The organism is Chitinolyticbacter meiyuanensis (assembly GCF_008033135.1).
Classification (GTDB): domain Bacteria; phylum Pseudomonadota; class Gammaproteobacteria; order Burkholderiales; family Chitinibacteraceae; genus Chitinolyticbacter; species Chitinolyticbacter meiyuanensis.
In genome coordinates, this window is record NZ_CP041335.1 from 1,687,570 (window position 1) to 1,742,259 (window position 54,690).

A 54,690-nucleotide genomic window follows, 5' to 3' on the forward strand; every position below is an offset into this window, starting at 1 on the left:
GCGCCGCGGCCACCTCACGGTGTTTGATCGCTCCTGGTATGGCCGAGTACTGGTCGAGCGCATCGAGGGCTTTGCCAGCCAGGCCGAGTGGATGCGGGCCTACGGCGAGATCAACGATTTCGAGGCGCAGCTCGACGACGCTGGCGTCATCGTCGTGAAGTATTGGCTCGCCATCTCCGGCGAGGAGCAGTTGACGCGCTTTCAATCGCGCGAAGCCACCGAGTACAAGCGCTTCAAGATCACCGAAGAGGACTGGCGCAACCGCGACAAATGGGATGACTACGTCACGGCGGCGAGCGATATGGTCGAGCGCACCAGCACCGCCATGGCACCTTGGCATCTGATCGGCGCCAACAACAAGTATCATGCCCGTGTCCGCGTCCTCGAGATCCTGTGCGACGCCATTGAAACCCGATTGAAACGCAAGGAAAAATGATGGCCTTCCCGCTCGATGCCATGTCGCTGGACCAGTTGTTCCGCGAGGCGCGTACGCACAGCCACTGGTTCAATCAGCCGGTCAGCGACGATACGCTGCACGATCTGTACGATCTGCTCAAGTTCGGTCCCACCTCGGCCAACTCCAGCCCGGCGCGTTTCCTCTTTGTGAAGTCGGCCAAGGCCAAGGAGAAACTCAGGCCTTGTCTCGATGCCGGCAATGTCGAGAAGACCATGGCAGCGCCGGTGACCGCCATCGTCGCCTACGATCTCGAGTTCTACGACGAACTGCCGAAGCTTTTTCACAATCCCGATGCGCGCAACTGGTTCGTCGGCAAGGACAATACTGCGGCGCTGCTGCGCAACGGCAGCCTGGAAGGCGGCTATCTGATCCTGGCGGCACGGGCGCTGGGGCTCGATTGCGGGCCGATGTCGGGCTTCGATGCCGCCGCGGTCGATGCGGCCTTCTTCGCCGGCACCAGCTGGCGTTCCAATTTCCTGGTCAACCTGGGCTATGCCGACGCCAGCAAGCTGCATCCGCGCAATGCCCGCCTGCCGTTCGAGCGGGCCTGCCGTATCGCCTGATCACGCGCCCGCCAAGAGGCGCAAGGGGGAGTCATGAATGCCAAAGCGTTGCGGCCGGCGGACTGGTCGCTGTGGCGCGCGCTCGAGGACTGGCGCAGCAAGCGCCACGAGCTCGAGCCGCTGTTTGCCACCGCCGGCGTGCCGGGCGAGATCGAGACGGTAGTCAACCGCGTGCTGGTCGACCTCAAGCGCTCGCCGCCGACGCCACCGCTGGTGTCTGGCGATACCCAACGCGATGCCGAGGAGCTGGCACGCTATCACGACGGCTACTTCCGCCACTTCGAGGACAGCTTCTACAAGGTTGAGACCATGCTCGCCTTGCCGTGGGTGCCGGAAATGCAGCCGTTGGGTGGAGCGATCCGCGAAGAGCTTGCCGCGTTGCGCAGCCAGCTGCGTGAGCAGCCGGGCCGCAAGCCGGATTTCACCCGGCTCGAAGGCTTGCTGCAGCACTACTATCGGCTCGATCATCCGGAATTGCCGTTGCCGGAAGGCTTGCTCGAAGGCCGGCGGCGCACGCTGACCGAGATCGCCGGCTACCCGCTGTTGGTACAGCACGCGTTGAAGGACCCATACAGCGATGCGGTGCCGCCGCTCACCAGCGACGCGTTTCGCGATGACTTTGCCGCGCGGGTGCGCAGCTATCTCGATACCGCCTGGTTGCACAACCCGGTGGTGACCCAGTGGTACGTGGCGCTGGCGCTCGATGCCGCCCTCGCGCGCAAGAAGCGCGATTCCACCGATCACGCGCGGCTGGCCCGCTTGCTGAAGCGGCGCTGGCCCACGCTGTCGGTGCTGCTACCTGGTTTCGAGCAAGCCGACCAGGTGTGGTATCTGCTGTTGTCCGGACTGACGTTCTTCGCGCTGTTTGCCGAATGGTGGTTGCCGGCGGGGTTGCTGATCGTCTGGCTGTCGTTGTCGATCGGTGCGCACCGGCGGGAAAAGAAGGAAATCGATGCCCGCCGTGCCCACCTGGTGAACCAGGTGGTGACGATGAAGCGGGTGCGCGACCGTTTCGTCGCGGGCCTGGTGCCGCCTGACAAGCTCGCTTTCCAGCTCAGGCAGCTCGACGAGAGCGGCGAATACTACGACCCCACTGTCTACACGCTATTGGGCCTGCACAGCTACGACGAGTGAATGCCGGGTTCAGCCCGGCATGCGCACCGGCGAGCCGTCGATGAAGCACAGCAGTTCGCCGTTTTCCATACGGATCCAGTGCTCGTTGTCAGTCAACGGCTTGGTGGCAATCACGGCGACTCGATCGCGCGGCGTGGTCAAATCGGCGAAATCGATGGTGACATCGGCATCCGACAGGTGCGCGGTGGAGAACGGCGATTCGCGCACGATGTAGTGCAGATCGGTGCTGCAGTGGGCGAACAGTGCGCGGCCATCCGACAGCAGGAAATTGAAGGTGCCACCCTGCGACAACTGGCCGGCGTAGTCGGCCAGCACTTCGTAGAGCCGCGATAGCGGCGGCGGGGCATCGAAGTGTTCGCTCAGCCGGTTGAGCAGCCAGCAGAACGCCTGCTCGCTGTCGGTGGTGCCGACCGGGTGGAAGCGCCCGCCGTTGAGTACCGGCCGTTCGGTCAGGTTGCCATTGTGGGCGAACAGCCAGTAACGCCCCCACAGCTCGCGCTGGAATGGGTGGGTGTTGGCCAGCGAGACAGCGCCCTGCGTGGCCTTGCGGATATGGGCGATCACGTTGCGGCTCTGGATCGGGTAGCGCTTCACCAGCTCTGCCACTGGCGAAATGCTCGAGGGCAGGTAGTCGAGGAAGACGCGGCAACCGCCATCCTCGAAGAAGGCGATGCCCCAGCCGTCACCATGCTCGTCGGTCTCGCCACCACGGCGGCTGAAACCTTCGAACGAGAACACGATATCGGTCGGGGTGTTGCAATTCATGCCCAGCAACTGGCACATCGGTGGCGAACCTCCGGCTAAGTCCACTGTTTCCCAGTGTAGCGAAGCTGCGCATCGCCGATTGCAACGCAATGCAAAACGCCCGGCGGGGCCGGGCGTTCCGTGCTGCGGATGCTGCTTATTCCTCGCCGAGCGACAAGGCACCGGTACTATAGCCGGCGTCGACATGCACGATGTTGCCGGTCATGCCCGAAGCCAGCGGCGACATCAGGAAGGCGGCCACATTGCCGACCTCCTCCTGGCTGACGTTACGCTTGAGCGGCGTGGCGTCTGCTGCAGCCTTCAAGAGCTTGCCGAAACCAGCGATGCCGGCGGCGGCCAAGGTCTTGATCGGGCCAGCCGAAATGCCGTAGACGCGAATGCCCTTTTCCGGGCCGAGCGACGCGGCCATGAAGCGCACGTTGGCTTCCAGCGAGGCCTTGGCCAAGCCCATCACGTTGTAGTTCGGGATGGCGCGCTCAGCACCGAGGTACGAGAGGGTGACGAGGCCGGCATTCGCGTTCAGCATCGGGCGTGCGGCCTTGGCGAGCGCAGCGAAGCTGTACGAGCTGATGTCGTGCGAGATGCGGAAGTTCTCGCGGGTCACGGCATCGAGGTAGTCGCCCTTGAGCGCGTCACGCGGCGCGAAGGCGATCGAGTGCACCAAGCCATCAAGGCCATCCCAGTGTTGCTTGAGGGAGACGAACAACTGATCGATCTGCTCGTCGCTGGATACGTCACACGGCAGTACGATGGTCGAATCGAAGTCGGCGGCGAGCCTTGCCACGCGCTCCTTCATGTCTTCGTTCACATAGGTGAAGGCGAGTTCAGCGCCTTCGCGCTTGCAGGCCGTAGCGATGCCGTAGGCGATCGAACGGTCAGACAGCAGACCGCAGATCAGGATTTTTTTGCCGGCGAGAAAGCCCATGGAGTCGTCCTTGCTATCGAAAACGTCGCGCGATTATAGCGAAACGCCAAGGAAAAACCCGGCAACGGCCGGGTTTTTGTCGAAACACTCGTTTTATTTGCTTCAGGCGGGCTCAGCTTCCAGCGAGTAGGGCAGCGGCAGTGGCGCGAGTTTCGGGCCATCGACGGCACCCAGGTGCAAGCCGTGTTCCAGTGAGGCTGTCTGTACCACCACGAGCACTTCGCTGCCGCCTTGCGGTGCGGGTGCGGCCAACATCACCTTGCCGGATGCTTGGCCGTTCATTTCCGGGCTGTACACATCCTGTCCGGATTGCGCGGCCGCCTCGACGTGGAAGCGCAACGCGCGGCGCTTGAGCTTGCCCAGATACTGCGTGCGGGCGACGATTTCCTGCCCCGGATAGCAGCCCTTCTTGAAACTCACCCCGCCGATCAATTCCAGATTGGCCATCTGCGGCACGAATTCCTCGTAGGTCGCCTGAGTCACCCAGGGGCTACCGGCGCGGATCTCGGTCAAGGTCCACACGGCCGGGCCAACTGGGCGGCAGCCTGCGGCGAGCAAGGCCTGCCAGAGTGGGTGGGCGGCCTCATCAGGTACCAGCAGTTCGTAACGCGCGCCTTCCAGTGCGATCACCTTCACGTTCTCGCCATGCCATACCTGCATGGGGGACGTGGGCAGGCCACCGGTGGCGGCTTGAACTCGCTCGGCTGCGCCGGGGCCGGCCACGCCGAAGGCCTGCCAGCCGCTCTCGCTGGCGCGGGTGTTGCTGCGCAGGATGAACATGGAGAGGCGCTTTTGCACCGCTGGCTGCAGATCGCTGGCGATCTGCAGCAGATAGTCCTCGCCATCGCGCAAAACCAGGAAGCTCGCCTGCATCCGGCCCTTGGGCGTGGAATAACTCGAGTACTGCGCATCGGTTTCGCCGACGATGCGGACGTCGCTGGAGAGCTGACCATTGAGAAAGGACTGACTTTCCTCGCCAGTGAAGCGGATCAGCGTGTATTGCGGCAGTGGCGTGACCACCGTGGTGGTTTCCAGTGCGGCGAGTTCACCATTGGCATCACCGAAATCGGTGACGTGGCCGGCTGCGTCGAGGCGGGCTCCGGCGGCGGTGTAGAGGTCGGTCAGGGACATCGTCGACGTTCCAGGCAGGGTGGGGTGATCTGGTTCAGATGAGGCTGGACGCACCAAAAGCAATGCCCCGCCCGAAGGCGGGGCATTTGCCGGTGAGGCGGTTACTCGGCGGGGGCCGCCAGCGTTTCCTCTCCTGCACGTGGCCGGAAGGCCGCGCCGGTACGGAATTCCGGCGCGGGCAGCGTGCCGGCGACGCGGATCTGGTTGCTGACGGCTATGGCGCCGCTGGCGAGGCGGCTCGCCACCACGCCACTGATCTTCTGGCCTTCGCCGACGGTGAGATAACCGCTGGCGGTGAACTTGCCGCCGTCGACCTTCATGCCGGAGAACTGCACCGTCTTGCCACGCACCGCCAGTTTGCCCGACACCGTGTCGAAGCGGGTCTGGCCGCCGCGGGCGTAGGTGACCGGGGTCGACGACTTGAGCGGGGTGACCAGGTCGAAGTTGTGCAGCACGCCGTCGCGCACCAGCAAGGTGGCATCAACGCCAGCATTGTCGAACAACTTGTGGTAATCATCGGCCTGGTAGACGAACCGGGCCTCGGCTTCCAGCCGGCCAGTGGCGTAGGTATTGCGGCTGAACACCTTGCTCAGCGATTCGGCCTGGATGCCGCTGCCCCGCAGCGTGCCGGCCAACTGCCAGCCTTCCTGCCAACTTAGCTGGGCCGAGCCGGTGATCACGCCGCCGTAGAGGTCACCACGCACTTCCTCGATATCGATGCCGTTGGCGTGGGCGATGCCTTTGAGCCGCAGGAAGTCGAACTTGGCGGGGTAGCCGAGCGGCAGTTCCCAGCCGGTGGCGTTGAGCTGGGCAGCGAACTGGCCCTCGCCATGCGGCTGCACCAGGAGTTCCAGCTGGCCGGAGTTGTCCTTGATCTGCAGCTCGGTGAGCTCGCCGCCGGGGCCGAACTTCAGCGTGCCGTTCACCGGGCCCAGCTGGCTCTTGCCGAGCACGATGCTGGTACGTTCGAGCTCCAGCGTGGTCAGCCGGGGCGTACCCGGTTCGGGCCTCAACTTTTGCGGCAGCTGGGTGGCGTAGTCGGGGCTGAAGCGGCCGCCTTCGATGGTGATGCCCTGCAACGTCTCACCCCAGGCCAGCAGGTTCTTGGCATTCAGCGGAATCAGGATGCGCTCGATGCTGGCGCGCTCGGCCTGCTCCAGCACCACGTCCTGCAGCACCACGGCCGGCTTGGGGTAGTACTCGAACGCAACCTTGCGGACCTCGAACTTGCCGTGGGTCATTTTCTGCCCCATGGCAACCACCGGGTCACTGAACAGGTTGGCGGGAATCAGCAGGGGCAGTGCGGCAACGACCAGCACCAGCACCAGCAACGTGCCCAACAGTATTTTCAGCTTTCCCAAGGGTTCCTCCACTGAACGTCGTTTTTATTGTCGATTCGAGTTGACACGAATTCGAGGGCTACCTATTATACGCACCTCACCGATTCCCCGATAGCTCAGTCGGTAGAGCAACGGACTGTTAATCCGTGTGTCCCTGGTTCGAGCCCAGGTCGGGGAGCCAACCGAATTCCCGGATTTGCTTTACGGCAAATTCATTGCAGCAGATACCGAATATTCCCCGATAGCTCAGTCGGTAGAGCAACGGACTGTTAATCCGTGTGTCCCTGGTTCGAGCCCAGGTCGGGGAGCCAGATCAAGCCGCCATGCACTGCATGGCGGCTTTTTCGTTTGCGTTGCAAATCGGGCTAAGCCTAGCCGTGTCAGCTTACGCTTGGCAAGGGGCAGGCTCAGCCGGCAATCGGCAGATAGGCGTCGAAACGGGTGCTCTCGCCGTCGAAGGCAAAGGCTGGTTTTTCCGCCGCGAGCCACGGGGCGATGCGCGGCCGCTTCACCACGATCCGGCGCGTGGCATGGGCGCGCGCCAGCGGCAGCAGCGCATCCGCATCCTCGTCGGCACCGATCAGTGCCTGGAATGCTGCCATGTCCTTCTTCGGCTTGGCGCGCTTGCCAGGCTCCGGGAACATCGGATCGACGAATACCACGTCCCAATGCTCCGTGCTGCGCGCCAACCAATCGCGGGCATCGGTGTGGATCAGCGTCATGCGGGCGGCAATGTCGGCAGTCTCCGGATCGGTGGCTGCGCGGGCCAGACCGTCGGCGACCAGCGCGCAGGCGATGGGCGAGCGTTCCAGCAGTGTCAGCGTGCAGCCGAGGCTGGCGAGCACGAAGGCATCGCGGGCGAGGCCGGCAGTGAGGTCCAGCACGCGGGGGTGGTAATCGGGCTTGAGGCCGACCGCGCGTGCCACCGGCTGACCGCGACCACCGCCATGCTTGCGGCGGTGGCCTTGCGCACCCCCGACGAAGTCCACCCAGACCCGCGCCTTGTCACCCGCGGTGGCCAGTGCCAGATGATCGTCTTCCCAGACGAGGTAGGCATCGCGGCCAGGTACGCTGGCCAACGGCGCGAGGCCGAACCGCGTGGCGAGCGCAAGCGCGCTGTCGCTGCCGGCGGTGACGATGCCTATTGCCATGGCGTGGGCGTCGGGATGACGGGGCCGAACTCGACTGGCTCGAACGCGGGCCTGTAACGCACGCGCGGCAGGCGGGCGAGCGGGTCTTGCTGGTAGAACTGTTTCAATTGCTCGTAGATGGCGGGGTAGTGGTCGGCGACCGCATGGGGCGTTTCGAAGAAGTATTCGGAAAACACCGCAAAGCACTCTGCCGGATTTTCGGCGGCATAGAGATCGATCGGGCTGTAGCGGTTGAAGTCGGCAAGGCCGTTCAACTGCGCGAAGGCTGCGGAGAATGCCTGCTTCCAAGCCTCGGCGTCCATCCCCTTGTGCAGCAGTGGCCGGCCGTTGGCATGGCCGCCGCTGCCTCGCATGTCGAGCTTGTGCGCGAGCTCGTGAATCACCACGTTCCAGCCATCGAGCCATGCCGATTGCGAGACGTCGAGCCAGGACAGCAGCACCGGGCCTTCTGGCCGGGCTTGGCCGGCCAGGATCTGCTCGCCTTCGTGCACCACGCCGATGGCGTCGGTGTAACGATCGCGGGTGAGGAACTGGCCGGGGTAGAGCACCACTTCATGCCAATCGTCGTAAGCATCGAAGCCCAGATTGAGGATGGGCAGCACCGCTTGCGCGGCGAGGATGACGCGCGCTTGGTCGTCGAGTTCCAGGCCATGCAACGGCGTGATCGTCTTCTGGTGCAGGAACCACGCGGCCTGTTCGCGCAACCGGGCGCGCTCGTCGCCGGTCAGGCCGATGAACAGCGGCATGGACATCGCCTCGCGCCACAGCGCATCCGGTATGGGGTTGGCGGCGAGATGGCGCTTGCGGCGCTGGGCGCGGAACAGTCCGAACATGAGCACATCCAGGTGCACGACACGGCGTCGTGACGAGGATATGGGCGCCGTAAGCTTTTAATCAAGCGGATGGGCCGACAGGCTGCGACGACCGCGCAGCCCCTTGAAATCAGCCAACCTGCCCTGTCAGCCAGCCGCTTCGCTGGCCAGCCGTGACTCAGCCTGTGCGTGCGGCGTGAACGGGTGCAGGTGCGACAGGAACTGCCGGCTGGCCGCCGCCCACGAGTAGCGCTCGGCGAAGCGGCGTACCTCGCCGCGATCAATGTCCAGCGCGGCAAGGCAGGCAGCCTTGAGGTCGTGCTGCAGCGCGCCCGGGCCATCGGTACCGATCACATCGATGGGGCCGGTCACCGGGTAGGCGGCCACCGGGCAGCCGCAGGCCATGGCCTCCAGCAACACGAGGCCGAAGGTATCGGTCTTGCTGGGGAACACGAACACGTCGGCCGCGTTGTAGACCTCGGCGAGCTCCTGCTGATTCAGCACGCCCAGCCAGTTCACGTCGGCATACTTGGCGCGCAGCGTGGCGGCGGCGGGGCCATCACCACAGACCCACTTGGAGCCTGGCAATTCAAGCGCGAGGAAGGCCTCGACATTCTTCTCGACCGCGACCCGGCCGACATAGACGAAAATCGGCTTGCGCGTCTGCAGCCGCTCCCGCGAGCTCGGCTTGAACAGCTCAAGGTTCACGCCGCGGCCCCACATCACGGTCTTGGTGAAGCCGCGCGCCTTCAGGTCGTCGACCACCACGCGGGTCGGAGCCATCGTGGCTTCCGCGGCATTGTGAAAGCGGGCGAGCCAGGCGTAGGTCCAGCTCACCGGAATGCCAAAGCGCAGGTTCACGTATTCGGGGAAGCGTGAGTGGTAGGCGGTGGTGAACGGCAGCTTGCGCTTGATGCAGTATTTGCGTGCCGCCAGGCCCAACGGCCCTTCGGTGGCGATATGGATGGCATCGGGCGCGAACGTTTCAATGCGCTGGGCGATCTTGTGCCCTGGCCGCCACGACAGCCGGATCTCCGGATAGGTGGGGCAGGGGAAGGTCTTGAATTCCTGCGGCGTGATCAATTCCACCGTGTGGCCCATCAGCCCGAGCTCGTGCCGGGTCTGCTTGAGCGTGCGCACCACGCCGTTGACCTGCGGTTCCCAGGCGTCGGTGACGATGAGGATCTTCATGCGGCGGCTCCTTGCAGCGCGGGGGAGAGTAGGCTGAGTTCGGCGATCTGTGCCGACTGTTCGGCGAAATACTTCTGCCAGGTGACGATGCGCAGCTCGCCGGTGGGCAGCTCGACGAGCGCGGTGAGGCTTTCCACCCAGTCGCCATCGTTGCAATAGAGCACGCCGTTGATGTCGCGCATCTCGGCCTTGTGGATATGGCCGCAGATCACGCCATCGAGCCCGCGGGACTTGGCCTCGGCGGCGACGGCTTCCTCGAAGTCTGTGACGAAGTTCACCGCGGTCTTCACCTTGTGCTTGAGGTATTGCGACAGCGACCAGTAGCCCAGCCCGAGCCGGGCGCGCAGGCGGTTGAACCAGTGGTTGAGCTTGAGCGTGACGCCGTAGGCGCGGTCGCCGACGATGGCCAGCCACTTAGCGCACTGCACCACGCCGTCGAAGCGGTCGCCATGCAGCACCAGGAAGCGGCGACCGTCGGCGGTGGTATGGGTGACCTCGTCCTCGATGCGGATGTCGCCGAACATCAGGCCGAGAAACTGGCGCGCGCCTTCGTCGTGGTTGCCGGGGATATAGATCACGTGCGTACCCTTGCGGGCCTTGCGCAGTACCTTCTGGATCACGTCGTTGTGGCTCTGGTGCCAGAACCAGCTGCGCTTGAGCGCCCAACCGTCGATGATGTCGCCAACGAGATAGAGGTAGTCGCACTCGGTGTGCTTGAGGAAGTCGAGCAGATAGTCCGCTTGGCAGCCGGAGGTGCCCAGATGCACGTCAGAAATCCAGATGCTGCGGAACTTGAGGGTGGGGTCACTCATGGCAGCTCATCCGTCGTCTCATGCCGCGCATCATGCCGCCGCAATATGACGTTCCAGCGAAAGTTTTTTTTCCAATCAATGACATGCAACATCGCCGTCACGAGATTGACAGCCGCCGGGGCTGCGGCGATAGTCGCGGCTCGCTTCCGGAGTTGCCCGATGTCCCAGTTCCCCCGCCCTGATTCCCCCTGCGTTGCCTTGTGTTCCACCGCGCTGGGCGACGAGGTGTGCATGGGTTGCGGGCGCACGTTCTTTGAGGTCGCCAACTGGGTGTTCCTGTCCGATGCGGAAAAGGATGCCGTCTGGCTGCGGCTGGAGGCGCACTGGGCGGCGCAGGGCTTGCCGCCGCCGTGGCTGGCCCGTTGAGGATGCCGTGCGTTGATCGGGCGGAGAGCGCTTATCCGCCCGTCGCATGTCATCGGGATGCGCGGTGGTGCGCGCTATCGTGAGGTCTTCCTGAGGAGGACTGCATATGGCGCAGGCAGAACGGCCGGATAGCGTGATCGTGTTGCCGCCGGGTGGTGGTCGCCACTACGCGATGGGGCGGATGCAGGCACGGTTCCTCGCCGATGGCGAGGAAACGGTGGATCGCTATTCGATCTCTGAATGGTGGCTGGAGCCGCACACCGAAGGGCCGGGCGCGCACCGGCATGACGCCAACGACGACGTGTTCTACGTGATCGGCGGCACGATGAGCTTTCTCGCAGGCGAGGCCTGGTTCGAGGCCGGGCCGGGCAGCTTCGTGCGCATCCCTGCGGGCGTCACGCACGATTTCGCCAACCGCGGCGAGCAGCGGGCCGGCGTGCTCAACTTCTACATTCCTGGCGGCTTCGAGGCGGACATGCCGGCCATCGTCGACTGGTTTGCCGCGAATCCGCCGCGTTGAGTGGCGCTCAGAAGCTCACGGCGAAGCCGAGTGAAAAGCCGGAGACGTTGTCGCCCATCACATGGCGCAGCACCAGTCGGGTGCGGGTGATGATGATGTCGTAGGCGGACGAATCGAATTCGATGCCGGCGCCGAGCGTGGACAGCCGCTCGAAGCCCAGTACCCCGGCCTGGTCACCCAGGTATTCCGAGTGCGAGACCTCGAGCACGTAACGCAACGGCCGTTGCATCACCGTCAGGCCGGTCGGCGCGCGCCAGCGCGCCCACAGGTTGGCGGTCTGGCCCTCCGCATGGCCATTGATCACCTTGTCGTGGCCGAGGTTTTCCAGATAGATGTAGCTGTAGCGCAGCTCCAGGTCGATCTCGTAATCGGGGCGGTAGTGCTCCCAGTCCAGCATCAGCGAGCCGCCGACGCCGCCGGCGCTCATGTCGCCGCCGTCGAGAAAGCGGATGTCCCGCCCGGTTTCATGCTCCAGATACCAATGTGCGGTATTGAGGTCGCTGCTCATGTAGCCGAGCGCGAAGTTGAAGATCGGCCGGATCACCCACTCGTCGGCGATGGGAAAATCCCAGCCGATGCCGCCGGTCCCCGAAATACTGGTCCACTTGGTCCGGATATCGCGCGTTTCGGTGCCGTTGCTCACCACGAACTGCGGATCGTACCGACTGTAGGCGATGGCGCCTTCCAGATAGAGCGGCGTTTCCTTGCTGATGGTGAAGCCGCCGCCGAGCTGGCTCATCGTGATGTCCGGGTTGCCGGTCTCGGTATCGCTGATCGAGAGCGAGCTGGAGGTCAGATCCGGCGTCGTTGAATAGGTCATCAGCGCCAGCATGCTGTTGGCGCGCTCGGTCAGGTTGCCCTTCACCACCTGGAACGGGCCAGCATGGGTGACGGTGGCGCTGAGCACCAGTGGCAGGGCGATCAGATAGCGGAGCATGACTGGTGCATGGAGTCGGTGACGCAGCCAGTCTATTCGATGCCGCGCGCGCGCGCTGAGCGGTTCAGGTGCTGTGTTGCTCCAGTACAAATCGGGCGCCACCATCCTGGCCCAGCCGCCCGAGGAGGTAGGGCAGCACCTCGGCCAGCGTGGCGTGCAGGGTATAGGGCGGGTTCACGATGAACATGCCGCTGCCGTGCATGCCGAAGCCGTCGCTCGAGGGGCCTTGCACGTACAGCTCGGCTTGCAGCCAGCCCTTGGCCGGCAGTTTCTTCAGCTGCTGTGGCAGTGCACGCGCTTCCTCGCGTTGCAGGCAGGGATACCAGATGGCGTAGCTGCCGGTGGCGAAGCGGCGCAGCGCTTCTTCCATGGCCTGGACCACGCGGCGGTAATCGGCTTTATCCTCGTACGGCGGATCGATCAGCGTCAGCGCGCGGCGCGGCGGCGGCGGCAATACTGCCTTGATGCCGGCAAAGCCGTCCGCCTGTTGCCATTGCGCCTGGCGGCCGAGCGTGGCGACGTTGTCAGCAAGCAGCTTGCCGTCGGTGGGGTGCAGCTCGAACAGCCGCAGCTTGTCGCTGTCGCGCATCACGTGTTGCGCCACCAGCGGCGAGCCTGGGTAGAAGGCAAGCTGGCCAGCCGGATTGAAGGCGCGAACCGCGTCGACATAGCGCGCCAGTGGCGCCGGCAGGTCCGGCGCCTGCCACAAGCGTGCGACGCCGCTCTCGAACTCGGCATTCCTTGCCGCATAGCCCTCGGTCAGCGCATACAGTCCGGCGCCGGCGTGGGTATCGATGTACCAGTAGGGTTTGTCCTTCTGGTTGAGGTAGTGCAGCAGTTCGACGAGCAGGAAGTGCTTGAGGACGTCGGCATGATTGCCGGCGTGGAAGGCATGGCGGTAGCTGAGCATGGCGGGAACATCGCAAGGGCAGGGCGAGAGCGTAGCGCGCTGCCAGGCGCTTTGCCAGCGATCGCGGCAAAATGCCCGCCGGCACTACGGGAACCGGATGGCATTGCAGCCATCAGATGCAACAACCTCATCCAGGAGCATGACGATGCGTACAGCCTTAATCCTGACGGCCTTGCTGGCGCTGGCCGGTTGCGATCGCGCAGTCGAAACTGCCAAGCAGCAGGTCGACAACGCGGTCGAGCAGGGCACCCGTGCCGCCATCGATGAAATGAAGGCGCAGGCCAGCGCGGTGATTGCCGATTCCGGGCTGGATGCCAGCGCGGTGGCGGCGCAGGTGAAGGAACACGGCGAAAAGCTGAAGGAGGGCGCCAAGAAGCTGGTCGGTGATGACTGGAGCCGGCTCGATGCGATGGTTGGCCAGTATCCGCGCGATATCGGCCTCTACACCGAGGTCAGCCCCATCATGCCGGAGCTCAAGGCGCTGCTGGGCGATAAGCTCGATGCCTTCCGCGGCAACATGGTCACGCAGGGGCCGCTGCAGAAGGACGGCGTGCTCTATGTGACTGGCAACAAGCCGCATCAGGGCGGGGCCGATGCGGCCTACTTGCTGATCGACAGCAAGGCCAGGCGGCTGGAGGTGGGGCTCGTCGAGCGCGGCAAGCTCACCGTGTATGCCAGCCCCGGCGAGCCGCTCGCCAAGCCCAAGGATGTGCGGACCTTCGTCTCCAACGTTGGCAGCGTTTGATTGCGTGAGCACGGTGGCTGGTCCACGATGCGCGTTTTGCAATTGGATGGATGCCGTGGACCTGCAACAGCTGACCGCCCAGATTCGTGATTTTGCCCGCGCCCGCGACTGGGAGCGTTACCACACGCCCAAGAACCTGGTGATGGCCATGTCGGTGGAAATGGCCGAGCTGGTCGAGCACTTCCAGTGGCTCACGCCCGAAGAGGCGCAGGCCATCGCCGCAGATCCTGCCCGCCGCGTGCCGGTTGAGGAAGAGATGGCCGACGTGCTGATCTACATGCTGCGTCTTGCCGATGTGCTGAGTGTCGACGTCGAGGCTGCCATTGCCGACAAGATGATCAAGAACGCCCGCAAGTATCCGGCCCCCGAACGTTAACTTTTACGCAGGCGTTGTTGCGCGCGCCACTGGGGCTGGCTGCCACGTTGGCTTAGTCTCCTGTTCACAGCCGGGCACACTGGCGACAACAGGAGAATCATCATGACGCATCTTGCTTCCCGCCTGGCTTGCCTGGCCGCCGTTACCCTGCTGGCCAGTGGCTGCGCCAGCATGAGCGAAACCCAGCGCAACACCGCCATCGGCGCCACTGCCGGTGGCGTGCTGGGCTCCATCCTCACCGATGGCAGCGTGCTCGGCACTGTGGGCGGCGCGGCCGTCGGTGGCGTGATCGGCCACGAAACCACCCAGCCTTCGAAGAAAAAGCGCTGAGCGGCACGCTGGGCTACGCTGTAACGACTCCGTCATCGGAAATCGGCCATGCAGCGTGTATTCCAGGCAGAAAATGCCATCGAAGCGCATCTGGTGCGGCATTGGCTGCAGGCCAGCCGCATCCCCTGCGAGCTGCGCGGCGAATACCTGACTGGCGCTCTGGGCGAGCTGCCGGTGACGGGGTTGGTTGCGATCTGGGTCGAGGACGAGGATGTGAACGTGGCACGGCGGGTGATCGCCGAATGGCAAGCGGCCGAGCCGCTGCCGGACGAAGGCTACGCCTGATCGATTTAGCCGGCGGCCACCCGCATCCGGCTCGCCCACCAGCCCTCCAGCGTATAGAGCGCCAGCGCAGCCCAGATCAGCGCAAAACCGAGCGCCTTGGCGCCGCCAAAAGGCTCGTGCCACAGGAAGATCCCCAGCAACAGCTGCACTGTCGGCCCGCTGTATTGGAGGATGCCCAACAGCGACAGCGGCAGCCGCCGCGCGCCAGCGGCAAACAGCAGCAGCGGCACAGCGGTGAATGGCCCTGCCATCAAGCATAGAAACTGCACCCAGCCACTGGCGCTGTCGAATCCGGCCTGACCACTACCGAGCAACCAGGCCAGTGCGCCGCCGGCGATGGGAAAGAAGATCAGCGTTTCCAGCGACAACCCTTCGAGCGCGCCCAGCTGGGCCGTCTTGCGCAACAGGCCATAGAAGCCGAACGACAGCGCCAGCGTCAGCGCAATCCATGGCAATTGCCCGGCCAGCCAGGTGAGCCAGGCCACGCCCGCGGCGGCTACGGCCACGGCCAGCCACTGGCCCACGCGCAGCCGCTCGCGCAGCAGCACCACGCCTAGCAACACGCTGATCAGCGGATTGATGAAGTAGCCCAGGCTGGCATCGATCACCCGGTTGGCGTTTACTGCCCAGATATAGGTAAACCAGTTGATCGCCAACAGCAGCGCGCTGGCGGCAAAGCGCGCCAGCAGTGCCCTGTTGCGCAAGGCGCCGCGCAGCCAGCTCCAGTGACGCCGCACAGCGAGGATGGCACCGAGAAACACCAGCGACCACACCATCCGATGCAGCAACACTTCGGTCGGTGGAATGCCGTGCAGCTGCTTGAGGAACAGCGGCAACAGGCCCCACAGCAAGTAGGCAGCGAGCGCATAAAGGATGCCGGTTTGCATGAAAGCCTGCAGCGAAGAAGCGGAAGGGCGCCCACTCTACGCAAAGCGGCCTGGCGTGGGTATCGGGAAAACCCCGGCGCAAGCCGGGAAAAAGCGTGGCCGAGGCCCTGGCCGGGCGTTTACACTGGGGTTTTCGACCCTCTTCTGCGTACCAGCATGAAAGCCATCATTTCCGACATGGACGGCGTGATCTACCGCGGCAAGCAGCTGATCCCCGGCGCCAACGAATTCGTGCAGCGCCTGCTTGCCGAGAAGGCCCCGTTCCTGTTCCTGACCAACAACGCCGAGCAGACCCCGCTCGATCTCAAGCTCAAGCTGGAGTACCTCGGCATCCAGGGGCTGACCGAGGACAACTTCATCACCAGCGCGATGGCGACGGCGATGTTCCTCAAGCAGCAGAAGGAGCGCGCCACGGCCTATGTGGTCGGTGGCGGCGGGCTGATCAACGAGCTCTACAATGTCGGCTTCTCGATCTCCGAGTCGCGGCCGGACTACGTGGTGGTGGCCAAATCGAGCGGCTTCTCGTTCGAGCAGCTGAAAAAAGCGGTGCGCTTCATCGACGCTGGCGCCAAGTTCATCGGCACCAATCCGGACATGATCGACCCGGTGGAAGGCGGCAACGAGCCCGCCGCGGGCACCATCCTCGCCGCCATCTCTGCGGCCACTGGCAAAAAGCCCTACATCGTCGGCAAGCCCAATGCACTGATGATGACGCTGGCGACCCGCAAGCTCGGCGTGCATCCGGAGGATGCGGTGATGGTGGGGGACCGGATGGATACCGACATCGTCGGCGGCATGGAGGCCGGCATGACCACGGCGCTGGTGCTGTCCGGTGTCACCACCAAGGCGATGATCGACGACTTCCCCTACAAGCCCGACCACGTGTTCGATCACGTGGGCCAGATCGATCCGGCGCAGCTGTAGCAGCGTCGATACGTGCAAACAAAAAGCCCGCAGTTGCGGGCTTTTTGCTGGGACGAGAAGCACTACTTCTTCAGCGAATCGCGAATCTCGCGCAGCAATACGATTTCTTCCGGAGTCGGCGCTGGCTCGGCCGGGGCGGCTTCCTTTTCCTGGCGCAGCTTGTTGATGCCTTTGATCAGCAGGAACACGGCGAAGGCGACGATCAAGAAGCTGATGCCGGCGTTGATGAAGTTGCCGTAGTTGATGGTGACGGCGCCGGCATCCTGCGCGGCCTTGAGCGTCGCATACGGGCCGGGCGTGCTGCCTTGCTTCAGCAACAGATAGAGATTGGAGAAATCGACCTTGCCGAGGATGAGACCGATCGGCGGCATGATCACATCCTTGACCAGCGAATCGACGATCTTGCCGAACGCCGCACCAATGATCACGCCGACCGCGAGGTCGACCACATTGCCGCGCATGGCAAATTCCTTGAAATCCTTCAGCATCCAATGCTCCTGATGGTTGGTATGGCGTGCGGCAAGCGTATGCAGCGGCGGCGGACGCTGTCAAATCAGCGGCGGCGCTTGGCCTGTGGCGAGCGGGTGAGGCCGAGGTAGCAGGTGATCTCCTCGCGATCGTGATAAAGCTGCTTGGCAGTCAGCGTGTAGCGCAGCTCGGCTTGCTCCAGCGCGGCTTCCAGCAGGCCAAAGCAGCGCTCGATCTCTGGCCAGCGCTTCTTCATCGGCAGCTTGAGGTTGAACACCGCGTGCCGGGTATAGCCGCGCGTGAACCAGTCGGCGATCAGTTGCGCCACGCGTGCTGGCTGTTCGACCATGTCGCACACCAGCCAATCCACCGCGTGCTTGGGCCGATAGCGAAAGCCATCCTCGCGCAGGTGCTTCACGTGGGGGTGAAGCGCCATGTCGCCCTTCATCGGGCCGTTGTCGATGGCAAACACCTTGAGCCCGCGCGCCACCAGCTGGAAGGTCCAGCCGCCGGGCGCTGCGCCCAGGTCGACGCCGACCATGCCGGGCTTGAGCAGCGTCTCGGCGTCGGGTACCAGCGTCATAAAGGCTTCCGCCAGCTTGAGCGTGGACCGGCTGGGCGCGCCGGTCGGCATGCGCACGCGCGGTACCCCCAGCGGCCAGGGGCTGGCGCGCTCCGGATCGGCCTCGGCGGCGATCACGGTATCGAGCGCCGGGAAAAAAAGGTGCAGGCGCGGGCCACGGCCGGCTGGATCCAGCCAGCCGCGCTCGGTCAGCGCTTTTTCGACGATGGGGGAGAAGCGCTTGCAAAAGCCGGAGAGCGGCTTGCCGGCATCGCTGTCCGGGTGCTCCAGCCACACTTCGGACCAGCGCCCCGGCTGCGCAATCGCCGCCACGGCATCCAGGATGGGGCTCAGTCGATCGCGTTCCCCGACCTGGGCCTGTGCCAGCACCGGCAACACCTGGCGAGCGAAGATCCAGTTGCGTGCTTCCAGTGCTGCCGGTTCGACATGGCCGGCGTTTCGCAGTACCGCCCAGCCGTCGCCACCGTCCCAGCGGCCTTCGCTGGCGTAGCGCCCCTGCCATTCCTGGCGGACGTCGTTCTCGAAACCGGGGCGGCAGTAAAACAGCAGGTCGGGGGAGGGCATGGGCATTCCTTGTTTGGAGCGGCAGTGTAGTGCCCAGACCCCGCTTTGGCGAGGCGCTTGCCGCTCATCCTCGGCTGGCGCCCGGATAGACCACGGTTCCGACCGATCATCTAACTTACGCAAAACTGTGTATGTTTTGGTGAATATTGACAGCAACTCCCTGCTTCCACCTCCCCACCAACCTGCTGCCGGTGCGACACCGCCGGTGTGGGTAACGAGACGGAGGATCTGCGATGCAAGGAAAACGATTCGTTCAAGGCTGTCTGGCACTGCTGCTGACGCTGCCGGCATGGGCGGCAGACCCATTGGAACCCCCGCGCTTCGTATCGGGCGGGGTGGGTGATGAGGAGTTGGCAGCGCTGCAGGCGGTGAAGCCGCAGTACAACCTGCAACTGATGACGACAGAAAAATCCGGGGGCTACCTGGCTGGCGTGAAGGTCACCATCCAGGACGGCAAGGGCCAGACCGTGCTCGACACGGTGACCACCGGGCCTTACCTGTTCGTGCAGTTGCCGGACGGGCGCTACCAGCTCAGCGCCGATTACGACGGCAAGGTGGTGAAACGGGCGGTCGGTGTGCACGGTCAGAAGGCAAGGACCCTGCACCTGACTTGGTAAACCGGGTCGACAAGGAGAACGATCATGGCAAGAAGACTGGTGGGAATCTGGTTGCTGGCCATCATGGCAACCGTGTCCGGTGTACTCTGGTCGTCCTCCACGCCCGACCCCCAGCAGACCGCGCGTAGCGAAACGCCGCAGCGCGGCTAAAACGAAAACGGCCTGCCACGCGGCAGGCCGTTTCTCCAGGCAGCGTCTTATTGGCCTAGCGGCAGCTTCTGCGGCAGGCGAATCTTGATGAACTCGTTGTCATCCGGCTTGCCGGCGCCCTTGTGGCGGCCGACGCTGAACGGGAAGTTGTTGTCGTCCATCACCAAGAGCGTCTCGGCATCGAGCACCAGCACGTCCTCAATGGTGTTGAACGGCATGCCGAACGGGTTACCCATCGCGATGTCGCCCGGCTCGCCCGGGCCGCCGATCAGGGTCGGGTTGGCGAGCTTCATCAGGTCCACCAGCTCGCTCTTTTCCACGTAATCACCGGCGGTACCCAACTTGATCCGGTAAAGCTTCTTGTGCCCGGCCGGATCGCCCTGGCTGGGGTCGCGTTCGATCACGATGCCTTCGCTGCCGTTGAACAGGATGAAGTCGCCGATATTGGTGCCCTTGGCATCAAGCCGGTACTTGTACTGCTTGCCGGTGTAGCTGCGACTGGCGATGTCGAACTTGTGGATCAGCAGCGTTTTGCCGTCGTCTCCGGCGAGCGGCAGTTCCAGCAGCGGATAGAGCTTCTTGCCGTCCGGGCTGATCGCCATACCTTCGAAGCCGCCAGAGCGCTGGGCACGGAACGGCAGCGTCAGGCTGGTGCTGCGGTACGGCCAGTAGAGGCCCGCCATCCACGGCGTGTTGGCGCCAGCTTCACCCTGCTGGTTGGTGCCGTCGTCGCTATCTGCGCCGTTGAAAATGGGGAAATCACCGAACAGGTAGACGGTGCGGATGGCCGGGAATTTCTCCTGCACCCGGATCAGTGTGCGGAAGTCGAAGCTCTGGATGTCGGCGCGGGCCTGTAGATTGGCGGCAACGATGATGCCTGCCACGGTATCCGCCATGACATCCGGCCCCACGGTGCGATCGCGATAGACCTTGCCATGTGCATCGCTATCGCTGCGCGGGTTGAGCTTGGTTTCGATGTTGAACCGCACCCGCTCGGCGTTCTTCACCCGGCGCGCTGCATCGGCGTGGTTCTTGCCGGCGCCGGTCTTGTAATAGGCGACGTAGGCGGTGACGAGGTCAAATACGTCGTTCAGCGTCGGCAACACGTAAACGTTGCCATAGCCTTTGCTGGTCGCGACTTGGGCAGACACTGGCGACAACGCCGGATCGTTCAGCTGCTCCGGCCCGCGGAACACCTTGTCGCAGATGAAGGTGGACTGGATCTGCGTCTGGGTCAGGTCGCGGATCAGCTGCTCATCGGCGAAAACATAAGGGGTGCCGTCGGTGCGGCGGCATTTTTGCGATTCGATATACGGGTCGTGTTTGAGGATGACCTTGCCGTCCTGGCTGATGCCGGTGTCGAGCTCCAGCGTGGTCATCAAGTTGTCGAGCGCAGCCTCCATCGCCGGCAGCGTGTTCTCCGGCCGCAGGTTGCGCCCGCCGCGGTGCCCTTGGGCATCGAACTTCGCCGGATCGATCAGGCCGTCGGCATCCAGGTAGTCCCCGGCCTGGCCGTCGCCATTGGCGTCGAATTCCCGCACGGCCTGCAGCAGCAGGTCCGGGCGGTCGGAAATGATGCCGGAGACGCCAGCCTTCAGCAGCGTGGCCATTTCCGCCTTGGTATTCACCGTCCAGGTCACCACCGGGAAGCCGGCCTTCTTGATCAGCGCCAGGTCATGGATGTCGCTGGCGGCACGGGCCAGATCGGCGGGGCTGTTGGCACCGCGGGCGTAATGGGCATCCGGGCTGGATTTGACGCCGTTGGCGTCGTACTTCAGCTCGACGTAGTACGGCGAGAACACCGGATCGCGCGTGGCGCCATGCGCGAAGGCATGCTGCCTGACCGCGTTCATCACGCGCAGCGCAGCGATCTCCTCTTGGCGCGGGTTCTGCGGTGAGCGTACTTCGCGGCCGGCATTGGCGAAGTCGGGCAGCGGAATCGGCGCCTCCAGCAGCACGCCAGTGGCGTCGACATGCAGCAGGTAGGGCCCGAATTCGTCGCCGATCCACAGCGTGCCATCGGGGGCGCGCTGCAGTGATTCGATATCGAAGTCCGCACCGGTCAGCACACGGTCACGGCTGTAGTGGTTGACGATGGGGAAGTCGATCTTCTTGTTCGGATCCTTCAGCTCGATGAACGACGCCACCGCCACGCTGCCGCTGGTGAAGTCCGGCTTCACCTGGTAGATACGCAGGTTGAAGTCCGCCGAGTTCTCAATGCCGCCGTAACCATTGTCGGCCATCGCCCAGTAGCTGCCGTTGCCGGCGTCGATCACTGCCGAGAAGCCCTGTACCGGTTGCTTGGCGAACGGCGCCGCCATGCCGTTGAACAGCGTGCCACCCAGATAGCGACCGGAGGCGGGGCCATCGGCAAAAGTGGTGGCGGGGAGGACGGCTCGGCCGAGTAGGGTAGGAGTGGTTACGCCGCTTGAAGGAGGGTCGTCCGGATCATCCCCATTGCATGCCAATAGTGGCAGGCAGAGTGCAGTGACCAGAAAAAAGGCCAGAGATCGTGGGGGAAGCATGCGGGATGGCATGGGAGCTCCGTAGGACTGTAGAAAGGAGCAGACATGTTCCCGACCTTGTTTTAATCAAGCGTGACGAGGCTGTTGCTTCGCAGTGAAGAGATGGTTGCAAAATGAATTAATTCTTATGCTTCAAAATGTTACGGATACATCGGGGATCGAGCTACCGTGTACGGGAAATGGATCAATCCGGATTATCGAACTGGGGATTGGCTATTGTGCACAAGCGTTCTCTAATGCGGCTTCCAGCGGAGTTCTTCGAGGTGGCCGTTTGGTAACACCACGTAAAGGCCCTGTGTAATTTTTTTCACACGCAGGTTGACCTACTTGGTTTGTGAAAAAAAAGGCGCTAGTCTGGCTTCGCTGTTCGTCAAACTCACACAGAGGTATTCCAAATGTCCAAGATCCTGACCGCTCTGCTTGCAGGTCTGTTCGCTCTTTCGATTGCTGCGTGCAGCAAATCCGAACCGCAAGCTGCCGAAGGTGCAGCTGAAACTGCAACGGGTGCCGAACATCCGCAAGCTGCTGAAGGCAATGCCGAAACCGCTACTGGCGCTGCGCAACCGCAAGCAGCTGAAGGCAACGCCGAAACCGCTACTGGCGCTGCTCAACCGCAAGCCGCCGAAGGCAACGCCGAAACCGCTACTGGCGCTGCGCAACCGCAAGCCGCCGAAGGCAACGCCGAAAACGCGACTGCTCCGGCGAAGTAACATTCTGATGCCGACAGCGAGGATGCCTATATCACTCGCTGCATCGGCTGCATATATTGAAAGGACAGCAATTGCTGTCCTTTCTTTTCTTGGGGGCAAGATGAAACAGAAGGTACGTTTAGGACTGTGCAGCTTGGGCCTTATGTTGCTGCTGGCTGCGTGTTGCGAGAAGGTAAGCACTGAAAGCAAGCCTACCGCTAAAGTCAACAAGACATTCAAGTTCGTGTACTCCCCCCCGAAGAACCCCGATCTGAAGCCGTATTTCGAATTACTGCAGCAGCGAAAAGCGCAAGAAGGGATGGAGCCTATCCTGGCGCTGGTCAACTGGCCTGATGGGATGACCTTGGAGACCAAGGAGTGCGGGCAGGCCAACGCATTCTATTGGCCAGGTAAATCGCTGATCGTGACCTGCTACGAGATGTATAAGGACATGCGTGACAAGGCCGAAGCGCAGATGCAACACCGTTCTGCCGAATACCGCCGTCGCGTCACTATCGGTGGCATGAAATTCCTGTTTCTCCATGAGCTAGGGCACGGCTTCTTCGATATTTTCAAGGTGCCCATCATTGGAAATCCAGAAGATGCGGCTGATGCGTTTGCGATCTATGCATTGCTGAAATCAAAAAATCCCGAAGTGCATTGGATACTGCAAGGTGCGAAATTCTTCTTCATGAAAAACCATGCAGACTTTGGCAGCACCAAAGATTTACAATTCGGTGCATTTGCTGATGCCCATCCACTCCACCAGCAGCGCTATTTCAATATGCTCTGCTTTGCTTATGGCAGCGATCCCAAGCACTACGGCTTCCTTGTGGAAAAGGGCTATCTGCCAGAAGGGCGGGCCAAGTCTTGCCCTCAGGACTGGCGACGACTGGATGAATCCATGAAGCAGCTTGTCACCCCGCATCTGGATCAGACCGAGTTGAAAAAGCGTCAAGCCATGCTAAGTGCCAAGCAAGACCCGGAAGCCTATGATGCGTCGAGTATCGATGCACTGAAACGTGAAGGTGAATCAACAAAGAAATGAAGATGTCCCTTGTCGTGACAAGGTGTTCCGCATTATTGAAGCCACCGGTTCAGGAGGGCTGTCGAAGGGGGAGGGCGATTGCCGGTGGAGCGCTGGCGGTCGCCCTGCTCGGTTTGGCGGCCTGCGGGAAAGAGCGTCCTGCTTTACTACCGCAGGCGGCAGATCCTCCCCCGCCACAGATCGGTAAATTGCGTATTGCATATACGCCGCCGGAGCAACAAGCGCTCGAGCCCTATTACAGCTATATGAAGGGTTCCAACGTCCAGGCGACCATGTTACCGATATTGAAGCTGGTTAACTGGCCGCATGATTTGATTCTGGAGACAAAACAATGCGGTGCTCCTAACGCCTATTACTATCCTGGCGAAGGGCGCATCGTGAGCTGTTATGAGCTGGCTAAAGATTTTCATGACAGAGCCGATGTGCTAATGCAGCATCGCTCCCCGGAATACCGCAAGCAAGTGGTCATCGGCGGAATGAAGTTTGTGTTCCTGCATGAAATGGGGCATGCGGTATATGATGCCTTTCAGGTTCCGATTGTAGGAAATCCGGAAGATGCTGCAGATGCATTTGCCATATACATGCTATTGCATTGCAAGGATCCATCTTCAGAGTGGATACTCAAGGGGGCCAAGTTCTTCTTCATGAAGAATCATGCCGATTTTGCCAGCACCGATGAATTGCAGTTCGGATCGTTTGCGGATTCGCATCCGCTACACCAACAACGTTATTTCAATATGCTGTGCTATGCCTATGGCAGTAACACAGATAGATATGGCATTTTGGTTGAAAAAGGTTTTCTGCCTCAAGGGCGTGCGGCAAGTTGTGAGCAGGATTGGCATCGCCTCGACAAGGCGATGCGAAAATTACTGGCGGGCCACTTTAATCTTGCGGCCTTGGATGATCCGATCGAACAGGCAAAATATGCGTATCCAGCATCGCAAAGCGCAGCCTCTTCGGTCGCTGAGCTGCCGTTTGGTCTTGGTCCTTTGCAGGCTGCGGATTAAAACAAAAACAGGGGCAATGCCCCTGTTTTTGTTTTGATGAACCACAACTGCTTTACTCTGGCCGCACGCAGTCGACGAAGTAACGCGTCTGGCCGTCCACCTTGTCCGCGACGAGGCCGTGGATATAGGTTTCGAAGCCTGGGAAGCGCGCATTGAATTCACGAACGAAGCGCACGTAGTCGACGATGGTCTTGTTGAACACCTCACCCGGAACCAGCAACGGAATACCTGGCGGGTAGGGCGTGAACATCACGGCGGTGATGCGGCCTTCCAGTTCGTCGATCGGCACCCGTTCAATCTCACGGTGCGCCATCTTGGCAAAGGCCTTGGCAGGCTTCATTGCGGGCGTCAGGTCCGACAGATACATCTCGGTAGTCAGCCGCGCCACGTCGCGTGCCTTGTAGATATCGTGGATTTGCTGGCACAGATCCTTCAAGCCGATACGCTCATACTGCGGGTACTGCTGGATGAATTCCGGCAGGCAGCGCCACAGCGGCTGGTTCTTGTCGTAATCGTCCTTGAACTGCTGCAACGCGGTGAGCAGGGTGTTCCAGCGGCCCTTGGTGATGCCGATGGTGAACATGATGAAGAACGAGTAGAGACCAGTCTTCTCGATCACCACGCCGTGCTCGGACAAATACTTGCTGACGATGGCGGCCGGAATGCCAGTAGCATCGAACTCGCCGCGTACATTCAGGCCCGGTGTGAGGATGGTCGCCTTGATCGGATCGAGCATGTTGAAGCCTTCGGCGATGTCGCCGAAGCCGTGCCAATCCTCGCCCGCCTTGAGCATCCAGGCGTCGCGGTGATCCAGACCCTCGTCGGTCAGATCGTCCGGGCCCCACACGCGGAACCACCAGTCGGCACCGTATTCCTCATCCACCTTGCGCATGGCGCGGCGAAATTCCAGTGCTTCGGCGAGCGACTCCTCGACCAGCGCAGTACCGCCCGGTGCCTCCATCATGGCCGCCGCCACATCGCACGAGGCGATGATGGCGTACTGCGGGCTGGTGGAGGTGTGCATCAGATACGCTTCGTTGAACACGTCGCGATCGAGCTTGTTGTCCTCGGCATCCTGCACCAGGATCTGCGAGGCTTGGCTCAAGCCGGCCAGCAGCTTGTGCGTGGATTGGGTGGAGAACACCATCGAATCCTTGCAGCGCGGACGGCCTTCACCAATGGCGTGGTAGTCGCCATAGAAGTCGTGGAAGGCGGCGTGCGGCAACCAAGCCTCGTCGAAGTGCAGCGTTTCGATCTCGCCGTCGAGCAGACCCTTGATCTCCTCGACGTTGTACATCACACCGTCATAGGTCGACTGGGTGATGGTCAGTACGCGCGGCTTCACCTCGGGGTTGGCTTCCAGCTTCTCGCGGCAGAACGGGTTGGCCAGCATCTTCTTGCGAATACTCTCCGGCTCGAACTCGCTGCGCGGAATCGGGCCGATGATGCCGTAGTGATTGCGCGTCGGCGTCAGGAAGATGGGCACGGCGCCCGTCATCATGATCGCGTGCAGAATGGACTTGTGGCAGTTGCGGTCGACCACCACGATGTCGCCCGGCGCTACGGTCGAGTTCCACACGATCTTGTTCGACGTGGAGGTGCCGTTGGTGACGAAGAACAGGTGATCGCAATTGAAGATGCGTGCTGCGTTGCGCTCGGAAGCGGCCACCGGGCCGGTATGGTCAAGCAGCTGGCCGAGTTCGTCGACCGCATTGCATACGTCGGCGCGCAGCATGTTCTCGCCGAAGAACTGGTGGAACATCTGGCCGACTGGCGTCTTCAGGAAAGCCACCCCGCCCGAGTGCCCCGGGCAGTGCCACGAGTACGAGCCATCCTGGGCGTAGTGGGTCAGTGCGCGGAAAAACGGTGGCGCCAATGTATCGAGATAACTCTTGGCCTCGCGGATGATGTGGCGTGCCACAAACTCCGGTGTGTCCTCGTGCATGTGGATGAAGCCGTGCAGTTCGCGCAGTACATCGTTCGGAATATGGCGCGCGGTACGTGTCTCGCCATACAGGTAGATCGGGATGTCCGGGTTGCGGCGGCGGATCTCTGCGACGAAGGTGCGTAGGCTGTTCAGCGCCGCCTGCGTCTCCTCCGGGGTGCCGCCACCGAACTCCTCGTCATCGATCGACAGGATGAAGCCCGCTGCGCGGCTTTGCTGCTGGGCAAACGAGGTCAGATCGCCGTAGCTGGTATAGCCGATGACATCCATGCCCTCGGCCTCCATCGCGGCGGCAAGCTCGCGGATGCCGGAGCCGCTGGTGTTCTCGGAGCGGAAGTCTTCGTCGATGATGACGACGGGGAAGTAAAAACGCATGCCAGTGTCCTTTGGAAGCAATGCACGAGCTGCGCTTAGGGCACGACCAGAGCCAGGAGGTTCAAAGTGGCCGGCTTGAGGCGCTGGAAAGAGGGCGCTTTGCGCCGCGGTCCGGACAAGGTTGAACAACCTCGCCTCCAGCCGGCCTCTAACGTCCCGAGAAGGGGCGTATGTTAAAGCAGAAAGATGAATCCCGATACCGAGTTTATTGGTATGACAATACGGCTACTTCACCGGGTTTAGCACCCTCATGGCTAAGCAACATTAGCCGTTCTTCTTTCTCGGGGGCTCACTAAACATTGCGTGCCATTTAGCTTATTGTTTGCTCCAAAGTGAGGCGACTGCCGGTGGTTCCCAGCCTACTTGAGCAGTATGTGCCTGCAGGCATTTGTAGGTGTAACCACCATAGGTCACCAAATCGCCGGCCTTGTAGACAACGCCAGCTTTCCAAGCGGCTACACCAGCTGGAGTTGGTGTTGTAACTGGTGCTGGCGTGGGAGTCGCTTTCGGCGTCGGCGTAACTGTCGGGATTGGAGTTGCTGTTGGCACTGGCGTCGGAACGGGGGTTGTCGTATTCGAGACGCAGGCTCCCTTGTCTTCCCAGACACTGGTAACTCCCGGCGTTTCTCCTTGACTCCACCACTTGGCGCGATAATTGTGGCCGCCGTAGGAAACGACGCTGTCCGTAGTGTATGCCGGCGAACTGCTCCAATTGGGTGCGCATGGCGTATTGCTGGGAGTGGGGGCAATAGTGGGAATCGGCGTGGGCTGTGGAGTGGGGGCGGGCGTTGGCACCGGCGTCGATGCTACCGGTGTTGGGGCGGTTGGCGTGGTATAGGCACTCGGAGCTGGGGTGACGCCCGGCGCTGGTGTAGGAGCGGGAGAGCTGACTGCAGGAGTGGTTACTGTCTCCTTGCTGTCGCGCACGCTGGTTTGCAGAATCACATACTGAGTGTTGCCATCGGCAGGTTGCCAGCTGACAGTCACTTGCAGATTGCTATATGGCTTCGGGCCAACAGCGGCCGAAACAGGTGCTGACAGCGCGACTGTGAAAACAGCTGTTCTGCCAGTCTCAGTGCGGCTGGCTGCCGCGAGGCTGCCATCAGCCAGTTTGGTTTGCCTTGCTTTTTCCAGTTCGGCCTGCGCCAGCATCAATGCTTCGTTTCTTTCTGCGGACGAAGCGGTGTTGCGCATCACTGAGCCTTGATAACGTACCAACGCAATGGCAGCAACGCTAAGGATGGAGGCGGCGGCTAGCACCTCGACCAAGCTGAAGCCCTGGGTTTTCCTGCTCATTTGGCTTCTCCTCCTCACCACGCATTCATTTAATGCATAATCATGTACTTATATTTATATTTGCTAACTTATTTATGGAAATAAAAGCCGGTTTCGCAACCGGCCTTGTGCTATGGCGTCGGTGTGATTCCAGGGCCGACGACGGAGTTTACTGCATTGCGCATGCTGCTTTGCAGTACGACATGCTGTGTCGAACCCTCAGTATCGTCCCAGCTGACCGTGACACGGACGCTGGAAAACGGAGTAGGCGCCACGACAATGGCTTCCGGCGCACTGCGCGCCACAGTAAACACCCCTGTTTTTCCGGTGATCGGGCTGTGCGTTTGTGCGGTGAGGGTCGTTCCGGCCAGGGCCAGCGCTCTTACCGTTTCCATTTCAGCGAGCGCATATTGTGCCGCTTCGTTGCGCTCGGCTGCCATAACCGTGCTGCGGGTCATGGTGCCCTGATAGCGGGCCAGCGCGATGGCGGCGATGCAGATAATGACGGTGGCGATCAAAACTTCGATCAAACTAAAGCCCAGTTCACGTCGCATGATCAAAAATCAACCCAGGATTTGGAGTCGGAATTTATTTTTTTCTTCAACGAATCTGGGGGGCCTACTTTTTCATAAGTAATTTTTTGAGTGCCGCTAAAAGCATGGGTTGGCGCTTTAAATGGATCGTTGCTATCCATTTTTCCATTGGCGGATCCAGAAATTATTTGTCCCAAAGGTGCAACATCCCAGCTGTCTTCAATAGCAATTGAGCCAGTAATATCGAAGCTTCCAGTGCCATAAACATTATTCGTATAGACAAAACTAGAGCCGGTGGTTTGTAGCTGTCCGCGAATGGCTCCATTGATGACAATTACCATATCTGTTCCGCTAATGGCGCAACTGCTGGATAGATCTCCTTCTATCCAAACGACTTTATTGCTGTAGCTAGTGGCAGGAGGGCATCCCGTAAATACATTGCTGCCAGCAACTTGTTTGATTTGCTGTTTGGTCTGTCCATTGAAGAGAGAGGAAAATAAATTGGTGGAAAGTGCCGTGTTTTTTTCTGGTGGGCAGGCTCCAGTCTTGCATTGATAATTCTGAGACCCGCCGTAGGCATAGCTGTCGCCATATAACACTGAGCATGAAGGCAACGGCCTGCCTGCATTTGCTGTAATATGGGCGGCACCCCAAGCGTCTGCATAATTTCCTACTGTTATTGCAGTGTCCCCAATTGCGAAGCCTCCAGTAACTTTGAGTTGTCGACGTACTTTTGCTCGTGCGACATCGCCTGAGCAAATGTTGTTGCCGGTTTCAGTGTTGCCCGCGCAGCCCTCGCTGATTACAGATAATACCCCACCGTCAAATCGGGCCTGAACTCGATAGCCTAAACCGGGATTCACTCCAGAAATGGCTGTACCAACTAGTGAATAAAGTCCAGTATAATATTTGTCAGAGTCAAAGACTTGATCATTGGTCGCCGCATAACTGTTTTTGAACGCAAAGCTGCTACTCGCCGAGCCGGGGGCGCAAGAACTGCTACTTCCACCACTGCTGGATTGAATAAGTGTCGTTGCCGGAGTGGTGCTTGTTTCAATTTGTTGCAAATCGGCTTCCAGTTGAGCAATGAAAGCATTCATTCCGGCTTCTGCAGCCCCCAGTGCCATATTGTACTGGTATTGGTTGACGGAGGATTTCTGGAATAGATAGGCACTGCGATTGGCGTACATGGTCGCAATTGTTGCGATTGCTACGAGAATGAGGGTGACAAATAGCGCCGCAGCGCCATTTTGCCGCGCCGCGCGATTGACTGAATGGATTTGGGGCGTCATATCTTTTCTCAATCACATTTGGTGATCGTGGTGCCAGTGGCGGTCGCTGTAGCAGGGCAGGCCGGTAAATTGCGTAGCTGTACGGTCTCAGATAGCGTACGAGTATTGCCATTCGGGTCCGCTGCGGTGATATCAATTTTGACGGATTGCACCATGATCGGGCCTGTCGGGTTACCGCTGGCATCCACTGCTCGGATTGCGCTCGGGGTGAATTTGAGATTGGTAATGCTGAGGTTGTCGGTCAGGTTGAGCACTTCCCAGCCGGTGGGGCTACTGCAATCCTGTACATTGATGCTCGCAGCGCCGGTCAAGAGCAGTACTTGTTTGTTCGTGCTGTTGTAGCTGAATCCGGTAACCTCATTCGCACTGACGGTGCCCGCGCCTGTGACGGGAGCAGGGGTGTTGATATTGGCGGGAACATTGCGGTCGTAGCGAAATACGACGCATTGATATTCGCCGCTGCTGGCCGCTGAGGAAAACCAAATTTGTCGGAAATACTCGCTATCTGTTGCCGTGTTGTCCTCGCCATCTGCATTAAAACCCGCTCGGCGAAGCTCCCGGCCCATGATGGTCATAATGTCTTGCAAATTACCGTGAAATCCCACAGCTCTGACGCTGTCTCGTGCGCCCTTGAATGCGTTGATTCCCAAGGATGCTGCAGCGATGATCAATAACATTCCGATCACGATTGCGATCATGATTTCGATCAATGATAAACCTGCCTGCCGTTGCGATGGCCGAATTAGCATGCTGGGAACCCTCCTAGCGATGGTTTGCCGCTAGGGATGCAAATCCGGCTGATGCCGGTGGCGGTAAGCTGTACGGCCAACTGATACGGACTTTTGCTGAACGTGGCGCTTTGTGTTCCGGTTGCTCCTCCGGCAAAGGTGGGAAGCATGCGAACGGCTCCGAATGTAGCGCCCGATAGCGCGGCTGGCACATCCGCGGCGATGCCAGGGTGCTCGTTCACAGTCATTGAGCGCAGATCGCAGGTGCCTCCTGCGGTGCAAGTGGCCGTGCTGCTGGCACGTATGGACCAGCTTGTTCCCGTCGTGATAAGCAGATAGATATCGCTGTTCCGTTTGATGGCTTCGCTTTTTGCGTAGACCAACAAATTTTTGAACTCGATTGCGGCAGACTCAACTTTTTTGCGATTCATTAAGTCGGAAAAGGCGGGCAGAGCAACTGCGGCCAAGACACCGAGAATTGCTACAACAACGAGACCTTCAATCAGGGTGAAACCGGATTGACGTCGTTTCCACGGGAGCGCCATCATTTGCTCCAGCAACTACTTGGTGCTGTTGTCGTATTGCCGTTGGAGATCACCATGGTCAAACTGGTGCAACCGCTGTCTTTTAATTGCGCGCTTTTGGCTGCTGCCTTGATGCAATACGCACTGCCGGACGAAAGTACTGCTGCACAGTCGCTGGCATATATGTTGACATCGTAATAGCCACTTTCAGACGTCAGCGTGGTTCCCGTGCCCACACCAAGATTGGCAAAACTATTGGTATAGGCGGTATTGTTCGCACGCCATTTTTCTTGTGCTTGAGCAATTCTATGCATCGCAGTCTGAGCGTCGGCTCTGCGCGTCTTGAGGACATAGCGCTGGTAGCTAGGGATGGCAATGGCAGCGAGAATGCCGATGATTGCAACGGTGATGATGAGTTCGAGCAAGGTGAAGCCACGCTTTCGGCGGGCGGCATCGTTATGCATATGGGCTCCTCCTGATGTTCTTGTCAGCTTTCTTCTGACCACCATCTTATGGTCTTCCCTTACGGGCGGCAAGTGCTTGATTTTGCTCATGTGGAAGGCGGCCCAGTACGCTGACATGCGTTTGAGTGCGAGGGATGAGCGGTCAGTTCAGTTGCTGATGGGCCGCCCGGCGTAAACGATCGTTCACCGCCAGCCACCCAGCGTCGGTCGGCGGTTTTTCGAGATACAGCACGTCGAGGTTGAAAGCGTCGAGCTGACGAAGTGTGTCATATAGTCGGTAGGCATATGCGTCGGGTTCATTTGGCATCAATACGATGCGTGTGAAAATGCCGTCCGAAATGGCGTCGGATTGGGTGATCAAGGCAACGCGTTGGCCCTTCTCGGCGGCGGTCAAGGCAGCTTCTCGTACCGCTGCGCTTGGGCCGATGATTAACGAGGTGCGCGGTGAATAGTGGCTGTCGAGCAAGCCAGAGACGCGCACATTGGCGGTCTGGGCGTGTTGGTGGTGTTCCAGCTTCATGCCCAGCAAGTCTTCGATCTGCTCACGCAGCACGCCCCCTGGACGCAGTAGCTTGGGTGTGGTGTCGATCAGGCTGACGATGGTCGATTCGACGCCAACTTGGCAGGGGCCGCCGTCAAGCACCAGCGGGGCTTCCTGGCCGAATTCGTCGCGCACGTGTTGCGCGGTGGTGGGGCTGACGTGGCCGAAGCGGTTGGCGGAAGGGGCGGCGAGGCCGCCGCCGAATCGCTGCAGCAGTTCGTGGGTGAGTGGATGAGCGGGGGCGCGCAGACCGACGGTGTTCTGGCCGCCGGTCACGGCATCGAGCACATGAGGCTGGCGCTTGAGGATCAGGGTGAGCGGGCCGGGCCAGAACGCTTCCGCCAACTGCCACGCAGCATCCGGAATGTCTTGCGCCCAATCGCCGAGCTGGCAGCTGCTGGCGATATGCACGATGACCGGATGATCGGCCGGGCGCCCCTTCAATGCGAAGATGCGCGCAACCGCTTCAGGATTGCTGGCATCGGCGGCGAGGCCGTAGACGGTTTCGGTGGGAATGGCCACCAACTGGCCCGTGCGTAGGCGTGCGAGCGCCAAATCCAACTCGTTCATCGATCTGTTTTTTGCGTCAAAGCTTATGATTATAAACGGAAAACGCAGCCGTGCCGATGCGTGACCAGCATGCTGCATCTACCCGCCAATGTAGTCAATCTAGTACCAGAACGTTGCAGTTGTGCGGCAAGGCCAGAAGGGATGGCTTTTGCCGCACAGAGTGCTCAATAGCGCACACTCACTGCGTCGTCGCCAAATCCTGTTTTCAGCTGCAGCAGTAGCTCCTCGTGCAGCGTCACCCGCCAGGCATCGGACAGCCGTAGCTGGCATTGGGCATCGGTATTGCGGTATTCGATCTCCACCGGGCAGCGGCCACCGACGTAGCCGGACAGCAGTGTCTGCAGCTTGGCGGCATCGGCGTTGCCGTTGAGGTGGATCGCGAGTGCACGGGCAAACTGGCTGCGCGCTCCGGCCGCATCCATCACCGCATCCGCAACCACGCGCACGCCGCCGTTGAAGCGGTCTTCGCTGACCTTGCCCAGCACCACCAGCAGCGTGTCGTCCTTGAGCTTGGTGCGGTGCTCCTCATAAACCTCGGAGAATAGCGAGACCTCGATCTTGCCGTGACCGTCATCGAGCTGGACGAAGGCCATGCGGCCGCGATCTCCGTTCTTCACCCGGATGCCGGACACGATGCCGGCAAGGTATTGCAGCTCCTTTCTCGGTTCCAGTCGATCAAGCCGGGTCTTTAGGAAGTTGCGGATGCCCTTGGCGTGCGCATCGAACGGGTGGCCGGAAAGGTAGAAGCCGATGGCGGTCTTCTCTTCCGCGAGCTTGATCTTGTCATCCCAAGGCGCCGCTTCGATCACCTCTACCGTGGGTACGGCGGCGGCTTCGAACACGTCGAACAGCGATCCCTGGTTGGCGTTGGCCGCTTCGGTCTCGGCCAGCTGCATCGCCTGCTCGACATTGGCCATCAGCCGCGCCCGATGGTCGTCGATGGCATCGAACGCACCGCCGCGAATCAGCGCCTCGATCACCCGCTTGTTCACTTCCTTCTTGTCGGTGCGGCGGCAGAAGTCGTACAGGTCGGCATAGGGACCGTTCGCTTGGCGCTCGGCCACGATCATGTTCACCGCGCTTTCGCCAACGCCCTTGATGGCTCCGAGCGCATAGCGGATCTCGCGCTTGCCTACCGGCATGAAGCGATAGAAGCTGGCGTTCACGTCCGGCGGCAACAGCTTGAGCCGGTTCTTTTCGACGCAATCGTCGTAGAACACCTTGAGCTGGTCGGTGTTGTCCAGTTCCGAGCTCATGGTGGCGGCCATGAAGGCGGCGGTGTGGTGCGCCTTCAGCCAGGCAGTGTGATAGCTGACGACGGCGTAGGCGGCGGTGTGCGACTTGTTGAAGCCGTATTCCGCGAACTTGGTCATCAGGTCGAACAGGTGTTCGGCCAGCGCAGGATCGTAGCCTTTCTTGGCCGCGCCTTCGGCGATGGTGGCGCGGTGCTTGGCCATCTCCTCGGGCTTTTTCTTGCCCATGGCCCGCCGCAGCATATCGGCGCCACCCAGCGTGTAGCCGCCGATGATCTGCGAGATCTGCATCACCTGTTCCTGGTACACGATCACGCCATAGGTCGGCTCCAGGCACTTTTCCAAGTCCGGGTGGAAGTAATCCGGTGTCTCCAGGCCCTTCTTGCGGTTGATGAAGGTGTCGACCATGCCGGAACCCAAGGGGCCCGGGCGATAGAGCGCCAGCACGGCGATGATGTCTTCGAAACGGTCGGGCTGCAGTTTTTCCAGCAGCCGTTTCATACCGTCCGATTCAACCTGGAACACGCCGGTGGTGTTGGCGTCGCGGAACACCTGGTAGGCGGCTTGATCGTCGAAACCCAGGCTCATCAGGTCCAGGTACTGGCCGGTCTCCTGCTGGATGTACTGCAGCGCCAGCTCGATGATGGTGAGGTTGCGCAGGCCCAAGAAGTCGAACTTCACGAGGCCGATCTGCTCGACGTCGTCCTTGTCCAGCATGGAGACCGGCGACGCCTCTGCACCGCTGGCTTGGTAGACCGGGCAGAAGTCGGTGATCTTGCCCGGCGCAATCAGCACGCCGCCGGCGTGCATGCCGATGTTGCGGGTCAGGCCTTCCAGCTTCTTGGCGAGCTCCCAGAGCTCCTTCACCTCATCTTCGTTCTGCACCCGCTCAGCGAGCTCGGGCACCATGTCCACCGCGTCATCCAGGCTGTACTGCTTGCCTGGCGCCGCCGGAATCATCTTGGAGAGGCCGTCGCAGAAGGTGTAGGAGAGGTCGAGCACCCGGCCGACGTCGCGCACCACCGCCTTGGCGGCCATGGTGCCGAAGGTGGCGATCTGGCTGACTGCCTCGGCGCCGTACTTGTCGCGCACGTATTCGATCACGCGCCAGCGGTTGTCCTGGCAGAAATCGATATCGAAGTCGGGCATCGATACCCGCTCCGGATTGAGGAAGCGCTCGAACAGCAGCGCGTAGGCGGTGGGGTCGATATCGGTGATACCGAGCGCATAGGCTACCAGCGAGCCTGCGCCCGAACCCCGGCCGGGACCCACCGGGCAACCATTCTGCTTCCCCCAAATGATGAAGTCCGCCACGATCAGGAAGTAGCCGGGAAAGCCCATCTGAATGATGGTGTCGGTCTCGAATTTGAGCCGCTCCAGGTAGCGCGGGCGCTCGGCATCGCGCTGGGCCTGGTCTGGATAGAGCTGGGTCAGCCGGGTTTCCAGGCCTTCCTTGGCCTGGTGCACCAGGAAGTCGTCCAGCGTCATGCCATCCGGCGTGGGGAACAGCGGCAGGTAGTTCTTGCCCAGCAGGATGTTCACGTTGCAGCGGCGGGCGATCTCCACCGAGTTTTGCAGCGCCTCTGGTAGGTCGGCGAACAGTTCGGCCATTTCGGCCGGGGTTTTGTAGTACTGCTCTTCGGTGAAGTTGCGCGGCCGGCGTTTGTCGGAGACGACAAAACCTTCGGCGATGCAGACGCGCGCTTCGTGCGCCTTGAAATCGTCACGATCCATGAACTGGATTGCGTGGGTGGCAACAGCGGGCAGGTTCAGTTCCGAAGCGAGGTCGAGATGGCCCTGTACGCTGGTCTCGCATTCGGCTTTACCACTGCGTTGCAGCTCCAGATAGAAGCTGTCGGGGAATTGCGCGGCCCACCACTGCGCAGCCGAGGTGGCGGCCTCGTAGTTGCCATTGACCAGTGCCTGGCCGATTTCGCCCAGGTGCGCGCCGGAGAGGCAGATCAGGTCTGCGTTGGACTTGGCGGCCAGCCATTCCTTCTTCAGTTCGCCATAGCCGCGGTACTGGTTGTGCAGGTAGGCGTCGGTGAGCAACTCGCAGAGGCGGCCATAGCCAGCCCGGTTCTTGGCCATCAGCAGCACGCGGAAGGGCTTGTCGCGATCTTCCTCGTTCTCGATGCGGGCATCGATGCCGATGATGGGCTTGATGCCGGCGGCGCGACAGGCCTTGTACTGCTTGACCATGCCAAAGAGGTTCATCAGGTCCGACACACCGAGCGCGGGCTGGCCGAGCTCGGCGGCACGCTTGACGGCGTCATCAATGCGGACGATGCCGTCGACGACGGAAAATTCGGAATGCAGGCGGAGATGGATAAAGGCGGGCGCGTTCATCGGCGCATTTTACCGCAGCTGGCCCGACCCGCGCCGGACGTGAGCGCGATCACTGCATGCCTCGCCGATCATCCCGCTACCCTTGTGGTACTTGCCAACATAGGGGTATGGTAGGGGTGTGTATCAGGAGGTGCTGTTATGGAGTCCATGTCCCTAGTCAATGCCGCGAGCAGCTCGCAGCCGTCCGAGTATGTCGTGACCAATACGGTGCTGCGCAAAGCGCTGGACATCCAGCAACAGAACGCCCTGTCGTTGCTGGAAGCGCTGCCGCAGCCGGCGGCATACAACAACCCTGCGAACCTGGGGCAGAACATCGACGTGAAAGCGTGATGATTCGCCAGTTGCGGAGCAAGGCGGCCATGGCCGCCTTTTTTACCGCCTGTCGCCAAAATGCTGCGGCGCACAATGGGATGCTTGACGCCCGAGGCGAGGCCGTCAAGAATCCGAATTGATGCAATGCACAATCCTTGGAGTCTGACGATGTTCAACACCCATCAGTACAACGAAGCCAACCAAGCTGGTCTGGAAAAATCGCTGCGTTTGTCGCAGATCGCACTGAACGGGGTGGAACGCCTCGTCAGCCTGCAGCTGGGCTTGGCCCGTGAAGTTCTTGCCAATCAAGCTGAAGCCGCCAAGGCGCTATCCGAAGTGAAGGACGTGCAAGGTCTGGTATCGCTGCAAAAGCAGCTGGCGCAACCGTCGGTCGACAAGGCCCTCGATGCGGCCCGCTCGGTGTTCGACGTGGCCAGCGCTACCCAGCATGAACTCAATCGTCTGGTCGAAGAGCAGGTGCTCGGTTTCAACAAGACGCTGCTGAGCTCACTCGACAAGGCTGCCGAAGTGGCGCCGGCCGGTTCCGGTGCAGCAGTCGCTGTGTTTCGCAATGCCTTCGAAACGGCTGCCAGCACCTACGATGCCGTAGCGCGCAGCACGCAGAAGATTGCCGGTGAACTCACCCAAGCTGCCGTGGCCGGCGCCGAGCAAGCCGCCAAGGCGGTGGCCCAGCCGAGCAAGGCCGTGGCCTGATCGACCCTATCCCCGTTGTTCTGTTGAGGGCAGCCTTACCGGCTGCCCTTTTTTACGTCTGGTTTTGCGGGTAGAGCGTGCTGATGGCGAGTGCGAGGCGGGTTGCCAGTTCGTGCTCGGCGGGCTGCTTGGCCAGATACGCTGCGGCCAGCAGTTGCAACTGATGCTGGGTATGGCTCGCCAATGCTTGCCAGCTTGCCGGATCAAAATGCGCAGTGCCGTGGGGCCCTCGTTCAGCCAGCCAGGCAACGACCTGCTGCTGTTGCTCGGCCCACAATGCGTTGGCTGTGCCGATGAAAGCCCCAGCACCATCGCTGCCGACATGCAGCCAGCCAGCCGGAGTGGGTGAAAGGGCATCTAGCCAGGGAATGGCGCGCTGCAGCGCACTGGCGTGGCCACCTACGGCCAGCATCCAGCCCAGGCGCTCGGCTGCAGGGTGGTCGAGCATGATGGCGATGTCGACGCTGAAGGGCGGTGGCTTGGAGCAGGCAATGCCCCCTACATTCAGATGCAGCGCTTCCGCGGCCCAGGGGGAGGGTGGTGTTTCGCCTGACCAGTCTGCCGGGCAGCCGGCGCGGCTCAGGCGGGCAAGCAAGCGCTCGCGTAGCCCCGTCGGCGCAGTCAGGCAGACGGGGCCCATGGCCTTAGCCCTGGCAGCTGTTGACCAGCTGCCGCAGCGAATCGATCTGCACGATCTCGATCAGTCGGTTCTGGACCTTGATGAAGCCTTGATCCTGGAATTTGGAGAGCGTGCGGCTCACTGTTTCCAGCTTGAGGCCGAGGTAGCTGCCGATTTCCTCGCGCGTCATCCGCAGGTGGAAGCTGGATGATGAATAGCCACGCAGCGCAAACCGTTGCGACAGGTTGAGCAGGAAGGCGGCGATGCGCTCCTCGGCCTTCATGTTGCCGAGCAGCAGCATCACCCCGTGGTCGCGCACGATTTCGCGGCTCATCACCTTGTACAGATGGTGTTGCAGCGCCGGCATCTTGCGCGCGAGTTCTTCCATTTCGGTGAACGGTAGCTCGCAGACCTGGCTGTCTTCCAGTGCCACGGCATCGCAGGTGTGGTGATCGGTGCTGACGGCGTCGAGCCCGATCAGGTCGCCGGTCATGTGAAAGCCGGTAACCTGTTCACGGCCATCCTCGGAGACCACACTGGTCTTGAAGAAGCCGAGCTTGACCGCGTAGAGCGCCCGGAACGGCTCGCCGCTGCGATAAAGCGCTTCGCCACGCTTGATGGGCCGCCCCTGGGTGACGAGCTCATCCACCTGCTTCATCTCGTCGGCGGATAGGCCGATGGGCAGGCAGAGTTCGCGCAGGCTGCAGGTAGAGCAGGCCTGGCGTAAATGCTTGATGCTGATGTCTTGCACCGGGATGGTGGAAAGCATGGGAATCCCTGGGTTGATGGCCATCCGGCGGTATGCCGTAGGGCGGCTGATTGTGCCTTGATCCCGATCAACGAGGTGCCCCGACACCGCACGTTAAGCTGGTCGACCCTGCAAACAGAACGGATGACCGCGGTGACGCACGCATATGCCGGGCTGCAACAAGCCGAATTCGATCGCGACCTGATTGTCCGCTATGACGGCCACGGGCCGCGCTATACCTCCTACCCCACTGCGGATCGTTTCGGACCGCTGCAGGCCGCTGCCTGGCAGCAGGCCGTCATTGCGCGCCAGCCGGGATCGGCGACAAAACCGCTTTCATTATATTTCCACCTGCCATTCTGCGACACGATTTGTTACTACTGCGCCTGTAACAAGGTGATCACGCGCCGCCGCGATCAGGCCGAGCCCTACCTCGGCTACCTGGAGCACGAGCTGGCCTTGACTGCCGACTTGATCGAGCAGCGGCCCCGAGCGCAGCAGTTGCACTTGGGAGGCGGTACGCCGACCTTCTTCAGCGATGCGCAGCTGGCCCGGCTGATGGCGGCTGTGCGTCGGCATTTCGAGCTCGATCCAGCAGGCGAATATGCCATCGAGATCGATCCGCGCAAGGTGGGCGTGCAGACCATGGCTGCGCTTGCGGAGATGGGGTTCAATCGTGTCAGCATCGGCGTGCAGGATTTCGACCCGGCTGTACAACGCGCAGTGAACCGGGTGCAGGGCGAGGCGGAAACCGCAGCGGTGATCGCCGCCGCGCGTGCCAACGGCTTTCGCTCGATCAGCCTCGACCTGATCTATGGCCTGCCGCTGCAAACCCGCGAAACCATGGCGCGCACGCTGGAACGCGTGGTCGCGTTGCGCCCGCACCGCATCGCGCTCTACAACTACGCGCACCTGCCGGAGCGCTTCCCGCCCCAGCGTCGCATCGATGCCCAGGCGCTGCCGGATGCTACTACCAAGCTCGATATCCTGGCCGACAGCATCGCGGCACTGCAGGCCGCAGGCTACGTCTACATCGGCATGGACCACTTCGCGCTGCCAGACGATGATCTCGCCCTCGCGCAGCGGCGCGGCCATCTGCATCGCAATTTCCAGGGCTATTCCACCCACGCCGATTGCGACTTGCTGGCCTTTGGCGTATCGGCCATCGGCATGGTGGGCGGCCACTACGCGCAGAACGCCCGCAAGCTTGACGACTACTACGCCGCACTCGATGCCGGCCAGTTGCCGACGGTGCGTGGCTATGCCATGTCGCGCGACGACCTGTTGCGCCGGGCGGTGATCCAGGCGCTGATGTGCCAGTTCCAGTTGTCGTTCGAGTCGTTCGAACCGGCCTACATGATTGATTTTTCGGTGTACTTTGCGGAAGAATTGCGACGCCTGCAGCTGCTCGAGATCGATGGCCTTGTCGTGCTGCGGCCGGATGGCATCGATGTGACGCCACGTGGCCGCCTGCTGGTGCGGACCATCGCCATGGTCTTCGACCGTTTCCTCATCCGCCAGCAACCCATCGTCGCCTATTCCCGCCTGATCTGATCCATGCTCGACCCCGCCCTGTTTTCGCTGTTCATTGCCGGACTGGTCGGTGGCGGCCACTGCCTTGGCATGTGTGGTGGGGTGGTCACCGCATTCACTTTGCAGCTGCCACCCGGGCCGCGCTGGCCGTATCTGCTGGGCTTCAATGTCGGGCGCCTGCTGGGCTACGGGCTGATCGGGGCGATTGCCGGCGCTGTCGGCAGTATTCCGGGCCTGCTTGCGCTGACGCTGGTGAAGACCGTGCTCTGGTGGCTGGCCAACCTGTTGCTGATCGTGATGGGCTGCTATATCGCTGGCTGGGCGGCATGGTTCACCCGCCTGGAAAGGCTAGGCGTGCCAGTCTGGGCGCGGGTGCAACCACTGCTGCGCCGTTTGTTGCCGATCCGATGGTTCTGGCAGGCCCTGGTGGCGGGCGCGCTGTGGGGGTGGCTGCCCTGTGGCTTGGTCTATACGGCCAGCCTTTCTGCGCTGGCAAGTGGTTCGACAGAAAATGGGATTTTGCTGATGTTGGCCTTTGGGTTGGGCACGCTGCCCAACCTGATGCTGATCGGCGCGGCGGCTGGGCGCTTACGGGCTTGGCTTGGCTATCGCTGGCTTCGGTCTATATTGGGTTTGTTGTTGATCGTGGTCGGCGTCTGGCGACTGGTTGCCGGGCTGCACTAGACCTACTTCCATCGGAAGCCCTATCCACAAAGCGGATGCCATGCTCTAAACTGCTCCGCTAAATTTGCTTACTAACAAGAAACAGTAGCTTTGGGGAGTGGCGTCGGATGCCTACGCCAATTTTGGTGGTCGACGATTCGGTCATGGCGCGCAAGATGCTGATCAAGGCCTTGCCACCGTCATGGGATGTTGAAATCACGCAGGCCGGCAACGGCATCGAAGCCTTGGCCGCGTATCGCGCCGGCAAGGCTGAGGTCATGTTCCTGGACCTGACCATGCCCGAGATGGACGGCTATACCGTGCTGGAAACGCTGCAGCGCGAAGGGCTCAACAGCTTTGTCGTCGTGGTTTCGGCCGATATCCAGCCCATGGCGCGCGAACGCGTTCGCCAGCTGGGGGCCGTGGCCTTCGTCAAGAAGCCGGTCGATGCCGCGCAGATCGAAGCGATCTTGCGCGAATACGGCATTTCGCTCTGACAGCGGGGACTATGATGATCGATCATCTGTTGCTCACCCCGGACCAGCGCGACGCGCTGCAGGAAGTCACCAACATCGCCATGGGGCAGGCCGGCTCCCAGCTGGCGCAGATCCTTGAATCCTTCGTGCAGCTGTCGGTGCCGCGCATCAACATCACCGAATCGGCTGCAATTTCCACCGGCATCGTCCAGCTCGTCGGCACACCGCAGTCGGTGACTGCGGCGCGCCAAGCCTTCAATGGCACGCTGCGCGGCGAAGCCATGGTCATCTACGACCAGGACGGCTGCCGCGATCTGGCCGACCTGATGGGCTATGAAGACGCGCTCGATGGCGCGGCGGACCGCGAGCTGCTGCTTGACGTGAGCAATGTGCTGGTCGGCGCCTGCCTCAATGGCATTGCCGAATTGCTGCAGGCCAAGCTCAGTTTTTCGGCGCCGACCATCATGGCGGAGAACGTCGAGGTCGGGCGGCTGATCAATCCGCAGCAGCTGACCTGGAACTACGCGCTCCTGGTGGAAGTGCACTTCACGCTCGAGGTGCGCGATTTCACCTGCCACCTGCTGACCCTGATGCCCGAGGAGTCCATCCTCACGCTCAAATCCGCGCTCGACGCCTTCATGGAAAACTTTTGATGACGGTATCGCTGGCCGACTTCATCGTCAGCGAGGTCAATGTCGGGGTCTTTGTCGTCGATCGCAGCTACCAGCTGCTGTTGTGGAACCGCTTCATGGCGCACCACAGTGGCATTGCGAGCGGGGATGCGGTCGGCCGTAGCCTGTTCGAGCTGTTCCCGGACCTGCCGCAAAAGTGGCTCGCCAAGAAGATCGACAGCGTGTTCGTGCTGAAGAACTTTGCCTTCACTTCGTGGGAGCAGCGGCCCTACCTGTTCCGCTTCGCCCACAATCGGCCGATCACCGGCGGCATCGACTTCATGCGGCAGAACTTCACCTTCATGCCGGTGCGCAACGATGAGGGCGAGGTGGAGGCTGTGGGCGTGACGCTGATCGACGCAACCGACAGCGCGATCTACCAGACCATGCTGCATACGGCGATGCAGAAACTGGAAGAGAGCTCCAATCGCGACGGTCTCACCAGCGTATTCAACCGCCGCTACGTCGACATGCGCTTGCACGACGAGATCCAGCGTATCGAGCGCTATCACGTCGAGCCGTTCAGCGTGCTGCTGTTCGATCTGGATCACTTCAAGAAGATCAACGACACCTACGGCCACCTCGCCGGCGACGAAGTGCTGCGCGAAGTGGCGCGGCGCACGCAGGCGGTGCTGCGCGAGCCCGACGTGTTCGGGCGCTACGGCGGCGAGGAGTTCATCCTGATCCTGCCGCAGACCGATGCTGAAGGCGCGCGAGCGGCGGCCGAGCGTATCCGCTTCGAGATTGCGGCCGATTCGGTTACCTCCGGCGATGACAAGATCACCGTCACCGCCAGTATCGGTGTGTCGGAGTTCGTTCCCGGCGTGACCACTGCCGAAGCGGTGGTGGCGCAGGCCGATACCGCGCTCTACGCGTCCAAGCACGCCGGACGTAATCGCGTCACTGTGTACTCGCCGCAACAGCCCGCTTCCGCCTGATCGGCACCGACGGCCGGCGGGTGCTGATGCATCGCCACACAAGGTCGCTGATTCTCCACACTTTATTCCCCTCGCATTGCCCCCGCCTGTGGCGCGCCGCACGTTTGCGGTGCAATGCGGCCATGTCCGTAGCCTGCCCGCGTCTATAACGGAACTGTCGAGCCGGGGCGAACTTTCCGCTTCCGCACTGCCTAAATGGCAAGCCGCCGTTTCCCGCCGCTGGAGGTGCCGCATGGATATCTTCAACCACTACTCGTCCCGCTACGAACGCACTCGCGAGGAGGAGCTTTCCCTCAAGGAATACCTGGAACTGTGCAAGCGCGAGCCGGCGGCGTATGCCACCGCAGCCGAGCGCATGCTGATGGCGATCGGTGAGCCGGAGATGATCGATACCCGGCTCGATTCGCGTCAGTCGCGCATCTTCCAGAACAAGGTGATCCGGGTCTACCCGGCTTTCCGCGAGTTCTTCGGCATGGAGGAGGTGATCGAGCAGGTGGTCGCCTACTTCCGGCATGCGGCGCAAGGGTTGGAGGAAAAGAAGCAGATCCTCTACCTGCTCGGACCGGTGGGCGGCGGCAAGAGCTCCATCGCGGAAAAGCTCAAGGAGCTGATGGAGCGAGTGCCGTTCTATTGCCTGAAGGGCAGCCCGGTGCACGAGTCCCCGCTTGGCCTGTTCAACTACGACGAGGATGGCGCCATCCTGGAGCAGGAATACGGCATCCCGCGCCGTTATCTGCGCAACATTCCCAGCCCGTGGGCGGTGAAGCGGCTGCACGAGTACGGCGGCGACATCGACCAGTTCCGCGTGGTGAAGCGCTATCCGTCGGTATTGCGGCAGATTGCCGTGGCCAAGACCGAGCCGGGTGACGAGAACAATCAGGACATCTCGTCCCTGGTCGGCAAGGTCGACATCCGCAAGCTGGAGAAATACGCGCAGGACGATCCGGATGCCTACAGCTATTCGGGCGGCCTTTGCCTGGCGAACCAGGGCCTGCTGGAGTTCGTCGAGATGTTCAAGGCGCCGATCAAGGTGCTGCATCCACTGCTCACCGCGACCCAGGAAGGCAACTTCAAGGGCACCGAGGGCTTTGGCGCGATCCCGTTCGAAGGCGTGATCCTGGCCCACTCCAACGAATCGGAGTGGAAGCAGTTCCGCAACAACAAGAACAACGAGGCCTTCCTCGATCGGATCTACATCGTGAAGGTGCCGTACTGCCTGCGCGTGTCCGAGGAAATCCACATCTACGAGAAGCTGGTGCGCAATTCCTCGTTGTCGCAGGCGCCGTGCGCGCCGGGCACGTTGAAGATGATGGCGCAGTTCGCCGTGCTGTCCCGGCTGAAGGAGCCGGAGAATTCGTCCGTCTTTTCCAAGATGCAGGTCTATGACGGCGAGAACCTGAAGGACATCGATCCCAAGGCCAAATCCATCCAGGAGTACCGCGACTTCGCCGGCGTCGACGAGGGCATGAACGGGCTTTCCACCCGCTTCGCGTTCAAGATTCTCTCGAAGGTGTTCAACTTCGATCATCAGGAAGTGGCGGCCAACCCGGTGCATCTGCTCTACGTGCTGGAGCAGAGCATTGAGCGCGAGCAGTTCCCGCAGGAGACTGAACAGCGCTACATCAGCTATCTCAAGGAACACTTGGCGCCGAAGTACGTCGAGTTCATCGGCAAGGAAATCCAGACGGCGTATCTCGAGAGCTACTCCGAGTACGGGCAGAACATCTTCGATCGCTACGTGACCTTTGCCGATTACTGGATCCAGGATCAGGAATACCGTGATCCGGATACCGGCGAGAGTTTCGATCGCAATGCGCTCAACAACGAGCTCGAGAAGATCGAGAAGCCAGCCGGCATCAGCAACCCCAAGGACTTCCGCAACGAGATCGTCAACTTCGTGCTGCGTGCGCGTGCCAATAACGCTGGCAAGAACCCGACCTGGACCAGCTACGAGAAGCTGCGCTCGGTGATCGAGAAGAAGATGTTCAGCAACACCGAAGAGCTGTTGCCGGTGATCTCGTTCAATGCCAAGGCCAGTGCCGAGGAGCAGAAGAAGCACGAGGACTTCGTCAATCGCATGGTCACCAAGGGCTACACCGCCAAGCAGGTGCGGCTGTTGTGCGAATGGTATCTGCGGGTGCGCAAATCGTCCTGATACCAGGGCGCGGGCAGGGAGTAAGGGGTGGCCACCGGGTGGGTTCGCCCGGAGTGGCTGGACACAGCCGTTGAGAACGGGGCGGGCTGCCTAAGGTGGTTGCCGTATCGCCGGCCCACCCCGTTCGTGGAGTTGCCATGTTCCATCTGATAGACCGGCGTCTGAACGGCAAGAACAAGTCCGCGGTGAACCGCGAGCGCTTCCTCAAGCGCTTTCGTGGCCAGATCAAGGAGGCGGTGGCGCGGGCGGTGAAGGACCGTTCGATCACCGATATCGAGCGCGGCGAGAAGGTGTCGATCCCGGTGAAGGACATCGGCGAGCCGACCTTCGGCCATACGCAAGGCGGGGTGACCGAGCGCGTCTACCCCGGCAACAAGGAATACTTGCGTGGGGACGAGTTCGAGCGCCCGCAGGGCGGGGGGGGCGCGGGTGGCAGCGGCGGCTCGGGCGACGGTGGCGATGGGCAGGACGAGTTCGTGTTCACGCTCACCAAGGAGGAATTCCTCAGCTATTTCTTCGATGATCTGGAGCTGCCCAACCTGATCAAGACGCAGCTGGCGCAGACCACCACTTTCAAGCCGATGCGCGCCGGCTTCACCAGCGATGGCACGCCGACCAACATCCACGTGCTGCGCAGCCTGCGGGGTGCACTTGGTCGACGCATCGCGCTTTCCGCTTTGCCGATGGATGAGCTTAATGCCGCACAGGAAAAGCTCGACGAGCTGCTGGAAAGCCGCGACGAGCACGACCCGGAAATCCGTGCACTGATGCAGGAAATCCGCGAGCACAAGGCCCGGCTGTCACGCATTCCGTGGATCGACCCGTTCGATCTGCGCTACAGCAACCGGGTGCGCGTGCCCAACCCCACCACGCAGGCGGTGATGTTCTGCGTGATGGATGTCTCGGGTTCGATGGATGAGATGAAGAAGGACATCGCCAAGCGCTTCTTCATCCTGCTGTACCTCTTCCTCGAGCGCGCCTACGACAAGATCGAGGTGGTGTTCGTACGCCATCACACCCAGGCCTTCGAGGTGAACGAGGACGAGTTCTTCCATGCCCGCGATACCGGTGGCACGGTGGTGTCCTCGGCGCTCAAGCTGGTGAAGAAGATCATCCACGAGCGCTACCCGACCGCGGACTGGAACATCTATGTCGCCCAGGCTTCCGACGGTGACAACTGGGATTCCGATTCGCCCCACTGCCGCGAGCTGCTCGCCAACGAGTTGCTGCCACTGCTGCAGTACTACGCCTACGTCGAGATCACCGAGGGAGAGCCGCAGAACCTGTGGTACGAGTATGAGCAGGTGGCGGCGCAGCATCGTCACTTCGTGATGCGACGCATCAAGGATGCTGGCCAGATCTGGCCAGTGTTCCGCGACCTGTTCAAGAAAGCGGGCCTGGGCGAGCGCAGCGCCGCCTGAACCGCATCCCGGCAACACGGAGATCGCCATGACCGCAGTCGCCAACACCGATGCCCCCGTGCGCACGCCGCTGTTCAAAGGCTCCGAGTGGACGTTCGAGCTGATCCAGTCCACCTACGACGAGATCACCCGCATCGCCCACAATTTCGGGCTCGACACCTATCCCAACCAGCTCGAAGTGATCAGCGCCGAGCAGATGATGGATGCCTACGCCTCGGTGGGCATGCCGGTGATGTACCACCACTGGAGCTACGGCAAGCATTTCCTCGCCACGCAGAAGAACTACACGCGCGGCGCCATGGGGCTCGCCTACGAGATCGTCATCAACTCCAATCCCTGCATCGCCTACCTGATGGAGGAGAACACGATGACGATGCAGGCGCTGGTGATCGCGCATGCCTCGTTCGGTCATAACAGCTTCTTCAAGGGCAACTACCTGTTCCGCACCTGGACCGAGGCCGATGCCATCATCGACTACCTGGTGTTTGCCAAGAAATACATCGCCGATTGCGAGGCGCGCTATGGCGAGGAGGCCGTGGAGGAACTACTCGATTCCTGCCATGCGCTGATGAACTACGGCGTCGACCGCTACAAGCGGCCACAGAAGCTGTCGCTGGCCGAAGAGCGCGCACGCCAGGCCGAGCGCGAGGCCTATCTGCAGACGCAGGTGAACACGCTGTGGCGCACCATCCCGCGCATGCAGACAGAGCTCGAGGAAACCGCGTCGCCGCAGCGCTTTCCCGCCGAGCCGCAGGAGAACCTGCTCTACTTCATCGAGAAGTTCGCACCGCTGCTGGAGCCCTGGCAGCGGGAAATCGTGCGCATCGTGCGCAAGATCGCGCAGTATTTCTACCCGCAACGGCAGACGCAGGTGATGAACGAAGGCTGGGCCACGTTCTGGCACTACACCTTGCTGAACCAGATGTACGACGAGGGCCTGCTCACCGACGCGAGCATGTTCGAATTCCTTCACAGCCACACCAGCGTGGTTGCCCAGCCCGGAGTGGACAGCCCGTACTTCAACGGCATCAATCCCTATGCGCTGGGTTTCGCGATGTATCGCGACATCCAGCGCATCTGCCAGAACCCTACCGACGAGGACAAGCAGTGGTTCCCCGAGCTGGCCGGCACCGACTGGCGTCGCCAGCTGGATTTCGCCATGCGCAATTTCAAGGACGAGAGCTTCATCGCCCAGTATCTCTCGCCCAAGCTGATCCGCGATTTCCGCTTCTTCTCCATCCTGGACGACGATGAGCAATCCCGACTCAAGGTCTCGGCCATCCACGACGATGCGGGCTACGCGGAGATCCGGCGCAAGCTGGCCGAGCAATACAACCTGGCCACCCGTGAGCCGAACATCCAGGTGTACGACGTGAACACCCGCGGTGATCGTACCTTGACGCTGCGCCATTACCAGCACAACCGCCGTCCACTCGCCAACAGCGTGCACGAGGTACTCAAGCATGTGGCACGGCTGTGGGGCTTCACGGTGAAGCTGGAGAGCGTGGACGACGAGGGTCGGGCAGTCCTGTGCTACGAGTGCCGGCTGGAGAAGCGGCACGGGCAGTAGGCGGGAAGGGCCTCGCAGACCTGCCGCAGGAGGGGGCTGGATGGTCATGCACGGTGCGCATGACCGCCATGCATGGCCGGCCATGGCAACGTCCTGATGGGCTGCCGATACTGCGCTTCTGTTGATCGCCCAGGAGGCACCACATGAAGCGCTGGATCGGATCACTTGCCTTCGCTGCGGCCTGCAGCGTTGCCGCGGCCCAGACCGTTACCCTGGACGCCGCCGACGGGCTGAAACTCTATGGTGATTGGCTGCCGGCCGCCGAGGCCGGCAAGGGCGCCGTTGTGCTGTTGCACATGACGGTACCGGAAGGGCGCAAGACCTGGGCGCCGCTGCTGCCGACGCTGCAGGCGGCGGGCTGGTCGGTGCTGGCGGTTGACTTGCGTGGTTTCGGCCAGACCGGAGGCGGCATCGACTGGCAACTGGCGCCGAAGGACATCGACGCCTGGCTTGCGTGGCTGACGGCGCAGCCAGGGGTACCGGCCAAGCAGGTTGCGCTGGTCGGCGCCAGCGCCGGTGCCAACCTGGCCTTGCAGGCCTGCGCCAGCCGGCCCGCCTGCCCTACGGTGGTGGCCCTCTCGCCGTCGGATAACGAGATCTTCGGTGCGGCGATGATGAAGGCCTTCGTCGGCCGCTCTGCCGCGATCTATGCCGGCCGTTATGATAGCGGCGCCAATAGCGCCGCGCGGCGCTTCCTCAAGCAAGACCAAGGCGAAGTGGTGCTGCACATCCTCGATTCCGCCGGCCACGGCACCCAGCTGCTGGAAGGGGGGACCGCCTTCGTGCCTGAGGAGATCGGTGCCTGGTTGCGGCGGCACTTCGGCCGCTGATGGTGCGCTAAAGCGCCAGCGCTGCCCGCATTCCGGTCTCGATGGCGCGCTTGGCATCGAGCTCGCGGGCTTCTTCTGCGCCGCCGATCAGTGTGGCTGCTCGACCTGCTTCCTGCAGCGCGGCATAGAGCGCGTTGTCCGATTCCTGGCCGGCGCAGATCACCACGTGGTCGACGGCCAGTGTCTGGGTTTCGCCTTTTACCTTGATGGTCAGGCCGTCGTCGCCGATGCCCACATATTCCACGCTGCCGACAAGGTGCACGCCGCGTGCGGCAAGGCTGAGGCGATGGATCCAGCCGGTGGTCTTGCCGGGGCCGGCGCCCGGCTTGCCGGCGCGGCGCTGCAGCAGCCAGATCTCGCGTGGACTCTTCGCCGGTTGTGCGGGCTTCAGGCCGCCGGCGGTATCCAGCTGCGGATTGATGCCCCAATCGGCCTCATAGGCGGCAATGTGGTCGGGCTGATCGGTTTCCGAGAGGAACACCGCGGTATCTACGCCGATGCCGCCGGCGCCAACGATGGCCACGCGCTGGCCCACTGCCACCTCGCCGCGCAGCACGGCGGGATAGGTCACGGCCTTCGGGTGGTCCACGCCGGTGATGTCCGGAATGCGCGGGACCACGCCGGTGGCGACGATCACGTGATCGAAGCCTGTCAGCTCGTCGACGCCGACGCGGCGGTTCAGCTGGATGTCCACGCCGTGCTTGTCCAGCATCACACCGAAGTAGCGCAGCGTCTCGCTGAATTCGTCCTTGCCGGGCACCTGGCTCGCGATGCGGAACTGGCCGCCGATGGCATCGCCGGCCTCGAACAGTGTCACCAGATGGCCACATTGCGCGGCGGTGAGCGCGGCGGAGAGACCGGCCGGCCCTGCGCCGACCACGGCCACGCTGCGGCGGCGCAGCGCGGGCCGCAGCACGATCTCCGTCTCGCGACAGGCGCGGGGGTTGACGAGGCAGCTGGCGGGCTTGCCCTCGAACACATGGTCGAGACAGGCCTGATTACAGGCGATACAGGTATTGATCTCGCTGGCAGCGCCATTCTCGGCCTTGAGCACGAATTCCGGATCGGCCAGCAGCGGACGCGCCAGCGACACCATGTCCGCCTCGCCGCTGGCGAGGATGCGCTCGGCCACATCCGGCGTGTTGATGCGGTTCACCGCGATCAGCGGCACCTTCACATAGGGCTTGAGCTGGGCCGTTACCCAGGAGAAGCCGCCGCGGGGCACCACGGCGGCAATGGTGGGAATGCTGGCCTCGTGCCAGCCGATGCCGGTGTTGATCAGGGTGACGCCGGCGGCTTCCAGCGCCTGGGCCAGGGCGATGGCTTCGCTCAGCGTGCCGCCGTCCTCGACCAGATCGAGCAGCGACAGCCGGAAGATCACGATGAAGTCCGGTCCGGCGGCGTTGCGCACCGCGCGGGTGATCTCGATGGCGAGCCGCATGCGATTCTCGAACGAGCCGCCCCAGTCGTCGCTGCGCTGGTTCACCCGGCGCACCAAGAACTGGTTGATCAGGTAGCCCTCGCTGCCCATGATCTCGACGCCGTCGTAGCCGGCCTCGCGCGCCAGCGCGGCGCAGCGGGCGAAGGCGGCGATAGTGTCGATGATCTCCAGCTCGCTCAGCGCGTGCGGCGTGAACGGCGAGATACGTGCGGTGATGGCCGAGGCGCTGACCGCGCCCTCGTGATAGGCATAGCGCCCCGCGTGCAGAATCTGCAGCGCGATCTTGCCACCGGCTGCATGCACTGCCTCAGTCACCTCGCGATGGCGCGGCAGCTCGCTGGCGTCGGCCAGCATGGCGGCGCCCGGGTAGATGCGGCCGGCTGCGTTGGGCGCGATGCCGCCGGTGACGATGAGGCCGACACCACCGCGCGCTCGCTCGGCATAGAACGCGGCCAGCCGTGTGCCGCCGGCCGGGTCCTCCTCCAGCCCGGTGTGCATGGAGCCCATCAGCACGCGATTCCTGAGCTGGGTGAAGCCGAGATCGAGCGGGGCGGAGAGGGCGGGATAGCGCTGCATGGTCGAAGTCCGATAGGGGCTGACTGTAACTTAGCCGCTGTGGCCAGCCGCTGGCATTGGGGTTTGCAGTTAAGCCGGCGTTTCAAACATCTACGCTGGGCGCGTCGACGGCGACCTGGTTGCGCCCGCCCGCCTTGGCCCGGTAGAGCAAGGCATCGAGTCGGGCGAAGAAGCGCTCGGGCGGATCGCTGCGTTCGTGCTCGGCGACGCCGAGGCTGGCGCTGAGCGGCCGGCCCGCCACCGCGATCTCGCTGGCGATGCGGCTGCGCAACAACTCGGCCAACCGCGCAGCCTCTTCTTCTGGGCAATCACGCAGCAGCACCACGAATTCCTCGCCACCCCAGCGCGCCACCACATCGCTGTCACGCACCGTATCGCGCAGCAGTTCTGCCACCTGGCGCAGCACCTGGTCGCCGGTCTGGTGGCCACGCCGGTCGTTCACTGCCTTGAAGTGATCGAGATCGAGCAGGATGGCCGAGAGCGGGCTGCCATCGCGCTCGGTCTCGCGAATGGCCTGCTGAAACACCAGGTCGAAGGCCTGGCGGTTGAGCAGCCGGGTCAGCCGGTCGGTACTGGCGAGCTGCTCCAGCCGGCTCTGGTAGCGGTTGGCACCATAGAGCGCGATGGCGAGCACGATGAGCGTGATCACCGCGCTGATCGTCAGGTTGCGCCAGAGCACCTCATGCACCGGCGCCAGTGCCTGAGCATCGTTCTCCTCCACCACCAGGAACCAGCCGAGCTCGGGAATGAAGCGCGAATTCACCAGCGTGGTCGAATCGCCGTGTGCATAGCTGAACTGCTGCTGCCGTGCGCCGCCGGCCAGCAGTGCCGGGGCGACGGGGGCATAGCCCGGCAGCTGCGATAGCGTGCGCTGGCTGGCGGAGAACGAGCGGCCGGTGAGCACGATGTGGCCACTGCGATCGACGAAGAACACCCGGCGCTGGAAGCGCGTCTCGTAGCTGTCGATCAGCCTTGCCACGGTGCCCAGCGTCAGGCCGACGCCGGTGGCGCCGAGAAAGCGCCCCTGGTAGTCGAACACCTTGTAGTTGATGAAGATGGTCATGGTGTCGCGATTGGCCATGTCGGCATCGACATTGGTCTCGAACTCCGCGGCCATGTCGCGCACGCGGAAGAACCAGGCATCGCGCGGCTCGCCTTCGCTCACCTGCTTGAACAGGCCGTCGGCATTGTAATAGTGCAGTGTCCTGGCCGAGACCAGGAAGCTCGTCACCGTCTGGTTCTTCAGGCGGATCTCCGCCAGGTAGCGGCGGATCTGGTCGGCGTTCTCCTCGCCGTCCAGCATCCAGTCGCGCAAGAAGGTGTCGTGCGCCATCTGTGACGAGATGAACACCGGGCGCAGCAGATCCTTCTGGATCTCGGAATAGATGCTGTCGCCGGTGAGTGGCAGCGATTCGGCGGCGATACCGTCGCGCACGCTGTCGCGTGAGGCGAGGAAGGCGCTGAAGCTGGTAGCGAGAAAGCCGGCAATCACCACCAGGGTCAGCAAGGTCAGCAGACGACGTTTTTCATTGAATAGCGGCGGGGGGCGGGAGGGCATGCGGGCTCGGTCTGGTTTTTGCCCAGACTAGGCGGGCCGGGGCGGCCCCGCAAGGGCGCGGCGTGGATAAAACCGGGTTTTCCACGGCCTTGCCGGAGCAACCTTGTAGAGAGGCTGTGGATCGCTGCGCTAAGTGCTTGATCGCCGTATGAAATCACCGGCTGCTCAAGAAATGGGCAGTACCTTGACGCTTCTTCACAGCAGTTGGGCAGAACGGTGGGGAAAGGCTGTGGATAGTTGTGCTAAGTCCTTGTCGCCAAGGGGGCGCCGGTGCGCTGCCCAAAAAAGCGGCTGAGCCTGCCCGGAATGACGGAAAACACAGTCTGGGCGCGGCTTGTGGCGACCGATGTGAACAGAAACGGGGTCATTCCCAGGTTGTCCACGCCGTCTGGGCGCAACGATGTGCACGGGCTGTGGGTAAGTGCGGCAAGTGCCTGATCCCACAGGCAATGCGGGCCACCGGTCAAAAAATGGGCAATGTGCGCGGTCGGCGAGCTCCGGCTGCGCTTTCCGTTCATGCCGATCAGACTACCGCTCGTATCCTGCAACAAAAGTCAGCTGGATAACAGAATAAGTCGGGACTAATTTGGTCGCGCAGGATGGTCCTGTGACAGTTTCACCTGGAGGAATGATGAAACAGCTTGCCATTGCACTCGGATTTGCCCTGACCACCGCTTTCGCCGCCGCCGCCGCCGCCGATGCCCCGGTCGCCGCGCCGCTCTTCATCAGCAGCGGCCTTGCCACGCCGTCGGCGCAGGCTTCCGGCCTCGTCGTGGCCAGTGGCTGCATTCCGCGCGGCCTGCCCGGCTGCTATTACGCACCGCGCAATTCGCAATACTGGTGCCCGCTGACACCGGACGAGATTGCCGGCCTGACCTGCACCGGCCCGTACGCCAACGGCTGATTTTGATGTACTAGAAACGACAAAGGCCCCGTGCGGGGCCTTTGTCACTGCAGCAGCGTATCAATGCACGCTTAGAACCACTGGGCGTGGAACACGCCTTCCTTGTCCAGACGCTGGAAGGTGTGGGCGCCGAAGTAGTCGCGCTGGGCCTGGATCAGGTTGGCCGGCAGCTTTTCGGTGCGATAGCTGTCGTAGTAGGCGATGGCCGAGCCGAAGGTCGGCAGCGGGATGCCAGCCTGGACGGCAACGGCCACCACTTCGCGCAGCGCAGCCTGGTATTCGTTGGCGATGTTGGCGAAATACGGGTCGAGCAGCAGGTTAGCCAGCTTCGGAGCCTTGGCGTACGCGTCGGTGATGTTCTGCAGGAAGCGCGAACGGATGATGCAACCGGCGCGGAAGATCTTGGCGATCTCGCCGTATTGCAGATCCCAGCCCGATTCGTCCGACTGCGCGCGCATCTGGGCGAAGCCCTGGGCATACGACGCAATCTTCGACAGGTACAGCGCGCGGCGCACGGCTTCGATGAAGGCAGCCTTGTCAGCGATGGCCGGCTTGGCGGCCGGGCCCTTCAGCACCTTGGCGGCTTCGACGCGCTCGGCCTTCAGTGCCGAGATGAAGCGGGCGAATACCGATTCGGTGATCAGCGGCAGAGCAACGCCCAGGTCGAGTGCCGACTTCGAGGTCCACTTGCCGGTGCCCTTCTGGCCGGCCGAATCCAGGATCACGTCGACGAGTTCGCCGTTACCGCCCTGGTCGTCCTTCTTCTTGAAGATGTTGGCGGTGATCTCGACCAGGAAGCTGTCGAGCTCGCCCTTGTTCCACTCGGCGAATACGTCGGCCAGTTCAGCGTTGGAGAGGCCGGCGACGTTCTTCAGGATGTCGTAGGCTTCGGCGATCAGCTGCATGTCGCCGTATTCGATGCCGTTGTGCACCATCTTCACATAGTGACCGGCGCCATCCGGGCCAATGTAGGTCACGCACGGCTCGCCATCCGGTGCCTTGGCGGCGATTTCCTTCAGGATTGGCGCTACCAGCTCATAGGCTTCGCGCTGGCCGCCCGGCATGATCGAGGGGCCCTTCAGCGCGCCTTCCTCACCGCCCGACACGCCCGAGCCGACGAAGTTGAAGCCGAGTTCGGCCAGTTCCTTGTTGCGGCGGATGGTGTCGGTGTACAGCGTGTTGCCGCCGTCGATGATGATGTCGCCCTTGGCGAGCAGCGGCTTCAGTTGGTCGATGGTTGCATCGGTCGGGCCACCGGCTTTCACCATCAGCAGAATGCGACGCGGAGTTTCCAGCGAAGCCACGAAGTCTTCCAGCTTCTCGTACGGAACCAGCTTCTTGCCCGGGTTCTCGTTGATGACTTCTTCGGTCTTGTCGTACGAGCGGTTGTAGATCGAAACCGAGTAACCGCGGCTTTCGATGTTGAGGGCCAGGTTACGGCCCATGACCGCCATGCCGATTACGCCGATTTGTTGCTTGGACATCGTGGTTTGCTCCTGT

General features: G+C 61.9%; 54 protein-coding genes and 2 tRNA genes (1 of these 56 only partly in view). 28 read left to right on the forward strand and 28 right to left on the reverse strand.

Going from position 1 to position 54,690, the window contains the following annotated elements:
• The 3 genes in view from pap to FLM21_RS08235 are tightly spaced (at most 33 nt apart) and all read left to right on the forward strand, a layout consistent with a single transcriptional unit that may run on beyond the window.
• Positions 1-436 carry the 3' portion of a polyphosphate:AMP phosphotransferase gene (gene pap / locus FLM21_RS08225; protein ID WP_148715115.1) on the forward strand. The gene continues 1,052 nt to the left of window position 1, outside the view, so the window shows 436 of its 1,488 coding nt (coding positions 1,053-1,488); the start codon falls outside the window, past its left edge; the stop codon is at positions 434-436.
• Entirely contained in the window at positions 433-1,020 is a 588-nt protein-coding gene (locus FLM21_RS08230; RefSeq protein ID WP_246120848.1) for a malonic semialdehyde reductase, read from the forward strand. The genes pap and FLM21_RS08230 overlap by 4 nt, the downstream gene beginning before the upstream one ends.
• Positions 1,021-1,053: 33 nt before the next feature.
• Positions 1,054-2,154, forward strand: a complete 1,101-nt coding sequence (locus FLM21_RS08235; RefSeq protein ID WP_148715116.1) for a hypothetical protein — start codon at positions 1,054-1,056, stop codon at positions 2,152-2,154.
• 9 nt (positions 2,155-2,163) lie between these two features.
• Here FLM21_RS08235 and FLM21_RS08240 read toward each other — a convergent pair whose 3' ends face one another.
• The 4 genes from FLM21_RS08240 to FLM21_RS08255 all read right to left on the reverse strand — a co-directional run bounded on the left by FLM21_RS08240 (position 2,164) and on the right by FLM21_RS08255 (position 6,336).
• A complete protein-coding gene (locus tag FLM21_RS08240; protein ID WP_148715117.1) occupies positions 2,164-2,937 on the reverse strand; it encodes a class II glutamine amidotransferase in 774 nt (257 codons plus the stop codon).
• A gap of 118 nt (positions 2,938-3,055) precedes the next feature.
• Positions 3,056-3,844 carry an enoyl-ACP reductase FabI gene (locus FLM21_RS08245; protein ID WP_148715118.1) on the reverse strand — a complete coding sequence of 263 codons (789 nt, stop codon included), beginning with the start codon at positions 3,842-3,844 and terminating at the stop codon, positions 3,056-3,058.
• A 102-nt stretch (positions 3,845-3,946) separates the two neighbouring features.
• Positions 3,947-4,975, reverse strand: a complete 1,029-nt coding sequence (ygfZ, locus tag FLM21_RS08250) for a CAF17-like 4Fe-4S cluster assembly/insertion protein YgfZ (RefSeq protein WP_148715119.1) — start codon at positions 4,973-4,975, stop codon at positions 3,947-3,949.
• A 101-nt stretch (positions 4,976-5,076) separates the two neighbouring features.
• Positions 5,077-6,336, reverse strand: a complete 1,260-nt coding sequence (locus FLM21_RS08255) for an AsmA family protein (protein ID WP_148715120.1) — start codon at positions 6,334-6,336, stop codon at positions 5,077-5,079.
• An 84-nt stretch (positions 6,337-6,420) separates the two neighbouring features.
• Between FLM21_RS08255 and FLM21_RS08260 the strand changes: the two genes are divergently transcribed.
• Positions 6,421-6,496: transfer RNA gene (locus tag FLM21_RS08260), tRNA-Asn, on the forward strand.
• Between the two features lie 54 nt (positions 6,497-6,550).
• A tRNA-Asn gene (locus FLM21_RS08265) sits at positions 6,551-6,626 on the forward strand.
• Between the two features lie 96 nt (positions 6,627-6,722).
• On the opposite strand, the gene FLM21_RS08270 is transcribed toward FLM21_RS08265, so the two are convergent.
• The 4 genes from FLM21_RS08270 to FLM21_RS08285 all read right to left on the reverse strand — a co-directional run bounded on the left by FLM21_RS08270 (position 6,723) and on the right by FLM21_RS08285 (position 10,281).
• Positions 6,723-7,466: a class I SAM-dependent methyltransferase gene (locus tag FLM21_RS08270; RefSeq protein ID WP_148715121.1), complete on the reverse strand. Its 744-nt coding sequence runs from the start codon at positions 7,464-7,466 to the stop codon at positions 6,723-6,725.
• Positions 7,457-8,299 carry a M90 family metallopeptidase gene (locus tag FLM21_RS08275; RefSeq protein ID WP_148715122.1) on the reverse strand — a complete coding sequence of 281 codons (843 nt, stop codon included), beginning with the start codon at positions 8,297-8,299 and terminating at the stop codon, positions 7,457-7,459. The genes FLM21_RS08270 and FLM21_RS08275 overlap by 10 nt, the downstream gene beginning before the upstream one ends.
• Positions 8,300-8,425: 126 nt before the next feature.
• A complete protein-coding gene (locus FLM21_RS08280; RefSeq protein ID WP_148715123.1) occupies positions 8,426-9,469 on the reverse strand; it encodes a glycosyltransferase family 4 protein in 1,044 nt (347 codons plus the stop codon).
• Positions 9,466-10,281 carry a UDP-2,3-diacylglucosamine diphosphatase gene (locus FLM21_RS08285; RefSeq protein ID WP_148715124.1) on the reverse strand — a complete coding sequence of 272 codons (816 nt, stop codon included), beginning with the start codon at positions 10,279-10,281 and terminating at the stop codon, positions 9,466-9,468. Before FLM21_RS08285 ends, FLM21_RS08280 begins: the two co-directional genes overlap by 4 nt.
• Positions 10,282-10,440: 159 nt before the next feature.
• On the opposite strand from FLM21_RS08285, the gene FLM21_RS08290 reads away from it, so the two are divergent.
• Together FLM21_RS08290 and FLM21_RS08295 are read left to right on the forward strand one after the other, a co-directional pair.
• Entirely contained in the window at positions 10,441-10,647 is a 207-nt protein-coding gene (locus FLM21_RS08290; protein WP_148715125.1) for a DUF1289 domain-containing protein, read from the forward strand.
• A gap of 106 nt (positions 10,648-10,753) precedes the next feature.
• On the forward strand, positions 10,754-11,167 hold the full coding sequence (locus tag FLM21_RS08295; protein WP_148715126.1) for a cupin domain-containing protein: 414 nt from the start codon (positions 10,754-10,756) through the stop codon (positions 11,165-11,167).
• A 7-nt stretch (positions 11,168-11,174) separates the two neighbouring features.
• On the opposite strand, the gene FLM21_RS08300 is transcribed toward FLM21_RS08295, so the two are convergent.
• Entirely contained in the window at positions 11,175-12,104 is a 930-nt protein-coding gene (locus FLM21_RS08300) for an autotransporter domain-containing protein (protein ID WP_148715127.1), read from the reverse strand.
• 64 nt (positions 12,105-12,168) lie between these two features.
• Complete coding sequence (locus FLM21_RS08305; protein ID WP_148715128.1) at positions 12,169-13,014, reverse strand: 23S rRNA (adenine(2030)-N(6))-methyltransferase RlmJ; 846 nt, start codon at positions 13,012-13,014, stop codon at positions 12,169-12,171.
• 145 nt (positions 13,015-13,159) lie between these two features.
• Here FLM21_RS08305 and FLM21_RS08310 point away from each other — a divergent pair, with 145 nt between their 5' ends.
• The 4 genes from FLM21_RS08310 to FLM21_RS08325 all read left to right on the forward strand — a co-directional run bounded on the left by FLM21_RS08310 (position 13,160) and on the right by FLM21_RS08325 (position 14,750).
• The gene (locus tag FLM21_RS08310) at positions 13,160-13,759 is read left to right on the forward strand and encodes an Ivy family c-type lysozyme inhibitor (RefSeq protein WP_148715129.1); all 600 of its coding nucleotides are present in this window, start codon (positions 13,160-13,162) and stop codon (positions 13,757-13,759) included.
• Between the two features lie 55 nt (positions 13,760-13,814).
• The gene (locus tag FLM21_RS08315) at positions 13,815-14,135 is read left to right on the forward strand and encodes a nucleotide pyrophosphohydrolase (RefSeq protein WP_444542103.1); all 321 of its coding nucleotides are present in this window, start codon (positions 13,815-13,817) and stop codon (positions 14,133-14,135) included.
• A gap of 102 nt (positions 14,136-14,237) precedes the next feature.
• Positions 14,238-14,465, forward strand: coding sequence for a glycine zipper 2TM domain-containing protein (locus FLM21_RS08320; RefSeq protein ID WP_148715131.1), 228 nt, complete (start codon positions 14,238-14,240; stop codon positions 14,463-14,465).
• Positions 14,466-14,513: 48 nt separating this feature from the next.
• Positions 14,514-14,750: a putative signal transducing protein gene (locus tag FLM21_RS08325; protein ID WP_148715132.1), complete on the forward strand. Its 237-nt coding sequence runs from the start codon at positions 14,514-14,516 to the stop codon at positions 14,748-14,750.
• 5 nt (positions 14,751-14,755) lie between these two features.
• Here the strand turns inward: FLM21_RS08325 and rarD are convergent, their stop codons facing one another.
• The gene (rarD, locus tag FLM21_RS08330) at positions 14,756-15,637 is read right to left on the reverse strand and encodes an EamA family transporter RarD (RefSeq protein ID WP_148715133.1); all 882 of its coding nucleotides are present in this window, start codon (positions 15,635-15,637) and stop codon (positions 14,756-14,758) included.
• A 156-nt stretch (positions 15,638-15,793) separates the two neighbouring features.
• Between rarD and FLM21_RS08335 the strand changes: the two genes are divergently transcribed.
• Entirely contained in the window at positions 15,794-16,561 is a 768-nt protein-coding gene (locus FLM21_RS08335; RefSeq protein ID WP_148715134.1) for an HAD-IIA family hydrolase, read from the forward strand.
• 62 nt (positions 16,562-16,623) lie between these two features.
• Here FLM21_RS08335 and mscL read toward each other — a convergent pair whose 3' ends face one another.
• Together mscL and rlmM are read right to left on the reverse strand one after the other, a co-directional pair.
• The gene (gene mscL, locus FLM21_RS08340) at positions 16,624-17,049 is read right to left on the reverse strand and encodes a large conductance mechanosensitive channel protein MscL (RefSeq protein ID WP_148715135.1); all 426 of its coding nucleotides are present in this window, start codon (positions 17,047-17,049) and stop codon (positions 16,624-16,626) included.
• A 65-nt stretch (positions 17,050-17,114) separates the two neighbouring features.
• Complete coding sequence (gene rlmM / locus FLM21_RS08345; RefSeq protein WP_222846795.1) at positions 17,115-18,176, reverse strand: 23S rRNA (cytidine(2498)-2'-O)-methyltransferase RlmM; 1,062 nt, start codon at positions 18,174-18,176, stop codon at positions 17,115-17,117.
• A gap of 233 nt (positions 18,177-18,409) precedes the next feature.
• Between rlmM and FLM21_RS08350 the strand changes: the two genes are divergently transcribed.
• Together FLM21_RS08350 and FLM21_RS21500 are read left to right on the forward strand one after the other, a co-directional pair.
• Positions 18,410-18,793, forward strand: a complete 384-nt coding sequence (locus FLM21_RS08350) for a carboxypeptidase-like regulatory domain-containing protein (protein WP_148715137.1) — start codon at positions 18,410-18,412, stop codon at positions 18,791-18,793.
• Between the two features lie 24 nt (positions 18,794-18,817).
• Positions 18,818-18,943, forward strand: coding sequence for a hypothetical protein (locus FLM21_RS21500; protein ID WP_281284971.1), 126 nt, complete (start codon positions 18,818-18,820; stop codon positions 18,941-18,943).
• A 47-nt stretch (positions 18,944-18,990) separates the two neighbouring features.
• Here FLM21_RS21500 and FLM21_RS08355 read toward each other — a convergent pair whose 3' ends face one another.
• The gene (locus tag FLM21_RS08355) at positions 18,991-21,480 is read right to left on the reverse strand and encodes an esterase-like activity of phytase family protein (RefSeq protein WP_222846796.1); all 2,490 of its coding nucleotides are present in this window, start codon (positions 21,478-21,480) and stop codon (positions 18,991-18,993) included.
• 471 nt (positions 21,481-21,951) lie between these two features.
• On the opposite strand from FLM21_RS08355, the gene FLM21_RS08360 reads away from it, so the two are divergent.
• Complete coding sequence (locus FLM21_RS08360) at positions 21,952-23,205, forward strand: DUF4344 domain-containing metallopeptidase (RefSeq protein ID WP_148715138.1); 1,254 nt, start codon at positions 21,952-21,954, stop codon at positions 23,203-23,205.
• Positions 23,202-24,212, forward strand: a complete 1,011-nt coding sequence (locus FLM21_RS08365; RefSeq protein ID WP_148715139.1) for a DUF4344 domain-containing metallopeptidase — start codon at positions 23,202-23,204, stop codon at positions 24,210-24,212. The genes FLM21_RS08360 and FLM21_RS08365 overlap by 4 nt, the downstream gene beginning before the upstream one ends.
• Before the next feature lie 52 nt (positions 24,213-24,264).
• On the opposite strand, the gene FLM21_RS08370 is transcribed toward FLM21_RS08365, so the two are convergent.
• From FLM21_RS08370 to dnaE, 9 genes are all read right to left on the reverse strand, one after another.
• Positions 24,265-26,532, reverse strand: coding sequence for an arginine/lysine/ornithine decarboxylase (locus tag FLM21_RS08370; RefSeq protein ID WP_148715140.1), 2,268 nt, complete (start codon positions 26,530-26,532; stop codon positions 24,265-24,267).
• A gap of 315 nt (positions 26,533-26,847) precedes the next feature.
• The gene (locus tag FLM21_RS08375; protein WP_148715141.1) at positions 26,848-27,828 is read right to left on the reverse strand and encodes a carbohydrate-binding protein; all 981 of its coding nucleotides are present in this window, start codon (positions 27,826-27,828) and stop codon (positions 26,848-26,850) included.
• A 110-nt stretch (positions 27,829-27,938) separates the two neighbouring features.
• Positions 27,939-28,361, reverse strand: coding sequence for a type IV pilus modification PilV family protein (locus tag FLM21_RS08380; RefSeq protein WP_148715142.1), 423 nt, complete (start codon positions 28,359-28,361; stop codon positions 27,939-27,941).
• 2 nt (positions 28,362-28,363) lie between these two features.
• Entirely contained in the window at positions 28,364-29,632 is a 1,269-nt protein-coding gene (locus FLM21_RS08385) for a pilus assembly PilX family protein (protein WP_148715143.1), read from the reverse strand.
• Positions 29,633-29,640: 8 nt separating this feature from the next.
• Complete coding sequence (locus tag FLM21_RS08390) at positions 29,641-30,381, reverse strand: PilW family protein (protein ID WP_148715144.1); 741 nt, start codon at positions 30,379-30,381, stop codon at positions 29,641-29,643.
• Entirely contained in the window at positions 30,375-30,908 is a 534-nt protein-coding gene (locus FLM21_RS21265) for a GspH/FimT family pseudopilin (RefSeq protein ID WP_148715145.1), read from the reverse strand. The genes FLM21_RS08390 and FLM21_RS21265 overlap by 7 nt, the downstream gene beginning before the upstream one ends.
• On the reverse strand, positions 30,905-31,348 hold the full coding sequence (locus tag FLM21_RS08400; RefSeq protein WP_148715146.1) for a type IV pilin protein: 444 nt from the start codon (positions 31,346-31,348) through the stop codon (positions 30,905-30,907). Before FLM21_RS08400 ends, FLM21_RS21265 begins: the two co-directional genes overlap by 4 nt.
• Positions 31,349-31,490: 142 nt before the next feature.
• Positions 31,491-32,537, reverse strand: coding sequence for an L-threonylcarbamoyladenylate synthase (locus tag FLM21_RS08405; protein WP_187360146.1), 1,047 nt, complete (start codon positions 32,535-32,537; stop codon positions 31,491-31,493).
• A gap of 86 nt (positions 32,538-32,623) precedes the next feature.
• On the reverse strand, positions 32,624-36,061 hold the full coding sequence (dnaE, locus tag FLM21_RS08410) for a DNA polymerase III subunit alpha (RefSeq protein WP_148715147.1): 3,438 nt from the start codon (positions 36,059-36,061) through the stop codon (positions 32,624-32,626).
• A 147-nt stretch (positions 36,062-36,208) separates the two neighbouring features.
• Here dnaE and FLM21_RS08415 point away from each other — a divergent pair, with 147 nt between their 5' ends.
• Together FLM21_RS08415 and FLM21_RS08420 are read left to right on the forward strand one after the other, a co-directional pair.
• Positions 36,209-36,391 carry a YjfB family protein gene (locus tag FLM21_RS08415; RefSeq protein WP_222846797.1) on the forward strand — a complete coding sequence of 61 codons (183 nt, stop codon included), beginning with the start codon at positions 36,209-36,211 and terminating at the stop codon, positions 36,389-36,391.
• 150 nt (positions 36,392-36,541) lie between these two features.
• Positions 36,542-37,087, forward strand: a complete 546-nt coding sequence (locus tag FLM21_RS08420) for a phasin family protein (protein WP_187360147.1) — start codon at positions 36,542-36,544, stop codon at positions 37,085-37,087.
• A 52-nt stretch (positions 37,088-37,139) separates the two neighbouring features.
• On the opposite strand, the gene FLM21_RS08425 is transcribed toward FLM21_RS08420, so the two are convergent.
• Complete coding sequence (locus FLM21_RS08425) at positions 37,140-37,727, reverse strand: hypothetical protein (protein ID WP_148715150.1); 588 nt, start codon at positions 37,725-37,727, stop codon at positions 37,140-37,142.
• Between the two features lie 4 nt (positions 37,728-37,731).
• The gene (gene fnr / locus FLM21_RS08430) at positions 37,732-38,475 is read right to left on the reverse strand and encodes a fumarate/nitrate reduction transcriptional regulator Fnr (protein WP_148715151.1); all 744 of its coding nucleotides are present in this window, start codon (positions 38,473-38,475) and stop codon (positions 37,732-37,734) included.
• 123 nt (positions 38,476-38,598) lie between these two features.
• Between fnr and hemN the strand changes: the two genes are divergently transcribed.
• The 9 genes from hemN to FLM21_RS08475 all read left to right on the forward strand — a co-directional run bounded on the left by hemN (position 38,599) and on the right by FLM21_RS08475 (position 48,711).
• A complete protein-coding gene (gene hemN, locus FLM21_RS08435) occupies positions 38,599-40,008 on the forward strand; it encodes an oxygen-independent coproporphyrinogen III oxidase (protein ID WP_148715152.1) in 1,410 nt (469 codons plus the stop codon).
• 3 nt (positions 40,009-40,011) lie between these two features.
• Entirely contained in the window at positions 40,012-40,671 is a 660-nt protein-coding gene (locus FLM21_RS08440; protein ID WP_148715153.1) for a sulfite exporter TauE/SafE family protein, read from the forward strand.
• A 107-nt stretch (positions 40,672-40,778) separates the two neighbouring features.
• Positions 40,779-41,147, forward strand: a complete 369-nt coding sequence (locus FLM21_RS08445) for a response regulator (RefSeq protein WP_148715154.1) — start codon at positions 40,779-40,781, stop codon at positions 41,145-41,147.
• Between the two features lie 11 nt (positions 41,148-41,158).
• Entirely contained in the window at positions 41,159-41,779 is a 621-nt protein-coding gene (locus FLM21_RS08450; protein ID WP_246120850.1) for a chemotaxis protein CheC, read from the forward strand.
• A complete protein-coding gene (locus tag FLM21_RS08455; RefSeq protein ID WP_148715155.1) occupies positions 41,779-42,735 on the forward strand; it encodes a GGDEF domain-containing protein in 957 nt (318 codons plus the stop codon). The genes FLM21_RS08450 and FLM21_RS08455 overlap by 1 nt, the downstream gene beginning before the upstream one ends.
• 232 nt (positions 42,736-42,967) lie before the next feature.
• Positions 42,968-44,890, forward strand: a complete 1,923-nt coding sequence (locus FLM21_RS08460) for a PrkA family serine protein kinase (protein ID WP_148715156.1) — start codon at positions 42,968-42,970, stop codon at positions 44,888-44,890.
• 137 nt (positions 44,891-45,027) lie between these two features.
• Positions 45,028-46,311 carry a YeaH/YhbH family protein gene (locus tag FLM21_RS08465; RefSeq protein ID WP_148715157.1) on the forward strand — a complete coding sequence of 428 codons (1,284 nt, stop codon included), beginning with the start codon at positions 45,028-45,030 and terminating at the stop codon, positions 46,309-46,311.
• 28 nt (positions 46,312-46,339) lie between these two features.
• A complete protein-coding gene (locus FLM21_RS08470) occupies positions 46,340-47,881 on the forward strand; it encodes a SpoVR family protein (protein ID WP_148715158.1) in 1,542 nt (513 codons plus the stop codon).
• Positions 47,882-48,024: 143 nt separating this feature from the next.
• Positions 48,025-48,711, forward strand: coding sequence for an alpha/beta hydrolase (locus FLM21_RS08475; RefSeq protein WP_148715159.1), 687 nt, complete (start codon positions 48,025-48,027; stop codon positions 48,709-48,711).
• Between the two features lie 7 nt (positions 48,712-48,718).
• On the opposite strand, the gene FLM21_RS08480 is transcribed toward FLM21_RS08475, so the two are convergent.
• Positions 48,719-50,728, reverse strand: a complete 2,010-nt coding sequence (locus tag FLM21_RS08480; protein WP_148715160.1) for an NADPH-dependent 2,4-dienoyl-CoA reductase — start codon at positions 50,726-50,728, stop codon at positions 48,719-48,721.
• Positions 50,729-50,810: 82 nt separating this feature from the next.
• Complete coding sequence (locus FLM21_RS08485) at positions 50,811-52,286, reverse strand: sensor domain-containing diguanylate cyclase (RefSeq protein WP_148715161.1); 1,476 nt, start codon at positions 52,284-52,286, stop codon at positions 50,811-50,813.
• A 628-nt stretch (positions 52,287-52,914) separates the two neighbouring features.
• Between FLM21_RS08485 and FLM21_RS08490 the strand changes: the two genes are divergently transcribed.
• Positions 52,915-53,190 carry a hypothetical protein gene (locus FLM21_RS08490; RefSeq protein WP_148715162.1) on the forward strand — a complete coding sequence of 92 codons (276 nt, stop codon included), beginning with the start codon at positions 52,915-52,917 and terminating at the stop codon, positions 53,188-53,190.
• Positions 53,191-53,261: 71 nt separating this feature from the next.
• Here the strand turns inward: FLM21_RS08490 and gnd are convergent, their stop codons facing one another.
• Entirely contained in the window at positions 53,262-54,674 is a 1,413-nt protein-coding gene (gene gnd / locus FLM21_RS08495) for an NADP-dependent phosphogluconate dehydrogenase (RefSeq protein ID WP_148715163.1), read from the reverse strand.
• Positions 54,675-54,690: the final 16 nt, after the last annotated feature.

What these genes read in the sequence shown, in the direction of transcription:
- FLM21_RS08230 (WP_246120848.1), top strand. Translation starts at nt 433, where the DNA reads ATGATGGCCTTCCCGCTCGATGCCATGTCGCTGGACCAGTTGTTCCGC.
- FLM21_RS08235 (WP_148715116.1), top strand. Translation starts at nt 1,054, where the DNA reads ATGAATGCCAAAGCGTTGCGGCCGGCGGACTGGTCGCTGTGGCGCGCG.
- FLM21_RS08240 (WP_148715117.1), bottom strand. Translation starts at nt 2,937, where the DNA reads ATGTGCCAGTTGCTGGGCATGAATTGCAACACCCCGACCGATATCGTG.
- FLM21_RS08245 (WP_148715118.1), bottom strand. Translation starts at nt 3,844, where the DNA reads ATGGGCTTTCTCGCCGGCAAAAAAATCCTGATCTGCGGTCTGCTGTCT.
- ygfZ (WP_148715119.1), bottom strand. Translation starts at nt 4,975, where the DNA reads ATGTCCCTGACCGACCTCTACACCGCCGCCGGAGCCCGCCTCGACGCA.
- FLM21_RS08270 (WP_148715121.1), bottom strand. Translation starts at nt 7,466, where the DNA reads ATGGCAATAGGCATCGTCACCGCCGGCAGCGACAGCGCGCTTGCGCTC.
- FLM21_RS08275 (WP_148715122.1), bottom strand. Translation starts at nt 8,299, where the DNA reads ATGTTCGGACTGTTCCGCGCCCAGCGCCGCAAGCGCCATCTCGCCGCC.
- FLM21_RS08280 (WP_148715123.1), bottom strand. Translation starts at nt 9,469, where the DNA reads ATGAAGATCCTCATCGTCACCGACGCCTGGGAACCGCAGGTCAACGGC.
- FLM21_RS08285 (WP_148715124.1), bottom strand. Translation starts at nt 10,281, where the DNA reads ATGAGTGACCCCACCCTCAAGTTCCGCAGCATCTGGATTTCTGACGTG.
- FLM21_RS08290 (WP_148715125.1), top strand. Translation starts at nt 10,441, where the DNA reads ATGTCCCAGTTCCCCCGCCCTGATTCCCCCTGCGTTGCCTTGTGTTCC.
- FLM21_RS08295 (WP_148715126.1), top strand. Translation starts at nt 10,754, where the DNA reads ATGGCGCAGGCAGAACGGCCGGATAGCGTGATCGTGTTGCCGCCGGGT.
- FLM21_RS08300 (WP_148715127.1), bottom strand. Translation starts at nt 12,104, where the DNA reads ATGCTCCGCTATCTGATCGCCCTGCCACTGGTGCTCAGCGCCACCGTC.
- FLM21_RS08305 (WP_148715128.1), bottom strand. Translation starts at nt 13,014, where the DNA reads ATGCTCAGCTACCGCCATGCCTTCCACGCCGGCAATCATGCCGACGTC.
- FLM21_RS08310 (WP_148715129.1), top strand. Translation starts at nt 13,160, where the DNA reads ATGCGTACAGCCTTAATCCTGACGGCCTTGCTGGCGCTGGCCGGTTGC.
- FLM21_RS08320 (WP_148715131.1), top strand. Translation starts at nt 14,238, where the DNA reads ATGACGCATCTTGCTTCCCGCCTGGCTTGCCTGGCCGCCGTTACCCTG.
- FLM21_RS08325 (WP_148715132.1), top strand. Translation starts at nt 14,514, where the DNA reads ATGCAGCGTGTATTCCAGGCAGAAAATGCCATCGAAGCGCATCTGGTG.
- rarD (WP_148715133.1), bottom strand. Translation starts at nt 15,637, where the DNA reads ATGCAAACCGGCATCCTTTATGCGCTCGCTGCCTACTTGCTGTGGGGC.
- FLM21_RS08335 (WP_148715134.1), top strand. Translation starts at nt 15,794, where the DNA reads ATGAAAGCCATCATTTCCGACATGGACGGCGTGATCTACCGCGGCAAG.
- mscL (WP_148715135.1), bottom strand. Translation starts at nt 17,049, where the DNA reads ATGCTGAAGGATTTCAAGGAATTTGCCATGCGCGGCAATGTGGTCGAC.
- rlmM (WP_222846795.1), bottom strand. Translation starts at nt 18,176, where the DNA reads ATGCCCTCCCCCGACCTGCTGTTTTACTGCCGCCCCGGTTTCGAGAAC.
- FLM21_RS08350 (WP_148715137.1), top strand. Translation starts at nt 18,410, where the DNA reads ATGCAAGGAAAACGATTCGTTCAAGGCTGTCTGGCACTGCTGCTGACG.
- FLM21_RS21500 (WP_281284971.1), top strand. Translation starts at nt 18,818, where the DNA reads ATGGCAAGAAGACTGGTGGGAATCTGGTTGCTGGCCATCATGGCAACC.
- FLM21_RS08355 (WP_222846796.1), bottom strand. Translation starts at nt 21,480, where the DNA reads ATGCCATCCCGCATGCTTCCCCCACGATCTCTGGCCTTTTTTCTGGTC.
- FLM21_RS08365 (WP_148715139.1), top strand. Translation starts at nt 23,202, where the DNA reads ATGAAGATGTCCCTTGTCGTGACAAGGTGTTCCGCATTATTGAAGCCA.
- FLM21_RS08370 (WP_148715140.1), bottom strand. Translation starts at nt 26,532, where the DNA reads ATGCGTTTTTACTTCCCCGTCGTCATCATCGACGAAGACTTCCGCTCC.
- FLM21_RS08375 (WP_148715141.1), bottom strand. Translation starts at nt 27,828, where the DNA reads ATGAGCAGGAAAACCCAGGGCTTCAGCTTGGTCGAGGTGCTAGCCGCC.
- FLM21_RS08380 (WP_148715142.1), bottom strand. Translation starts at nt 28,361, where the DNA reads ATGCGACGTGAACTGGGCTTTAGTTTGATCGAAGTTTTGATCGCCACC.
- FLM21_RS08385 (WP_148715143.1), bottom strand. Translation starts at nt 29,632, where the DNA reads ATGACGCCCCAAATCCATTCAGTCAATCGCGCGGCGCGGCAAAATGGC.
- FLM21_RS08390 (WP_148715144.1), bottom strand. Translation starts at nt 30,381, where the DNA reads ATGCTAATTCGGCCATCGCAACGGCAGGCAGGTTTATCATTGATCGAA.
- FLM21_RS21265 (WP_148715145.1), bottom strand. Translation starts at nt 30,908, where the DNA reads ATGATGGCGCTCCCGTGGAAACGACGTCAATCCGGTTTCACCCTGATT.
- FLM21_RS08400 (WP_148715146.1), bottom strand. Translation starts at nt 31,348, where the DNA reads ATGCATAACGATGCCGCCCGCCGAAAGCGTGGCTTCACCTTGCTCGAA.
- FLM21_RS08405 (WP_187360146.1), bottom strand. Translation starts at nt 32,537, where the DNA reads ATGCAGCATGCTGGTCACGCATCGGCACGGCTGCGTTTTCCGTTTATA.
- dnaE (WP_148715147.1), bottom strand. Translation starts at nt 36,061, where the DNA reads ATGAACGCGCCCGCCTTTATCCATCTCCGCCTGCATTCCGAATTTTCC.
- FLM21_RS08415 (WP_222846797.1), top strand. Translation starts at nt 36,209, where the DNA reads ATGTCCCTAGTCAATGCCGCGAGCAGCTCGCAGCCGTCCGAGTATGTC.
- FLM21_RS08420 (WP_187360147.1), top strand. Translation starts at nt 36,542, where the DNA reads ATGTTCAACACCCATCAGTACAACGAAGCCAACCAAGCTGGTCTGGAA.
- FLM21_RS08425 (WP_148715150.1), bottom strand. Translation starts at nt 37,727, where the DNA reads ATGGGCCCCGTCTGCCTGACTGCGCCGACGGGGCTACGCGAGCGCTTG.
- fnr (WP_148715151.1), bottom strand. Translation starts at nt 38,475, where the DNA reads ATGCTTTCCACCATCCCGGTGCAAGACATCAGCATCAAGCATTTACGC.
- hemN (WP_148715152.1), top strand. Translation starts at nt 38,599, where the DNA reads ATGACCGCGGTGACGCACGCATATGCCGGGCTGCAACAAGCCGAATTC.
- FLM21_RS08440 (WP_148715153.1), top strand. Translation starts at nt 40,012, where the DNA reads ATGCTCGACCCCGCCCTGTTTTCGCTGTTCATTGCCGGACTGGTCGGT.
- FLM21_RS08445 (WP_148715154.1), top strand. Translation starts at nt 40,779, where the DNA reads ATGCCTACGCCAATTTTGGTGGTCGACGATTCGGTCATGGCGCGCAAG.
- FLM21_RS08450 (WP_246120850.1), top strand. Translation starts at nt 41,159, where the DNA reads ATGATGATCGATCATCTGTTGCTCACCCCGGACCAGCGCGACGCGCTG.
- FLM21_RS08455 (WP_148715155.1), top strand. Translation starts at nt 41,779, where the DNA reads ATGACGGTATCGCTGGCCGACTTCATCGTCAGCGAGGTCAATGTCGGG.
- FLM21_RS08460 (WP_148715156.1), top strand. Translation starts at nt 42,968, where the DNA reads ATGGATATCTTCAACCACTACTCGTCCCGCTACGAACGCACTCGCGAG.
- FLM21_RS08465 (WP_148715157.1), top strand. Translation starts at nt 45,028, where the DNA reads ATGTTCCATCTGATAGACCGGCGTCTGAACGGCAAGAACAAGTCCGCG.
- FLM21_RS08470 (WP_148715158.1), top strand. Translation starts at nt 46,340, where the DNA reads ATGACCGCAGTCGCCAACACCGATGCCCCCGTGCGCACGCCGCTGTTC.
- FLM21_RS08475 (WP_148715159.1), top strand. Translation starts at nt 48,025, where the DNA reads ATGAAGCGCTGGATCGGATCACTTGCCTTCGCTGCGGCCTGCAGCGTT.
- FLM21_RS08480 (WP_148715160.1), bottom strand. Translation starts at nt 50,728, where the DNA reads ATGCAGCGCTATCCCGCCCTCTCCGCCCCGCTCGATCTCGGCTTCACC.
- FLM21_RS08485 (WP_148715161.1), bottom strand. Translation starts at nt 52,286, where the DNA reads ATGCCCTCCCGCCCCCCGCCGCTATTCAATGAAAAACGTCGTCTGCTG.
- FLM21_RS08490 (WP_148715162.1), top strand. Translation starts at nt 52,915, where the DNA reads ATGATGAAACAGCTTGCCATTGCACTCGGATTTGCCCTGACCACCGCT.
- gnd (WP_148715163.1), bottom strand. Translation starts at nt 54,674, where the DNA reads ATGTCCAAGCAACAAATCGGCGTAATCGGCATGGCGGTCATGGGCCGT.